General features: G+C 69.8%; 51 protein-coding genes, 1 tRNA gene and 1 pseudogene (1 of these 53 only partly in view). 33 read left to right on the forward strand and 20 right to left on the reverse strand.

Translation table 11 applies throughout. The features are described 5' to 3' along the window. From C8N34_RS26195 to C8N34_RS03160, 3 genes are all read right to left on the reverse strand, one after another. On the reverse strand, positions 1 to 3,914 hold a 3,914-nt coding region (locus C8N34_RS26195), incomplete at its 3' end, for an Lcl C-terminal domain-containing protein (protein ID WP_170120531.1). 12 nt (positions 3,915 to 3,926) lie between these two features. Beyond that, entirely contained in the window at positions 3,927 to 4,817 is an 891-nt protein-coding gene (locus C8N34_RS26635) for a putative Ig domain-containing protein (protein ID WP_199750651.1), read from the reverse strand. 59 nt (positions 4,818 to 4,876) lie between these two features. Next, positions 4,877 to 5,341: a hypothetical protein gene (locus C8N34_RS03160; RefSeq protein ID WP_108127651.1), complete on the reverse strand. Its 465-nt coding sequence runs from the start codon at positions 5,339 to 5,341 to the stop codon at positions 4,877 to 4,879. 214 nt (positions 5,342 to 5,555) lie between these two features. Between C8N34_RS03160 and C8N34_RS03165 the strand changes: the two genes are divergently transcribed. Then, a complete protein-coding gene (locus C8N34_RS03165) occupies positions 5,556 to 6,158 on the forward strand; it encodes a hypothetical protein (protein WP_145693539.1) in 603 nt (200 codons plus the stop codon). 150 nt (positions 6,159 to 6,308) lie between these two features. On the opposite strand, the gene C8N34_RS26200 is transcribed toward C8N34_RS03165, so the two are convergent. From C8N34_RS26200 to C8N34_RS03190, 5 genes are all read right to left on the reverse strand, one after another. After that, positions 6,309 to 6,890, reverse strand: a complete 582-nt coding sequence (locus C8N34_RS26200) for a hypothetical protein (protein ID WP_158640465.1) — start codon at positions 6,888 to 6,890, stop codon at positions 6,309 to 6,311. Continuing rightward, positions 6,890 to 8,551, reverse strand: coding sequence for a hypothetical protein (locus C8N34_RS03175; protein WP_108127655.1), 1,662 nt, complete (start codon positions 8,549 to 8,551; stop codon positions 6,890 to 6,892). The genes C8N34_RS26200 and C8N34_RS03175 overlap by 1 nt, the downstream gene beginning before the upstream one ends. A gap of 256 nt (positions 8,552 to 8,807) precedes the next feature. Continuing rightward, a tRNA-Gly gene (locus C8N34_RS03180) sits at positions 8,808 to 8,881 on the reverse strand. Positions 8,882 to 9,011: 130 nt separating this feature from the next. Further along, the gene (locus C8N34_RS03185; RefSeq protein ID WP_108127657.1) at positions 9,012 to 11,012 is read right to left on the reverse strand and encodes a hypothetical protein; all 2,001 of its coding nucleotides are present in this window, start codon (positions 11,010 to 11,012) and stop codon (positions 9,012 to 9,014) included. Positions 11,013 to 11,074: 62 nt separating this feature from the next. Further along, positions 11,075 to 11,893, reverse strand: a complete 819-nt coding sequence (locus C8N34_RS03190) for a nucleotidyltransferase domain-containing protein (protein WP_158640467.1) — start codon at positions 11,891 to 11,893, stop codon at positions 11,075 to 11,077. Positions 11,894 to 11,986: 93 nt separating this feature from the next. Here C8N34_RS03190 and C8N34_RS03195 point away from each other — a divergent pair, with 93 nt between their 5' ends. The 5 genes from C8N34_RS03195 (at position 11,987) to C8N34_RS26205 (ending at position 15,697) form a co-directional block, all read left to right on the forward strand. Further along, the gene (locus C8N34_RS03195) at positions 11,987 to 13,675 is read left to right on the forward strand and encodes an exonuclease domain-containing protein (protein ID WP_108127661.1); all 1,689 of its coding nucleotides are present in this window, start codon (positions 11,987 to 11,989) and stop codon (positions 13,673 to 13,675) included. A gap of 65 nt (positions 13,676 to 13,740) precedes the next feature. Continuing rightward, positions 13,741 to 14,454 carry a hypothetical protein gene (locus C8N34_RS03200; RefSeq protein ID WP_108127662.1) on the forward strand — a complete coding sequence of 238 codons (714 nt, stop codon included), beginning with the start codon at positions 13,741 to 13,743 and terminating at the stop codon, positions 14,452 to 14,454. A 56-nt stretch (positions 14,455 to 14,510) separates the two neighbouring features. Beyond that, a complete protein-coding gene (locus C8N34_RS03205; RefSeq protein WP_108127664.1) occupies positions 14,511 to 14,828 on the forward strand; it encodes a hypothetical protein in 318 nt (105 codons plus the stop codon). Beyond that, positions 14,819 to 15,397, forward strand: a complete 579-nt coding sequence (locus tag C8N34_RS03210; protein WP_108127666.1) for a hypothetical protein — start codon at positions 14,819 to 14,821, stop codon at positions 15,395 to 15,397. Before C8N34_RS03205 ends, C8N34_RS03210 begins: the two co-directional genes overlap by 10 nt. A 126-nt stretch (positions 15,398 to 15,523) precedes the next feature. Beyond that, positions 15,524 to 15,697 carry a hypothetical protein gene (locus C8N34_RS26205; RefSeq protein ID WP_158640469.1) on the forward strand — a complete coding sequence of 58 codons (174 nt, stop codon included), beginning with the start codon at positions 15,524 to 15,526 and terminating at the stop codon, positions 15,695 to 15,697. On the opposite strand, the gene C8N34_RS03215 is transcribed toward C8N34_RS26205, so the two are convergent. Further along, on the reverse strand, positions 15,698 to 16,237 hold the full coding sequence (locus C8N34_RS03215; RefSeq protein WP_108127668.1) for a hypothetical protein: 540 nt from the start codon (positions 16,235 to 16,237) through the stop codon (positions 15,698 to 15,700). Between the two features lie 97 nt (positions 16,238 to 16,334). On the opposite strand from C8N34_RS03215, the gene C8N34_RS03220 reads away from it, so the two are divergent. The 7 genes from C8N34_RS03220 to C8N34_RS03250 all read left to right on the forward strand — a co-directional run bounded on the left by C8N34_RS03220 (position 16,335) and on the right by C8N34_RS03250 (position 32,266). Beyond that, positions 16,335 to 16,577: a hypothetical protein gene (locus tag C8N34_RS03220; RefSeq protein ID WP_145693540.1), complete on the forward strand. Its 243-nt coding sequence runs from the start codon at positions 16,335 to 16,337 to the stop codon at positions 16,575 to 16,577. A 394-nt stretch (positions 16,578 to 16,971) separates the two neighbouring features. After that, positions 16,972 to 17,400: a hypothetical protein gene (locus C8N34_RS03225; RefSeq protein ID WP_108127672.1), complete on the forward strand. Its 429-nt coding sequence runs from the start codon at positions 16,972 to 16,974 to the stop codon at positions 17,398 to 17,400. After that, the gene (locus C8N34_RS03230; protein ID WP_108127674.1) at positions 17,397 to 20,900 is read left to right on the forward strand and encodes a helicase-related protein; all 3,504 of its coding nucleotides are present in this window, start codon (positions 17,397 to 17,399) and stop codon (positions 20,898 to 20,900) included. The genes C8N34_RS03225 and C8N34_RS03230 overlap by 4 nt, the downstream gene beginning before the upstream one ends. 8 nt (positions 20,901 to 20,908) lie before the next feature. Beyond that, a complete protein-coding gene (locus C8N34_RS03235) occupies positions 20,909 to 21,301 on the forward strand; it encodes a hypothetical protein (RefSeq protein WP_108127676.1) in 393 nt (130 codons plus the stop codon). Then, a complete protein-coding gene (locus C8N34_RS03240; protein WP_108127678.1) occupies positions 21,298 to 24,204 on the forward strand; it encodes a DUF1156 domain-containing protein in 2,907 nt (968 codons plus the stop codon). The genes C8N34_RS03235 and C8N34_RS03240 overlap by 4 nt, the downstream gene beginning before the upstream one ends. Positions 24,205 to 24,217: 13 nt before the next feature. After that, positions 24,218 to 27,556, forward strand: a complete 3,339-nt coding sequence (locus C8N34_RS03245; RefSeq protein ID WP_108127680.1) for a DUF499 domain-containing protein — start codon at positions 24,218 to 24,220, stop codon at positions 27,554 to 27,556. Between the two features lie 27 nt (positions 27,557 to 27,583). After that, a complete protein-coding gene (locus C8N34_RS03250) occupies positions 27,584 to 32,266 on the forward strand; it encodes a DUF3320 domain-containing protein (RefSeq protein ID WP_108127682.1) in 4,683 nt (1,560 codons plus the stop codon). A gap of 19 nt (positions 32,267 to 32,285) precedes the next feature. Here C8N34_RS03250 and C8N34_RS03255 read toward each other — a convergent pair whose 3' ends face one another. Continuing rightward, the gene (locus C8N34_RS03255) at positions 32,286 to 32,543 is read right to left on the reverse strand and encodes a hypothetical protein (protein ID WP_108127684.1); all 258 of its coding nucleotides are present in this window, start codon (positions 32,541 to 32,543) and stop codon (positions 32,286 to 32,288) included. A 342-nt stretch (positions 32,544 to 32,885) separates the two neighbouring features. On the opposite strand from C8N34_RS03255, the gene C8N34_RS03260 reads away from it, so the two are divergent. The 3 genes from C8N34_RS03260 (at position 32,886) to C8N34_RS03270 (ending at position 35,384) form a co-directional block, all read left to right on the forward strand. Further along, complete coding sequence (locus tag C8N34_RS03260; RefSeq protein WP_108127687.1) at positions 32,886 to 33,575, forward strand: hypothetical protein; 690 nt, start codon at positions 32,886 to 32,888, stop codon at positions 33,573 to 33,575. Between the two features lie 102 nt (positions 33,576 to 33,677). Continuing rightward, complete coding sequence (locus tag C8N34_RS03265) at positions 33,678 to 34,205, forward strand: hypothetical protein (protein ID WP_108127689.1); 528 nt, start codon at positions 33,678 to 33,680, stop codon at positions 34,203 to 34,205. A 63-nt stretch (positions 34,206 to 34,268) separates the two neighbouring features. Beyond that, a complete protein-coding gene (locus C8N34_RS03270; RefSeq protein WP_108127691.1) occupies positions 34,269 to 35,384 on the forward strand; it encodes a nucleotidyltransferase family protein in 1,116 nt (371 codons plus the stop codon). Positions 35,385 to 35,647: 263 nt separating this feature from the next. On the opposite strand, the gene C8N34_RS03275 is transcribed toward C8N34_RS03270, so the two are convergent. The 3 genes from C8N34_RS03275 to C8N34_RS03285 all read right to left on the reverse strand — a co-directional run bounded on the left by C8N34_RS03275 (position 35,648) and on the right by C8N34_RS03285 (position 38,101). Continuing rightward, positions 35,648 to 36,238, reverse strand: coding sequence for a hypothetical protein (locus tag C8N34_RS03275; RefSeq protein ID WP_108127693.1), 591 nt, complete (start codon positions 36,236 to 36,238; stop codon positions 35,648 to 35,650). Then, entirely contained in the window at positions 36,239 to 37,498 is a 1,260-nt protein-coding gene (locus C8N34_RS03280; RefSeq protein ID WP_145693541.1) for a hypothetical protein, read from the reverse strand. Positions 37,499 to 37,804: 306 nt separating this feature from the next. Next, positions 37,805 to 38,101 (reverse strand): helix-turn-helix transcriptional regulator, encoded by a 297-nt coding sequence (locus C8N34_RS03285; RefSeq protein ID WP_108127697.1) that lies wholly within the window; start codon positions 38,099 to 38,101, stop codon positions 37,805 to 37,807. Positions 38,102 to 38,253: 152 nt separating this feature from the next. On the opposite strand from C8N34_RS03285, the gene C8N34_RS03290 reads away from it, so the two are divergent. From C8N34_RS03290 to C8N34_RS03330, 7 genes are all read left to right on the forward strand, one after another. Further along, the gene (locus C8N34_RS03290) at positions 38,254 to 38,631 is read left to right on the forward strand and encodes a hypothetical protein (protein ID WP_108127699.1); all 378 of its coding nucleotides are present in this window, start codon (positions 38,254 to 38,256) and stop codon (positions 38,629 to 38,631) included. Beyond that, positions 38,628 to 39,431: a class I SAM-dependent methyltransferase gene (locus C8N34_RS03295; RefSeq protein ID WP_199750652.1), complete on the forward strand. Its 804-nt coding sequence runs from the start codon at positions 38,628 to 38,630 to the stop codon at positions 39,429 to 39,431. Before C8N34_RS03290 ends, C8N34_RS03295 begins: the two co-directional genes overlap by 4 nt. Before the next feature lie 41 nt (positions 39,432 to 39,472). Further along, a complete protein-coding gene (locus C8N34_RS03305; RefSeq protein ID WP_108127703.1) occupies positions 39,473 to 39,886 on the forward strand; it encodes a thermonuclease family protein in 414 nt (137 codons plus the stop codon). Positions 39,887 to 40,079: 193 nt separating this feature from the next. Next, a complete protein-coding gene (locus C8N34_RS27095) occupies positions 40,080 to 41,366 on the forward strand; it encodes a WGR domain-containing protein (protein WP_108127705.1) in 1,287 nt (428 codons plus the stop codon). Between the two features lie 14 nt (positions 41,367 to 41,380). Beyond that, positions 41,381 to 41,920 (forward strand): hypothetical protein, encoded by a 540-nt coding sequence (locus C8N34_RS03315; protein ID WP_108127707.1) that lies wholly within the window; start codon positions 41,381 to 41,383, stop codon positions 41,918 to 41,920. Continuing rightward, positions 41,917 to 43,998 carry an NAD-dependent DNA ligase LigA gene (ligA, locus tag C8N34_RS03320; RefSeq protein ID WP_242013770.1) on the forward strand — a complete coding sequence of 694 codons (2,082 nt, stop codon included), beginning with the start codon at positions 41,917 to 41,919 and terminating at the stop codon, positions 43,996 to 43,998. The genes C8N34_RS03315 and ligA overlap by 4 nt, the downstream gene beginning before the upstream one ends. Positions 43,999 to 44,483: 485 nt before the next feature. Then, positions 44,484 to 46,055, forward strand: coding sequence for a hypothetical protein (locus tag C8N34_RS03330; protein WP_145693542.1), 1,572 nt, complete (start codon positions 44,484 to 44,486; stop codon positions 46,053 to 46,055). A gap of 66 nt (positions 46,056 to 46,121) precedes the next feature. Here C8N34_RS03330 and C8N34_RS03335 read toward each other — a convergent pair whose 3' ends face one another. Next, positions 46,122 to 46,943, reverse strand: coding sequence for a hypothetical protein (locus tag C8N34_RS03335; RefSeq protein ID WP_108127713.1), 822 nt, complete (start codon positions 46,941 to 46,943; stop codon positions 46,122 to 46,124). A gap of 60 nt (positions 46,944 to 47,003) precedes the next feature. Between C8N34_RS03335 and C8N34_RS03340 the strand changes: the two genes are divergently transcribed. The 9 genes and pseudogenes from C8N34_RS03340 (at position 47,004) to C8N34_RS03375 (ending at position 52,384) form a co-directional block, all read left to right on the forward strand. Continuing rightward, complete coding sequence (locus tag C8N34_RS03340) at positions 47,004 to 47,852, forward strand: hypothetical protein (RefSeq protein ID WP_145693543.1); 849 nt, start codon at positions 47,004 to 47,006, stop codon at positions 47,850 to 47,852. After that, the gene (locus tag C8N34_RS03345) at positions 47,849 to 48,160 is read left to right on the forward strand and encodes a glycosyltransferase family 2 protein (RefSeq protein ID WP_108127717.1); all 312 of its coding nucleotides are present in this window, start codon (positions 47,849 to 47,851) and stop codon (positions 48,158 to 48,160) included. The genes C8N34_RS03340 and C8N34_RS03345 overlap by 4 nt, the downstream gene beginning before the upstream one ends. Beyond that, a pseudogene (locus tag C8N34_RS27270) lies at positions 48,147 to 48,200 on the forward strand (hypothetical protein); the annotation flags it as partial. The gene C8N34_RS03345 and the pseudogene C8N34_RS27270, both read left to right, overlap by 14 nt. Before the next feature lie 132 nt (positions 48,201 to 48,332). Further along, positions 48,333 to 48,740: a hypothetical protein gene (locus tag C8N34_RS26770; RefSeq protein ID WP_244910744.1), complete on the forward strand. Its 408-nt coding sequence runs from the start codon at positions 48,333 to 48,335 to the stop codon at positions 48,738 to 48,740. Continuing rightward, on the forward strand, positions 48,682 to 49,239 hold the full coding sequence (locus C8N34_RS03355) for a hypothetical protein (protein ID WP_145693545.1): 558 nt from the start codon (positions 48,682 to 48,684) through the stop codon (positions 49,237 to 49,239). The genes C8N34_RS26770 and C8N34_RS03355 overlap by 59 nt, the downstream gene beginning before the upstream one ends. A 106-nt stretch (positions 49,240 to 49,345) precedes the next feature. Then, a complete protein-coding gene (locus tag C8N34_RS03360) occupies positions 49,346 to 49,996 on the forward strand; it encodes an LbetaH domain-containing protein (RefSeq protein ID WP_158640471.1) in 651 nt (216 codons plus the stop codon). Positions 49,997 to 50,073: 77 nt separating this feature from the next. Continuing rightward, positions 50,074 to 50,451, forward strand: a complete 378-nt coding sequence (locus C8N34_RS03365) for a hypothetical protein (protein WP_108127722.1) — start codon at positions 50,074 to 50,076, stop codon at positions 50,449 to 50,451. A gap of 83 nt (positions 50,452 to 50,534) precedes the next feature. Beyond that, positions 50,535 to 51,305 (forward strand): hypothetical protein, encoded by a 771-nt coding sequence (locus C8N34_RS03370; protein WP_108127724.1) that lies wholly within the window; start codon positions 50,535 to 50,537, stop codon positions 51,303 to 51,305. Positions 51,306 to 51,583: 278 nt separating this feature from the next. After that, a complete protein-coding gene (locus C8N34_RS03375; protein WP_145693546.1) occupies positions 51,584 to 52,384 on the forward strand; it encodes a hypothetical protein in 801 nt (266 codons plus the stop codon). On the opposite strand, the gene C8N34_RS03380 is transcribed toward C8N34_RS03375, so the two are convergent. From C8N34_RS03380 to C8N34_RS03400, 5 genes are all read right to left on the reverse strand, one after another. Beyond that, positions 52,381 to 52,911 carry a hypothetical protein gene (locus tag C8N34_RS03380; protein ID WP_108127728.1) on the reverse strand — a complete coding sequence of 177 codons (531 nt, stop codon included), beginning with the start codon at positions 52,909 to 52,911 and terminating at the stop codon, positions 52,381 to 52,383. The two genes, C8N34_RS03375 and C8N34_RS03380, sit on opposite strands and share 4 nt — an antisense overlap. Further along, positions 52,908 to 53,567, reverse strand: a complete 660-nt coding sequence (locus C8N34_RS03385; RefSeq protein WP_145693547.1) for a hypothetical protein — start codon at positions 53,565 to 53,567, stop codon at positions 52,908 to 52,910. Before C8N34_RS03385 ends, C8N34_RS03380 begins: the two co-directional genes overlap by 4 nt. Before the next feature lie 71 nt (positions 53,568 to 53,638). Beyond that, entirely contained in the window at positions 53,639 to 54,763 is a 1,125-nt protein-coding gene (locus C8N34_RS03390; RefSeq protein WP_158640473.1) for a type II toxin-antitoxin system HipA family toxin, read from the reverse strand. Positions 54,764 to 54,928: 165 nt separating this feature from the next. Then, positions 54,929 to 55,258 (reverse strand): helix-turn-helix transcriptional regulator, encoded by a 330-nt coding sequence (locus C8N34_RS03395; RefSeq protein ID WP_108127733.1) that lies wholly within the window; start codon positions 55,256 to 55,258, stop codon positions 54,929 to 54,931. 34 nt (positions 55,259 to 55,292) lie between these two features. Beyond that, complete coding sequence (locus C8N34_RS03400; protein ID WP_108127735.1) at positions 55,293 to 55,655, reverse strand: hypothetical protein; 363 nt, start codon at positions 55,653 to 55,655, stop codon at positions 55,293 to 55,295. Positions 55,656 to 55,789: 134 nt separating this feature from the next. Here C8N34_RS03400 and C8N34_RS03405 point away from each other — a divergent pair, with 134 nt between their 5' ends. Next, on the forward strand, positions 55,790 to 56,053 hold the full coding sequence (locus C8N34_RS03405; protein ID WP_145693548.1) for a hypothetical protein: 264 nt from the start codon (positions 55,790 to 55,792) through the stop codon (positions 56,051 to 56,053). A gap of 7 nt (positions 56,054 to 56,060) precedes the next feature. Here the strand turns inward: C8N34_RS03405 and C8N34_RS03410 are convergent, their stop codons facing one another. Further along, positions 56,061 to 56,497: the end of an ATPase, T2SS/T4P/T4SS family gene (locus C8N34_RS03410; protein WP_108127739.1), read on the reverse strand. The gene runs 529 nt beyond the window's last position; only the last 437 of its 966 coding nucleotides appear in the window; the start codon falls outside the window, past its right edge; its stop codon occupies positions 56,061 to 56,063.

Consider the following 56,497-nt stretch of genomic DNA (forward strand, 5'->3'; position numbering starts at 1 on the left):
GCCATGTAGGTGGTGGAGGACATTCCACTGTTCCAGGTCACCCCCGGGAGCGGGAACGTGGTGGTGAAGAGCCCCTCGCCCGAGAGGGCGGGGCCCGCGTAGACCACGGTCCCGCTCCCGCAGGTGTCCCCGACCGCGCTCACCCCGTCGCAGCTCTGCTGCGCGGTGAAGGTGATCGCCTCGCGGCGGACGCACTGGACCGCCCGGCCCGATGACTTCGTGGTCGGGGTCAGGGACCCGGCCCCGATGTCGAACACCTGCGCCGCCGTCTGACCCGTCTCCGTCGAGGTCCAGATCGCGCCGGAGGCGATCGCCGTCGGCAGCAGCGCCCGGTTCCGGTGCAGCTCGTAGGCCTCGTGAGAGGCCGGAAGGTACCAGTCGTCGTACCCCCCGTAGGACATGCTCGCGCAGGATTCGGCGGCGATATGCGCCTGCGTCCCGGAGTTGGCGGAATCGGAGTCCCGCAACAGGAGGGCGGCGGTGTTCGCGGCCCCGTCCGTCCCGGACATGACGTTGGTCATGGTCATGTAGGTGGTGCTCGACATCCCGGCGTTCCAGGTGACCGCCGGCATCTGCACCGTCGTGGTGTAGATGCGGCCGCCGGACAGGGCCTCGCCCGCGAAGACGATCCGCCCGTTCCCGCAGAGCCCGCCCACCGCCGTCACGCCCGCACAGTCCGTCGCCGCCACCAGCGCGGCGGCCCCCTTGCGGACGCACTGGACCCCCCGGTGCTGGTTCTTCGTCGTGGAGGTGATGGCGCCGGTCGCCAGGTCGATCGCGCTCGCGATCGTCTGGCCCGTCTCGGTCGAGGTCCAGAACACGCCGGACCCGACCGGGAGGGAGGACCGGTTCCGATGCAGCTCCGCCGCCTCAAGCGATGCGGGGAGATGCCAGTCGGAGTACCCCCCATAAACCAGGCTCGCGCAGACCTCCGCGGCCGCATGCGTCTGTGTCAGCGCGTTGGCGCTGTTCGCGTCCGCCACCGCCAGCGCGGCCGTGTTCGCGGCCCCGGTCATGCCGGAGGTCCGGCCCGTCACGGTCATGTAGGTGGTCGAGGACAGACCGTCGTTCCAGGGGTGGGCCGGGAGGGAGAAGGCGGTGGTGAAAAGCGGGCCCCCGTCCACGCTCTCCCCCGCCATCACGATGTCGCCGGAGCCGCAGGTCTGGCCCAGCCCGGTCAGCCCGTCACAGGGCGCATCCTCCTGGGCCGGGACCGGGCCGCGCCGGACGCACATGAGGGCCCGCGCGTTCGACTTCGTCACGGCGCTGGTCGCCCCGGTCCCGAGGTCATAGGCCATGGCGGCCGTCTGCCCGTACTCGCTTGAGGTCCAGAACGCGCCGGTCTTCACCGGAAGCGCCCCCTTGTTCAGGAACAGGGTGTGGATCTCGGCGGACCCGGGCAGGTACCAGTCGCTGTACCCGCCGTAGACCATGTTGTGACAGGCCTCCGCGGCGGCGTGAATCTGCGCCCCCGTATTCGCGGTGTCCGCATCGCGGACCGCGAGCGCGGCGGAGTTCGCCTCCCCGTTCACGCCGGACTGCACATTCGTCAGCGACATGTAGGTGGTGGAGGACATTCCACTGTTCCAGGTCACCCCCGGGAGCGGGAACGTGGTGGTGAAGAGCCCCTCGCCCGAGAGGGCGGGGCCCGCGTAGACCACGGTCCCGCTCCCGCAGGTGTCCCCGACCGCGCTCACCCCGTCGCAGCTCTGCTGCGCGGTGAAGGTGATCGCCTCGCGGCGGACGCACTGGACCGCCCGGCTCGATGACTTCGTGGTCGGGGTCAGGGACCCTGCCCCGATGTCGAACACCTGCGCCGCCGTCTGACCCGTCTCCGTCGAGGTCCAGATCGCGCCGGAGGAGATCGCCGTCGGAAGCAGCGCCCGGTTCCGATGCAGCTCATAGGCCTCATGCGCCGCTGGCAGATGCCAGTCCGAATACCCCCCATAGGACATGTTCGCGCAGGATTCTGCGGCCACATGCGCCTGCGCCCCGGAGTTCGCGGAATCGGAATCCCGTGACAGGAGGGCGGCGGTGTTCGCGGCCCCGTCCGTCCCGGACATGACGTTGGTCATGGTCATGTAGGTGGTGTTCGACATCCCGGCGTTCCAGGTGACCGCCGGCATCTGCACCGTCGTGGTGTAGAGGCGGCCGCCGGAGAGGCTCTCCCCGGCCAGGATGATGTTGCCGTTGCCGCAGACCCCGCCGACCGCGGTGATATCATCGCAATCCGTCGCCGCCACCAGCGGCGCCGCGCTCTTGCGCACGCATTGCACCGCACGCGTGGTGGACTTAGTCGTGCTGGCCAATGCCCCGGTCGCGATATCGATCGCGTTCGCCGTGGTCTGGCCAGTCTCCGTGGAGGTCCAGATAACCCCGGAGCTGACCGGGAGGGATCCCCGGTTGCGGTGCAGCTCCGCCGCCTCGATGGAGGCGGGGAGGTACCAGTCTGAATAGCCCCCGTAGACCAGGCTCGCGCAGACCTCCGCCGCCGCATGCGGCTGCGTCAGGGAGTAGGCCGTGTTCGCGTCTGCGGCCGCGAGCGCGGCCGTGTTGGCCGAACCGGTCATCCCGGAGGTCAGGTTGGTCAGGGTCATATAGGGGGTGGAGGTCATCCCGTCGTTCCAGGCGTGAGCCGGGAGCTGGAAGGCGGTGGTGAAGAGGTATCCCCCGTCCACACTCTCCCCCGCAAGGACCACGTCCCCGGCGCCACAGGTCTGGCCCGGGGAGGTAAGCCCGTCACAGGGCGATTCCGGCTGTGCCGGGACCGGGCCACGCCGGACGCAGATCAGGCTGCGGGCGGTGGATTTGGACACCTCAGAGCTGGCCCCGGTGCCGATGTCAAAGCCGCGCGCCGTGGTCTGACCATATTCGCTGGAGGTCCAGATCGCACCGGTCTTCACCGGAAGAGCCGCCTTGTTCAGGAACAGGGTGTGGGCCTCCGCGGAGGCCGGAAGATACCAGTCCGAGTACCCCCCGTAGGTCATGTTTTCGCAATACTCTGCCGCGGCATGTACCTGGGTCCCACTATTCGCGGTGTCCGCGTCGCGGACCGCCAGGGCAGTGGTGTTCGCCGCCCCGTTCACCCCGGACTGCACGTTCGTTATCGCCATGTCGCTGGTGGTGCTCATCCCGTTGTTCCAGGTCACTGCCGGGAGCGGGAAGGCGGTGGCGAAGAGCCCCTCGCCCGAGAGGGCGGGGCCCGCATAAATGACGCCTCCGGTCCCGCAGGTCTCGCCGACCGTTGTGACCGTTTCGCAGGGTTTGGACGGGGTAACCGCCACCGTCCCGGAGCGAACGCACTGGATCGCCCGCGTCGTCGACTTTGTTGTGGGGGTAAGGGCGCCAGTCCCCGTCTCGAAAGCGTAGGCTGCGGTTTGGGAATACTCGGATGAGGTCCAGACGGTCCCCGGAGAAACCGGTATCGAGGCGGCGTTCCGGAAGAAAAGATAAGCCTCAAGCGCTGAAGGGAGATACCAGTCATCAAATCCGCCATGCGTCAGGTTCGCGCAGACCGCGGCGGCGCGGTGCGACTGGACGCCTGAGGTGGCTGTGTTTGCATCCGCAGAAACAAGAGAGGTCGTGTTTTGAGCGCCTCTCGCACCTGACATGATGTTGGTCAGCGACATGTAAGTGGTCGACGTCATGCCGTCGTTCCAGCTGGTCGCCACAAGCGTCACATCCGTGGTGAACAGCTTGCGCCCGCTCAGCCCATCACCCAGGTAGACCACGTTCAGTTCCGGGCCGCAAAGATCACCGACGTTGCGCGCCGCATCGCACTCGCTCGAGTTCTCCTCGATCGTGATCACGTAATCCTTGACCGTCTCGACGAGCTGCGCCTGGGCGGGGGCGTCGGCGAGGAGGGCCGCGAGGCCAAAGAGGGCGGGGCGGAACATCTGGCTCAGACGGGTCATGCTCCGGTCTCCTCAGTACTGACGGGCGCGGATCTGGAAGGCGTACTCGCCCGGGGTGGTCGGGGTCCCGGAGATGACCCCGGTCAACGGGTCCAGGACGAGACCGGGCGGGAGCTCCCCGGAGGAGACCTCAAAGGTGATAAGGCTCAGGCTGGTTCCGGAGGGGGCGTTCGGCCAGATCTCGAGGCCTGACCGCAGGTTGAAAAAGAACGGGACCGTCTGCTCGGCCGTCTCCGGAAAGGAGGCAGGTAGACTGATACCGCACTCCCCGTAGCGCGGGTGCTTCTGCTGGGATTTGCGCAGCGGCGGGTGCCGACCGTTTTCACGCCCCATCAGACCGGGAGGCTCCTCGTTGAACCGACGCATGCACCAGCGGCTCATGTCCGTCTGCTGGGACAGGGCCCCGTCAAACAGGTCCGTCATGGCGAGCACGTTCTTGATCTGCATCCCCCAGCTTGCCAGATTCTGAGAGAAGTTCGGCGCGTCCTGGAAGGTCCGATTCAGGTTCTCAACGCTCGTCGGGAGGGTCGTCGGCAGAGCGACAAGTCTATCATTCCCCTTGAAGGCGGCGTCGAGGGATCTGATCCCCACGTTCCCCCAGCTGATAACACGGGAAACCGTATTGCCGGTAGGCGAGGAGACGCCGGGTCCGAACTGCGGAACCGTCCCGGAGATCCGCACCTGGTCCCCCGGCCCCGCCTCCGGACAGCTGACGCTTCTTCCGGCCCCCTGGACGATCCGAAGACAGGCGTTGTTGGCCGCGATCGACCCCCAGTCGATCACCGCGTCCACCGGCTCACCGGCGTAGCCGTAGAGATGAAGGGTCACCTGCGCATGTGCGGAGGGGGCCGCGACAGCGGCCCCCATCAGGAAGGAAAGGAGTGCGGCCTTGAAGCGATACATCGCTCGTCTCCATTTTTCGCATTTATAGGCGAAAAATGGGCGACGTGCAACGGGGGCGTTCAGGAGTCCGTCCGGGTCACTGTTTCCGTGACCGCCTTCTTCTTCAACGCGAAGTAGCGCGAGTAGCCCCCCTCATCGCGGATCACCCGCTTCGACCCGATCACGAAATGCCGGCCCGCGTTCATCACGACCACCTGATTCAGATGGAGCTTCTTGGCGATGAACAGGTCCGCCGCCAGGCGCATCCCGTCGTTGTAGACCCGGTCCCCCTTCTTCGAGACGAGGACCAGAACGCCCGTCTTCGGGCTGTAATGGGCCTCCTCGGCCGCCGGGATCTGGTCCAGGAGGGTCTCAACCGCCCCCTTGGCGTCCTCCACGTAGCGGACGGCGGCCGCCTCCGTGGCGGGGCCGACGTAGGTCGTCTTGCACAGGCCGAACAGGGTCGGCTTGCAGACGTAGTCCGAGGCGGCCGCGGGGGACGCGCCGGCGAGCATCAGGACGAGGGGGAGAACAAGCGAATTCATCGGAGGGCTCCTTTCCGGGATTTGTGCGAAAAAATCTACCCAATATGAACTGTTGATGCAATATGTTTGCGAAAAAGATTTTCTATAGTTGGCGTCGTGAGACACGATGGAGTGCGGCTCCCAGACGGCTGCGCAAAAAAATTTCTGGCTGTCGTTTCGTTTTTTCGCATATCGCGCCTATGCTGAATCAGGCACAGAAACAGAGGAGTTCGCCATGACCGACCAGAAACCCGAGAAGAAGAGCGACCGCGACTGGAGCACCCGTGTGGGGACGGTCAAGGAGGGCTCGATCGAGACCTTCACGACCAAGGGCGGCGAGGAGGCGCTGCGCGCCATCGTCGTGAACGCGGAGGGCAAGGAGTCCATCGTCGAGGCGTTCGGCGCCCCGGCGCAGGAGAAGCTGCGCGCCGCCGCCGACGCGGACAAGCCGATGGTGTTCCGCGGCCCCGCCTACTTCACGGAAGGCAACGTCCCCCACGTGATGATCGCCACCGTCTCCGCGCAGGCGGAGCCGAAGGCGGACGCCCCGGCGAAGACCGCCGAGGAGATCGAGGCGGAGAAGGCCGCCCGTGCCGAGGCGAACAAGGCGCGCGCCGCCGAGCGTAACGCCTCGCGCGTCGCGGTCGAGGCCGGCTCGGTCGGGATCGGCGACACGGTCGAGAAGGACGGGGTGAAGCACGAGGTCAACCACGTCGGGGAGACCTTCGAGCGTGACGGGAAGCAGGTCGCCTACGCCTATTTCGGAGAGCTGGGCGCCGAGCTGGCCGCGAAGGCGGCCGAGAAGGCCAAGGAGGAGGACGCCAGCCCGTCCATGTGATCGGCTGCGTCTCCCCGGCGAGACCGGAACACCGGAACGGGCGCTTCGGCGCCCGTTTCTTTTTCGAGAGGGGGACGGGCACGTCTTCGCATAGGCCGGTCCATGGGTTAGACTGGTTTTCGAGACCGGGCAGAAAAGACGCCTCGCCCCCTACCTGAAGGAAGGGGGGTGCGGCGAGTTTTGCTCAATCCTCGCCGATCCTTCCGGATTTCCGACAGGAAGCGCGCCGTCGGCGATCCGGACCTGGAGCGCATGCGCCGAGCGCCGCGCCGCGGCGCCGGGGACGGAATAGGCGGCCGGACAGAGGAACCGACCCCGTTCGAGGTCGGAGATCAGGACCAGGAGCGCGCCGAGCCCGCGCCCGCGCCAGACGGGGGTGACGAGGGGCAGCCCGCTCCGGATACAGGCGACCGGCTCCTCCTGGACCAGCAGAACGAGATCGCGAAACGGGCGGTCCGTCGCGAGAACGCGAGCCCCGCGCAGCCCGGGCACCTCGAGCGGTCTGAACCGGTCCGGATCCGACCAGGCGGTCCGGTCCGCAAGGAACCGCTCCGCCTCCCGGATCTGCGCCCTTTGGAGCGGGCCGGTCTCCCCCTCCCCCAGCACCGGCAGGTCCCCTAGATACTCCCGCAAGGACCGCAGGTTGTGCCCAGCGACCCGGACCGCGGCTGCGAGCGCCGGGCAGGTAGGGTCGAGACCCGGACAGGAAGACAGGAGGGGGTGTTCGCCCATCAGGCGTCCAGGATCGCGTCCCAGAACCCGCCCGTCCCGCGCATCGCGTAGGGGGCGCTGCGCAGAAGGTCCTCCAGCTCAGAGGCCCAGGCCCGGGCCCAAGCGTCCCGGAAGGGCTCTCCGGAGAGATCGGCGGAGGGGGCCGGCAGGGGGCGCAGGTCCACGGTGATCACCCCGCCCTCCCCGGGCAGGACCCGCGGGAAGACGGTCGGGACGTTCAGCCGTTCGGAGATCCGGGCACAGAGGTCGGAGACCGGGACTTCGCGATCGAAGAGCGGCACCCGGCGCGGACGGGGACCCGGGACCGCGTCCGCGGAGACGGCGACCGCCTCCCCACCCCGCAGCCGGGCCGTCAGATCACGCATGGCCGCGGTCCGGGAACGCCCCTCAACCGCGATCAGGTAGTCGGAGAGACCGGGCAGGTCGAGCAGGGTCGCGGGGGCGGTCAGACCGAAACGGACCCCGGCGGCCAGGAGGGCGAGCGGGGCCGCGTCCATCAGGCCCGCGTGGGCGGAGGCGATCAGGACCCCCCTGCCCCGCAGATGCATGTCCATCACCATCCCCTGCGCCGCCTCGGAGAGCCGGACCCGGTAGGTCAGCTCGCGGATCCGGTCAGGACGGGTCTGAACCCAGGCCAGAAGGGTCCGGTCGAAGGCGATCAGCTCGCGCGCCTGCCAGGGGTCCGGGTCCTGGCCGGTCACCCCGGCCACCCATCCCAGGCGGGAGGCGGGGGCCGGGTCCGCGGACACGAAGCGGGAGGGCTCCTCGAAGAGCTCATCCGCGGTGTCCGGAAGACGTGCCTCCAGGAACGGCAGCCCCTCCCGATAGACGACCCGTGCCGCTTCCCGCTGTCCGCTGCGCGAGAGCAGATCGACGAGATGACCCCGGGCCGTGTCATCGGTCGGGTCCCGTTCGAGAAGAAGTCGCAGGGGACGCGCGGCCCCCTTCAGGTCATCCGTCAGCTCCCGTGCCCGGGTCTCCAGAAGCAGGAGCTCGCGGGTCCTGTCCGCCTTCGGGACCCGGCGGAGGGCGATCAGCGCCGCCTCCGGGCGTCCGGTGGACAGCGCGGCCCCCACGAGAAGGGTGACGACCGGGACCGCCGGGGCATTCCCGGGGATCAGGGTCAGGGCCGCGGCGGCCGCCTCAAACACCCCCTCCGGGTCCCCGAGCGCCTCGTGGCAACGGGCAGCGAGAAGGCGGTCATCCCCCGTCGGGAGGTCCCCGATCAGGGAGAGGGCGACCCGGACCGACCCCGCCTCGAGCAGAATCCGCGCCGCACGGCGGCGCATCGCGTCGCTCACCCCGGTGAGGCCGCCAACCCGGGTCGCGATCAGGCGCGCCTCCGTCCCCCAGCCGGCCCTCTCCAGAACCTCGAGCAGGACCCCGATCAGCTCACAGGCCCCCTCATCGGTCCGCTCGCGCAGAACGACCCGCTTGGCGAGCTGATAGGCCCGGTCCGCCGTCTCCAGATCAAGATCCCGGTCCAGAGACTGGCGGAAGGACTCCGCCAGGGACCGGTCGTCCCAGCCGGCCCCGACGAGCCCGCTCAGCATGTCCATCGGGTCGCGCGCCGTGGACGCGGCGAGCGTGCCCCCCTGCTCCGGGGTCAGGCCTTCGGTAACGGCGGGGTCCGGCTGAACGTTCTGTTCCAGTAGGGTCACCCTGATGCTCCTTGCATGGATGAGCCCCCCGCAGCGACCCGGGTCGCCGGCAGGAGGGGTGTTGAGAGGACGGGACGGACGGACCGGCCCGGGCATGGTGATGAAAGGAGAACGGTGGGTTCAGGGGGGCGAATCTGACGGCCACGGACAGATAAGCGTTTATTTTTTCGCATATCCTCTGGCACGGATCGTCCCCTCCTCATCCGGTCTCTGCCCCTGTCGGGCCCGGATGATCGCGCCTGTCGATCGGGGATATTGGAGCGGGTGAGGGGAATCGAACCCCCGTATTCAGCTTGGGAAGCTGCTGCTCTGCCATTGAGCTACACCCGCATGTCCGAATCCCTATCCGGATTTCTTTTTTCGCGCAAGCGCATTTTTCGCAAACCCGATCAGATCTCGGGGCTGATCTCCGGGTCTGGTGCCCCCTCCCCTGCGAGCCCCCTCGGGGAGGCGCGCCTGATCAGGGCTCAGGTGACGGGTCCGGCGCGACCCGCGCCCGCTCCCGCCAGTCGCAGGGGGCGAGGAGGTCCGGGTCCACGGTGAGCGGGCTCGCCGAGAGGACGTAGACGTCCTCGCGCCAGTCCGCCGGGGGGATCTCCGCCGCCCGGAAGATCTCGTTGAAGTCCTCCGCATGCACCCCGTGCCCGGTCGGCACGTAAAGATGCAGCCGGTCGACCCCGAGCTCGGTCGCGCTCACCCCGTACTCCTCCGCATAGGCCTCAAACGCGCGCAGCGCGTCGACCCGGTCGGGGTATTTTTCGGAGGCCATCAGGATGTCCAGGATCACCTCCCGGTCCGCGAAGGTGTTGGCCCAGAGGTCCGTGCAGGTGCGCCAGACCGGCTCCGGGGCGGTGACGCCCGGTCGCGGCTCCCCCTCCTCCGTCCAGAACGCGTCATGATCCTCGTCCACGTGTCCCATGCGCCAGACCCCGGGCGTGTCCGCGTAGGCGGCCGGGGAGGTGTTGCCGACCTGGACGATGACGAGCCCGGCCTTCTCGAAATAGGCCCGCGCCCGCGCATCAAGCCCGTCCGCGTAGTTGATCTCGAAATCGTCCGCCCCGCCGAGGAGCGCGCGCAGCCCCTCGTTGAACCCGTCGATCCGGAACCAGTCTGCCATGACGAGGGTCCCGGACGGGAGGCTCAGCTCGAGGTGACGGATCGAGCGTGGCGCCTCGATCGGCGGGAGCGGGACCGGGGCGGAGCCGTAATCGGCCGGGACCGCGCAGAGGACCGGGGTGAGGAAGGACTCCCCCAGCATGAACCTCTCGCTGGTCTGTCGCCCCTGAAGGTCCATAAACCCGATATTGTCGGTCGTCTCCTCCTCCGCGTAGGCGGTGATGATCCGGGCGCAGGCGTCTCGGAAGCTGGTCTCCACGTCGGCCCGCTCAACCGGGACGTCCCTGCTCCCGGAGTCGTATCTCTCGCCCGGATGGTGCCGTTCCCAGACCCGCCGCTCCATCTCGACGACGGCGCGGATCAGGCAGTTCGAGACGGTCTTGAAGCCGGGGGAGTCCGCGAGCCGGTACTCCCCGTACCGGTCCTCCCGGTCCCGCGCCTCCGGTGGCGCGTCATAGGCGCCGGCGATCCAGCGGTTCCAGGCCTCGAGCGGGCCGACCCCACGCGGCCCGTTGTTGGGACAGGGGGCGAGGAGCCCATCCGCGCGCAGCTCCTCGAGGAACCCGCGGGTGACTTTGAGGAGGGCCTCGTCGAACGCCTTGCGGGCGTCAAACGCATGATAGGCCGGGATCAGCCCGTCCGTGATCGGGAGGTCCCGTCCGAGCAGGAGCCCGTCAAGGGCCCCATCGCCGAAATGCCGCTCCGCGACCCGCCGGATCCGCTCCTCGCGCGCGACCAGGGCCTCGACGCGGGCAGAGACCCGCGCGAGCAGGTCCGGACCGACCGGGCCGAGACCGCCCTCAATCCCGATCACCTCCCCCTGGGACCCGAGCCGGAACCGGCCCAAGGCGGGTAGGCGATCCGGCAGGTCCGCCCCTTCGAGCACCGTGTCCCGCATGAGGGGGGCGGTGGCGTCCGGGACCGGGCGAAGCCGCTCTGATCCGGTCAGGGGCCCGGCCCCCGCCCGCTCACCGCAGAACCAGGTCCGGCCGAGCCGGTCGAGGAGGAGGACCCCCTCCTGCGGCGCGGGCCGGGTTGCGGCCCGGCAGCGGCTCACCCCGAACCGCTCCCCCCTGTCCGTCTCGAAGAGGACGTGCAGCGCCCCGTCCCGGGTCTCCTCGGCCGGGACCCCGTCGAAGGGGGCGTCGCTCACCCGGACCGCGCTCAGCCGGAACCGGGCCGGGCGGCCCCACTTCTCCACCCCCTCGACCTCGAACACGTTGTAGGGGTCATGCCGCCCCGCCCGCGCGAGCCGGAGGCTGAGCCCCACCACCGCCCCCTCGGCGAGATCGGGCGCGCGGCGAAGGGGCGGGTAGTCCGGGAACCGGGACTTCGGGTGGCGCATCGGGTCGGCTCCTCTGAGTTGATGGCCGAGCATAGGGGTGGCGCGCGAAAACCGGAACCGGATCAGGGCTCCGGCGCGGGGACCGGCGTGAGCGCGGTCGGGAAGATAAGCGCGTCGAGCGCGCGCTCCGCGACCTCCCGGTCCACCTCCGGGTCCGGGAGTCGGGGCACCTCCTGCTCGAGCCGGATGAGCTCGGACCCGATCCAGCGGTCGAGGACCGGGAAGCGGCGATGCGCCTCCCCCTCCCCGAGGGCGGTCTTCCAGTCGAGGAGGTCCTGGATCGCGGCGTCGACCGGGGCGGCGACACGGGTCTGCGCCCGGAGCCGGTCGAACCGGACCGGCGGGGCGGCGCCCGGGGTCGGATGATCGAGCATCCAGTTGGCGGCGAGGAGGGAGCGGACCGCGTAGAGGTACTTCTTCCCGCGCGGCTCCCCGGGGCCGGAGAGGTAGTCGCAGACGGTCTTTTTCGCAAGGCCCCGGTAGTGATGTGCGAGCACCCGGGGGGAGGACTGCGCGGTCAGAACGCGGAGCCGCTCCAGGAACCCCGGATCCGCCCGATAGGTGATCGTGCCCGCGGCCCATTCGCAGAGCTGCGGGTTCGAGGCGGCGGCGAGCCGGAGCGTCTTCGGGAGGGACCAGCCGACCAGGTCGATCGGGACCCCGGTCCCGTCCTCCCGATAGGGAGTCATCTGCTCGATCACGTCCCGGCCCGGGAAGAGCCGGAGCATCCGGTCGAGCGGTTCCTGGTAGACGAAACGCACGTCGAAGTCGGAATCCGGGGAGGCGAACCCCCAGGCCCGGCTGCCGGACTCCACCGCCATCAGGATCCGGACCCCGTGGCGCCCCTCCAGCTCGTCGAGGAGGGCGTTGACCCGCCCCATGTCCCGCTCTGACACCATCGCAATCCCCACACATTCTCTAGGCTTTTCCTTTCTCGCATATTAGGCTCAGCCAGACCAGAGGGAGATGTCCGCATGCGGCTGATCGCGATCGACACGGAGACGACCGGGGCCTCCCCCGCCAGGGGGGACCGCTGCGTCGAGATCGGCGCGGTGGAACTGATCGACGGCCGCCTGACCGGGCGGACCTTTCAGACCTATCTGAACCCGGACCACCCGGTCGCCTGGCAGGCGCAGCGGGTGCACGGGCTCACCAACCGGTTCCTGGCGGACAAGCCCCGCTTCGCGGAGATTGCCCCGGACCTCCTCGATTTTATCGGGGACGCCACCTGCCTGGCGCATAACGCCCGGTTCGACCGGGACATGCTCCTCTACGACTTTCGCCACGCGGGGCTCCCGGTCCCGACGCTGCGCTTCTTCGACACGATCCCGTTCGCGCAAGCGCGGGTCCGCACCCCCTCCTACCGGCTGGACCAGCTCGCCCTCACCCTCGGGGTCCTGAAGAAGGGACGGGGCCTGCACGGGGCGCTCGAGGACGCGGAGATCCTGGGCCGGGTGGTGGAGGCGATCGAGACGCGACAGCCCGGCGCGCTCGCCGCCTGGATGCGCGGTTCCGCCCCCCTGAGCCCGCTCCCGAAAGGGTGGCAGGCGCCCCCTGCCCCGCCGACCCGACTGGCCGCGGCGAGGCCTGAACCGTCAGAGCGGGCCGCACCGCCCGGCCCGACCGCCCCGCAAGCGGCGTCGGAGGAGGCGCGGGAGGCGGACCGGATCGCCGCCCTCGTTCGGGCAGCACTCGACGGGGCGCCGGATCTGGCCCTCTTCGCGGAGCGGCTCACGTCGGCCGGGGTCCTTATGCGACCGGTCATCAACGGGGAGCTCGCGCTGCACGGGGTCCGCTTCTCCACCCCGCGCGCCTCCTTCACCGGGGGTGCGATCGGGCTCACCGGGCCCGCGCTGGAACGGGCCGGGCCCGCCTACCGGCACCCGGAGCACGCGGGGCTCGTCGCCCGGCTCGTCGCCGCGCATGACGCGGTCATGGGGCCGGTCACCGCCCTGAAGGGCCGGTTCACCGCGACCCCCGCAAGCCCCATACCCCCACAGACGGACGAGGCCCGACGGCGGGTTCACGCCCTGATCACCGAGGCGATCCCGGGGGCGACCACCGTCTTCGATCTGGCCGCCCGGCTCGAGAAGGTCGGGATCCGCGCCGAGACCCGGATCGACACGAAACGGATGCGGGTGAGCTCCGTCCTCTTCATCTCGGAGGGGGCGCGGGTCCCCGGGTCCGCGGTCGGCCTCGGGCCGAAAGACCGGACCCCGGACTTCTGGTCCCTCGCCACGCCGGAACCGGTCCGGATGGCCCCGGACGGGTCCTTGATCGCACCGATCGAGCTCTGCCCCAAGCCGGTCACGCCGACCCGGATCGGCGAGGGGCTGAACCCCGGCGTGGCGGAGCTGATCGCGGACCTGAACCGGGGCGCCTGTGAGATCGGACCTGAGACGGTCCTGAGGATCCGTTCCGGCCGGGACGCCTGGAGCGGGTTCCCGGAGGCGGCGCTCCGGGAACTCCTCGCGGGAGCGCATCCGCTGGAGGAGCTGGACGCCCTCTTCACCCCCCTGACCGGACAGGACCGGGGCTCCGCCCTGCGCTGGGTCTGCCGCGGGCTCGACCCGCAGCTCACCCTCGCGTTCCACCAGACCCGCCAACTGGTCTATGAGGCGCGCAACGCGGAGCGGGCCCAGGACGCCACACCGGAGCCCTGATCCTCTTCCCATCATTTGCGAAAACCTTTATCTTAAAGATTATCCCGTTCCGGAGAGGAGGACCCATGCCTGATTTTCGAGCCCGACCCGCCCTCCTGCTGCAAGAGAAGGGCACCTTCGCCACGTTCCGCCTCACCCCCGCGATGACCGTCCCAGGGGAGGAGCATCTCCTCGCGGAGCGGGACCTGCTCGAACGGATCCGGGCCGCCCTCCCTGAGGGGGTGATCGCGCATCCGACCGGGCCCGCCTACGGAGACCTGATCGACCCGCCGGGACCGGAGCCCTTCGCCGAGAAGCCGCCGACCACCATCGAGGGCCTGGTCAGCGCCGAGACCCACTGGGCCCGACTGACCGCGGCCCGGGACCGGCTCGACCGGGCCGGGGCGACCGGGACGGCGGAGATGATGGGGGTCCCCGCCGGCTGGGTCCGGCTGATGGAGGGACTCGCGGAGGGGCTCGCGCCGCTTCTTGAGGCGGAGCCGGGGGCGCGTCTGCATTTCCGCCAGATCAAGGAGAAGTTCGGGACGCTCCGGGTCTACACCACCCTCGACGGGTCTGAAAATTTCACCGCCCAGGCCAGAGAGGTCATCGACTGGGCGACGGCGGCCAGCGAGGAGCGCTGCGCCCTGACCGGCCGCCGCGGCTACGGGGACCGGGCCGGCTGGTTCCTGATCCTCTGCCCCGAGGCGATCGGATGGCGGCGGACACAGCGGGACGCGTTTCACGCGGCCCTCTACCCCGCCCCGCCGAAGGCGGAGCCGGACGCGCCCGCCCCCTAGAACATCCCCGGCCCTCCGGGGCCGGGAGGGATTTTCGACCAATTTCGGAGTATCTCATGAGCCTTTCCACCGACGCCCTGATCTTCGGGCTGGGCTATCTGAACGGGCCCCGCGCCCGCCTCTCCTTCGGCGGGGAGGGGGCGGAGATGCGGATCACCCCGCGCGCCCGGGCCGCGCTCGACGAGCTGATCGCCGCCGGCTACGCGGAAACCGCGGATCCCGACTGTCAGACCCCGGGCAGGGAGTTCTATCGGGGGGCGGCCAGGGAGCCGCATCTGGGGCAGCTCGCGAAGGAGGCCGGTCTTGACCCGTTCACGCTGGAACGCTGGACCAGCTTCGAGCGGATCGGGGCGGAGCCCTCCCCTTGCCCGTGATCACGGTCGGGCCGGTCCCGGAGCTGCTCGAGCAGCCCCTCATCCCCCCGCCCCTGCACGGGCTGAACCCGCGCACCATCATGGGAAAGACCGCCTGGGACGAGGCGCGCCGCCGGGTCTACCGGAAATATGGGTTCACCTGCGCCGCCTGCGGCGTGAACGGGCGCGACGCCTTCCCGATGACCCGGCTGGAAGCGCATGAGCGGTTCCGGGTCGACTACCCGGCCCGGACCATGGAGCTGATCGGCATGGAGCCGGTCTGCCCCGCCTGCCACGCCTTCGTCCACGGGGGGCTTCTGGAGATTCGGCTCCACTCCGGCCAGGTGAGCCGGGCGCTCGGGCGCCGGATCCTCGAACACGGGATCGGGGTCCTCGGGCGGATCGGGGGGACCGTCCCGCAGGCGGCCGACCACCTCTGCACCCGGCTCGGGGTCCGTCACGCGCTCCGGGTGGCTTCGCCCCCGCCCCCGACCCCCTGGTCCGGCTGGCGGCTCCTCTGGGAGGGCCGAGCCTACCCGTCCCCCTACCCCGCTGAGGCGGACTGGCGGCGCGCTATGCGGGACGCCTGAACGCGCCGGGACCGCCCGATCTTCGGGCAGGTCGACGCCTTGCGGGGCGGGCATTGCTGCGTTGCAGCGTAAATTCTTGTGCGAGCGCAGCATATGTGCGAATTTCGGACCCGAAAGGGATCTCCGATGGCCACCCAGACCGCCAGCACAACCGACCTTCCCCTCTGGGTCCCGTTCAGGGTCCGGTTTGTGCGCGCCCTCGCCTATCGCCGGGCGCTGCGCCTGCTCGCCAGATCCGGGGTGCGGGGCGCTGAGGCGCGGCTCCTCGCGAGAGAAATCGCAGCACGGGTCCGCGGCTGATCAGGGCTCAGGGGTCTCCGGCCCGCCCCGCGCGTTCAGGACCTCCGCGAGCCAGGTTTTGGCCACGCTGATCCGGATCGGCTCCCCGACCATCCGGTCCTCGTCGATGATTCCGCGCAGGAAGACCGCCGCCTCGATCCGGGTGTTGGCGTCCTCCGGCTCGCCCGCGTCCACCTCATAGACGAGCGCCTCCGCCGGCGCGTCCGGCCGGGCCCGGCGCAGCGCCTCCCCGAAGGCCTCATGCAGGAGACGGTCCGCGAATTCCGGGGCCGGGACCCGCGAGAAGGGCCCGAGTTCCTCCCGGACCGGCTCGCTCCCGACCCTCTTCCGGACCGTGATCTCGAAATCGTCGATCTGGGCGATCGGGATGATCTGGTGGAAGACGTCCAGCGCCGCCTCCTCCGGGTCCGGGCGGACGGCGAGCCGGCCCGTCAGGGTCAGCCCGTAATCCCCTGCGAGATCCCGGTCCTGCGGGTCGAGCCGGTCCTCCGGCTGTCCGCTCCGGACGTTGACGATCAGGCTGCACGTGCTCTTTCGCATATGGGCTCTCCTTGCTCGTTCAGACGATAGGCGCTCCGCCTGAAAAGGCCGACAGCGGTTGCGGGCTGATGAGATGTTCCTTAAAGGTTCTCCTATCATGTTTGATCCGAAATTCGAAGAGGGGTTTGCCCTCTACATCATCTGGGCGCGCCCGATTTCGGGCGGGATGCGCACGCTCGCCGCGGGCGGGTTCAACGCGATGATGGCCGCCTGGGAGGCGGTCCAGGCAGAGTGCCCCACGGAGGAGCTCACGCTCCAGCACCGGGCGCGCGTCCTGCGCTCCCGGCCGCCCCTGATCCAAACCGGTCCGGACAAGGGCGTCACAGGCCGAGGTCCGTGACGGCGCTGTGACACCCCGTTGTGACACCACTAAACCTCTGAAAAGCCTTATATTTATTTATATTTATGAGACGTGTCACAGAAATAAAGATATATGTTCACGCGCATGCACATGCACGCGCCCATACACGCCCGCACATACACACACGCGCCAAACACACTCATCCCGATTTTCGTTGTGACACTGTGACAGTTTGAAAATAAAGGATTTTTCCGTCACAACGGTCCGTCACAGCGAAATCTTGTGACGCTTTCCGTCCAGAAGACCCCCGTTCGAGCAGGTCTCGGGGCGCGGTTCTGGTGGAGAAAACGGGCTGTCTGATCGGTTTTTCATTGCGTCGCTATCAAGCGATCATTATCCCTTTACGGGACGGATAGCGAAGTCAGGACACCGGATGACGCAGACGACGGACCCGCTTGACCAGCCGGTCAACGTGAACTTCAAGATGACGGAGCGGGACCGCCGCGCCTTCAAGATCTGGTGCACGCAGAACGGGCTCACCCTGACCGAGGGGTTCCACTCCGGGATCGCGCTCCTGCGGGAGCTGCGGGCCCGGCTCGGCCCGGAGCCGGCTGACGTCCTGCTGGGGCTGATCGAGGCGGCGGACGGGTTCCTGATCGACAAGGAGCGGGAGATCCGGGTGGAGCGGCGCGGGCCGGACGCCTGGGCGGTCCGTGAGGGGGCATCGGTCGTGAACCGGGACGGGGGTCGGGAGCATGAGCCGATGCCGTCCTCGCGGGACGAGGCGTTCATCGCGCGGACCCGGTTCCCGCTTACGGAGGCGCTGAAGATCGCGCGGGCGCGGGCGGGGGTGGGTGAATGAGCCTCAAGCTTGAAGACCTCAAACCGGGCGCCCGCGTCTCCGGCCTCACCCCGGACGGCCCGGTCGAGCTGATCGCGGCCACCTGGGTCGGGTCCGACACGCTCACCGCCATCTTCCGGACCACCGCGGGCGGGATCGCGGAGCGGACCCTGTTCCGGGACGACGAGGCCCGGCTGTCCCTGTCCGAGGCGGGCCGGAACTGGTCCTTCGAGGCGGACGGGGAGCTCCTGCGGCTCGTCACGGAGGCGACCCGGATCCAGCTCGCCCACCATTTCGACCCGTATCTCGCGATCCACACGAGCCGGGTCATCCCGCTCCCGCACCAGATCTCCGCCGTCTACGGGGAGATGCTGCCCCGCCAGCCGCTCCGGTTCCTCCTCGCGGACGACCCGGGCGCGGGGAAGACGATCATGGCCGGGCTCCTGATCCGGGAGCTGGCGGCGCGCAGCGATCTGGACCGGTGCCTGATCGTGGCGCCCGGGAGCCTCGTCGAGCAGTGGCAGGACGAGCTCGGGAACAAGTTCGGCCTCGAGTTCGAGCTCCTGACCCGCGACATGATCGAGGGGTCCCGGTCCGGGAACGTGTTCAAGGAGAAGCACCGGCTGATCGCCCGGCTCGACGTCCTGTCCCGCAACGAGGACCTCCAGCAGAAGCTCCTGGACGCGGAGGAGTGGGACCTGATCATCGGGGACGAGGCGCACCGGATGAGCGCCACCTATTTCGGGAACGAGGCGAAATACACGAAACGGTACCAGCTCGGGCAGCTGCTCGGGAAGGTGTGCCGGCACTACCTGCTCATGTCCGCCACCCCGCATAACGGGAAGGAGGCGGACTTCCAGCTGTTCATGGCGCTCCTCGACGGGGACCGGTTCGAGGGCCGCCCCCGCGAGGGGGTCCACGTCACCGACGCGTCCGACATGATGCGCCGCCTGACGAAGGAGGAGCTCCTGAAGTTTGACGGGCGGCCCCTGTTCCCGGAGCGCCGCGCCTACACGGTCAAGTATGACCTGTCCCCGCGCGAGGTGCTCCTCTACGACGCGGTCACCGAATACGTCCGGGACGAGATGAACCGGGTTCAGCGGTTCGCGGAGGAGGACGGGCGGAAGAAGAACAACGTCGGCTTCGCCCTCCAGATCCTCCAGCGCCGCCTCGCCTCCTCCCCGGCCGCCATCTACCAGTCCCTCAAGCGGCGCCGGGAGCGGCTCGAGGCGCAGCTGGCGGAGGTGACCCTCCAGGGGCGCGCCCGCGTGCTGCGCGGGGATGAGGACGGGTACCTGCCCGAAGAGCTCGACGAGCTGGAGGAGTATGACCAGGCGGAGCTGGACCGGGTCGAGGACGCGCTCGCCTCCTCCGCCACCTCGGCCGAGAGTGCCGAGCAGCTCCGGCTCGAGATCGCCACCCTTCAGCGCCTCGAGGCGCAGGCGCTGGACGTGCTCCGGTCCGGCGAGGACACGAAATGGACCCAGCTGGACCGGATCCTTGATGACGAGCTGATGCGGGACCCGAAGGGGAACCGGCGCAAGCTGATCATCTTCACCGAGCCGAAGGACACCCTGTTCTACCTGCGCGACAAGGTGACGAACCGGATCGGCCGGCAGGACGCGGTCGAGGTGATCCACGGCGGGGTGACCCGGGACGAGCGGCGCAAGATCGTCGAGCGGTTCATGACGGACAAGGACCTGCTGGTCCTGATCGCGAACGACGCCGCCGGGGAGGGGGTGAACCTCCAGCGCGGCCACCTGATGGTGAACTACGACCTCCCCTGGAACCCGAACAAGATCGAGCAGCGGTTCGGCCGGATCCACCGGATCGGCCAGACGGAGGTGTGTCACCTCTGGAACCTGGTCGCCCACGAAACCCGCGAGGGGGAGGTCTACGCGCGGCTCCTCGACAAGCTGGAGGAGGCCCGCAAGGCGCTCGGAGGCCGGGTCTACGACGTCCTGGGGGAGCTGTTCGAGGGGGTCGCCCTGCGCGACCTGCTGGTCGACGCGATCCGGTACGGGGAGCAGGACGAGGTGAAAGCGCGGCTCTTCCAGCAGGTGGACACGGCGGCGGACAACGCCCGCCTGATCGAGCTGCTCCAGAAGCGGGCGCTGACGAACGACAGCATGCCGGCGGCCCGGGTCCAGGAGATCCGGCTCGCGATGGAGCGGGCGGACGCGGAGCGGCTCCAGCCGCACCACGTCCAGTCCTTCTTCCTCGAGGCGCTGAGACGGCTCGGCGGGGACGTCCGGGACCGGGAGCCGGGCCGGTGGGAGATCCTGCACGTCCCCACCATTATCCGGGAGCGGGACCGGCAGATCGGCTTCGGCGCCCCGGTCCAGAAGCGCTATGAGCGGGTCTGTTTCGAGGGGGACAAGGTGGACCAGCAGCCGGTCGCCACCTTCCTCTACCCGGGGCACCCGCTCATGGACGCGGTGATCAGCCTGGTCCGGGAGCAGTACGGGCACCTGATGCGCCAGGGGGCGGTCCTGGTCGATGACACGGACGAGGGGGCGGAACTGCGTGCCCTGTTCCTCCTGCGTCACCAGGTGGAGGACGGGCGGGTGAACGCCCGCGGGGAGGCGAACGTGATCTCCGAGCGGCTCCAGTTCGCCAGCGTCGGCCCGGACGGGACGGTCCGGAACGCCGGGATCGCGCCGCACCTGAACCTGCGCGCCGCGACCGCGGCGGAGATCGGCCTGTGCCGGCCGGAGCTGGACGCGGACTGGTTCCGGCGGGACCTGGAGCCGACCGTGCTCGCCTACGCGACCGCGCATCTGGCCCGGGGCCATCTCGACGAGGTCCGGGACCGGCGCCTGCCCGAGATCGACAAGGTCCAGCGCGAGGTGGAGGCCCGGCTCAAGGCGGAGATCAAGTACTGGGATAACCGGGCTATGGAGCTGCGGGAGACGGAACGGGCCGGCGGGAAGGCGCGCCAGGGGTGGCAGAACGCGCAGCGCCGGGCCGACGCGATCAGCGACCGGCTCCAAGCCCGCCTCGCCCGGATCGAGCGGGAGCGGTTCATCTCCGCCGCCGCCCCGAAGGTGCAGGGAGGGATGATCGTCCTGCCGGCCGGGCTCCTGCGGGCCCGGGAGGCCGGGACGAGCGCGTCCATGTTCTCGCAGGACGCGGAGGCGCGCCGCGCGGTCGAGCTGGCCGCGATGCGGGTCGTGATGGAGACGGAGCGGGCGCTCGGGAACGAGCCGCGCGACGTGTCCGCGGAGAAGATCGGCTACGACGTCTGCTCGCTCGACCCGGACACCGGGCATCTGCGGTTCATCGAAGTGAAGGGGCGGGTCAACGGGGCGGACACGGTGATGATCACGCGCCAGGAGCTGATCACCTCGCTGAACAAGCCGGACCAGTTCATCCTGGCCCTGGTCGAGGTGGTGGACGGGGCGGGTCAGCCCCCCCGATACGTGCGCGGCGCGCTCGACACCCGTGAGCCCCCGTTCGGGCATAACGCGATCCAGTTCAGCCTCCGGGCGCTGGACGCGCGCGCCGAACCCCCACGATGAGGAGCCCCATGCAGATCACCATGTCATCCGCCGAGGCGCTCCAGATCATCGACCGCAGCTACGCGGGCGGGAGCAAGCCGATCTCCATCAACACGCGCCCCGCGGACGCCCAGTCCCCGGACTGGTGGCGGACGCGCGGGAGGACGGAAACGGTCGGACAGGACCGGAAGCGGGTCGCGCTCGACCTCTACCTTCACATCGCGTCCCGGGCCGCCGAGGCGTTGCCGCCGGACATGTTCCCGGCCGCCTTCCTGTTCAGCGACAAGGCCCGGTACCGGCCCGACAAGGGGCTGATCAAGGCGCTGCTCCAGGTCGGGGCGGTCGAGACGCAAGAGATCCGGGGCGAGCTCTGTTTCGCCCTCACCGCCCGCGGGCGAGACATTCTGGGGAGCCGCACATGAGCCTGACCTACAAGAAGAAGCTGATCGAGGTGGCCCTGCCGCTCGAGGCGATCAACGCGGCCTCCTCGCGTGAGAAGTCGATCCGGCACGGGCACCCGTCCACCCTGCACCTGTGGTGGGCGCGTCGGCCTCTGGCCGCCTGCCGGGCGGTCCTTTTCGCCCAGCTGGTCGATGACCCGTCCGAGCACGTCGATGCCCTCCTCGCGGACCCCAAGACCCGCGCGGCGGCGGAGACGGAGCTCGCGAAGCGGGTCCACGCCTGGGAGGAGCGTCAGGGGGACCGGTCCGAGGACGCGGTCGCCGCCCCGAAGCCGACCCTCCCGGAGGTGGTCGCCGACCTCGAGCGCAAGCGGCTCTTCGCGATCATCGAGGAGCTGGTGAAATGGGAGAACTCCACGAACGAGGAGGTCCTGGAGCGGGCCCGGGCCGAGATTCGGCGCTCCTGCGGCGGGGAGCTCCCGCCCGTCTATGACCCGTTCTCCGGGGGCGGGTCGATCCCGCTCGAGGCGCAACGGCTCGGCCTGCCCGCCTACGGTTCCGACCTGAACCCGGTCGCGGTGATGATCGGGAAGGCGATGATCGAGATCCCGCCGAAGTTCCGCGGGATGGACCCGATCCATCCGGGGATGCCGGAGCGGAACCACTACCGGAACGCCGAAGGGCTCGCCGAGGACGTGAAGTACTACGGGGAGTGGATGCGGGAGCGGGCGTTCGAGCGGATCGGGCACCTCTACCCGGAGGTGGACCTGCCGAAGGAGTACGGGGGCGGGCAGGCGACCGTGATCGCCTGGATCTGGGCCCGGACCGTGCCGAGTCCGGACCCGGCGTTTTCGGACGTTCAGGTGCCGATCGCGTCTAGCTTCCTCTTAAGCACCAAGCCTGGAAAGGAGGCTTGGGTGGAGCCGATCGTCGATAAAGCGTCGAAGACGATCACCTATCGGATCCGTCACGGCGGGACGAAAGCGGAGATCGCGGCTGCGAAAGAGGGGACCAAGGCGGGGAGAGGCGCGAACTTCCGGTGCATCGTTTCAGACACAGCAATCACCATAAAGCATGTTACGTCGTCTGGCACATCTGGAAGGATGGGTCAGACTCTCATGGCGATTGTAGCGGAAGGAAAAGGCGGGCGGACCTATCTGGCGCCTGATGCTGGACATGTGAGAGCGGCAATGTCCGCTATTCCCGAATGGCGACCTGAGGCACTGATGCCGGAGAATCCCCGATGGTTTTCCCCACCGGCCTATGGGATGACCACCTTCGGAGATTTGTTCACGGACCGCCAGCTGGTCGCGCTGAACACTTTCTCCGACCTGGTTCACGAGGCGCGGACGCAGATCGAGCAAGACGCCTTGACGGCCGGTATGGATTCGGATCAGACCCCGCTCCGGGATGGTGGACATGGGGCGAAGGCCTACGCCGAGGCGGTGAGTGTCTATCTGGCATTTGGTATTACGAAATCGACGGACTACCATTCCTCCATAACCACATGGCACAGCGGTCGAGAAATCATTCGGAACACTTTCGGCCGACAGGCCCTTCCTATGACTTGGGATTTTACCGAGGCAAACTTCTTCTCATCGTCTACGGGTAACTGGTCCAATAGTATCGAATGGGGCGTAAAGACTCTGAATGCATTCATGCCGAAAAATGATGGTGTAGAAATACAACATGACGCGCAAAGCGTTGATTACCCGAAAAATACGGTCATCTCAACCGACCCTCCCTACTACGATAACATCGGCTACGCCGACCTGTCTGACTTCTTCTTCACCTGGATGAAGCCGGCCATTCGTCCGGTCTATCCGGACCTCTTCGGTGTCATGGCGACCCCTAAGGCGGAAGAGCTGGTCGCGACCCCGTACCGGCATGGCGGACGTGATGCGGCCGAGTCCTTCTTCATGACCGGCATGAGCCGCGCCATCTCGAACATGGCGCGCCAGTCCTCAGCGGATTACCCCGCGACGATCTACTACGCCTTCAAGCAGTCCGAGATCGATCAGGAGGGGATCAGCTCAACCGGCTGGGCCACCTTCCTTCAGGCGGTTGTCGAGGCCGGGTATGCGGTTGTCGGAACCTGGCCTATGCGGACCGAGATGGCGAACCGGATGATCGCCTCCGGCACAAACGCCCTCGCCAACTCCGTCGTCCTCGTCTGCCGGAAGAAGGAGGCGAGCGCCGAGGTGGTCACCCGGGCTGAGTTCGTCCGGGCCCTCAAGCGGGAGCTCCCCCCGGCCATCGCGAAGCTCCAAGCGGCCAACATCGCCCCGGCCGACATGCCGCAGTCCGCGATCGGGCCCGGGATGGGGGTGTTCTCGCGCTACGCGGCGGTCCTCGAGTCTGACGACAGCCCGATGAGCGTCAAGACGGCCCTCCAGCTGATCAACGCGGAGCTGGACACGTTCCTGTCGAACCTGACCGGGGACTTTGACGCGGAGACCCGGTTCGCGGTCACCTGGTTCGAGCAGTTCGGGTATGACAAGGGGGAGTTTGGGACCGCCCAGTCCCTCTGCCAGGCCCGCGGCCTCGCGGTGGACGCCGTCAAACACGCCGGTATCATCGAGAGCGCGGCCGGGAAGGTCCGGCTCCTGAAACGGTCCGAGCTGGACGACGGGTGGGACCCGAACACGGACCCGCATCTCACCGTCTGGGAGTGCCTCCAGTACCTGGTGCGCGCGCTCGACGGGGGGGAGGAGAACGCGGCCCGGGTCCTCAGGAAGATCGGCACGGACCGGGCCGGGGCCGTGAAGGACCTCGCCTACTACCTCTACGACCTCGCCGGAAACAAGCGGCGCGACGCCCAGGAGGCGACCGCCTACAACGCCCTGATCGCCCTCTGGTCCGACCTGACCGGCCTCGCCGCCACCGTCAGCGACGACGCCGAGCGTCAGGCCTCCCTCTTCTGAAAGTGACCGCCCCATGAGCAAATCGAACCGCCAGTACATCTTTGACGCCCTCGAGCTCCTCCCGGAGTCGCTGAAACCTTTCGTGGAGACCCGGCTCTCCGCGGCGATCAGCGGGCACTGGCAGGGGGCGGTCCGGGACCGGGTGGACTCGCTCCGGGTCACGAACGGGGAGCTGGACTGGGACCTGCCCGGTCTCCTGAAGGCGATGATGTCCTTCTGGGGGGACGCGTTCAAGGCGGTCCTGGGGCCGACCGAGCGGGCCTACGTGAGCGAGATCCTCGAGATCCGGAACCGGTTCGCCCACGACAACCCGTTCTCCTACGACGACACGGAGCGGGCTCTCGACACGGTCAAGCGGCTCCTCGAGGCGATCTCGGCCGGGGAGGCGGCGGAGCGGGTGAGCGGTATGCGCACCGCGGTCCTGCGGCGCCGGATCGACGAGCAGCGCCGGAACGAGGAGCGGAAGGCTGTCCCGAGCGCCGGGATCCGGACCGGGACGAACGGGGGGCTACGCCCCTGGCGGGACGTGATCCGGCCGCATGACGACGTCGCCTCCGGCAAGTTCCAGACGGCGGAGTTCGCTGCGGACCTGTCGACGGTCCATTCCGGGAAGGCGGGGCCGGAGTACCGGGACCCGCGCGAGTTCTTCAGCCGGACCTATCTGACCGCGGGCCTGAGCGAACTCCTGGTCCGGGGCGCGGAGCGGCTCTCCGGGAAGGGGGGCGACCCGGTGGTCGAGCTCCAGACGAACTTCGGGGGCGGGAAGACCCACTCCATGCTGGCCCTCTATCACATGTGCGGGGAGATCCCGGCGAGCGGCCTGTTCGGGCTCGACCAGCTCCTGAGCGATGCGGGGGTCGCGGTTCCGGAGAAGGTGAAGCGGGCCGTGATCGTCGGCACCGCCCGGTCCCCGGTGAACCCGATCGAGACCCCGGACGGGCTGACGATCCGGACCACCTGGGGGGACCTCGCCTACCAGCTCGGCGGAAGGGACGGGTACGCGCTCGTCGCGGAGAACGACCGGACCGGGATCTCCCCCGGCTCCGAGCTCCTGTCGCGCCTCTTCGCGGCGAACGCCCCCTGCCTGATCCTGATCGACGAGTGGGTCGCCTACCTGCGCCACCTCTACAAGGCGGACGGGCTGCCGGCCGGGTCCTTCGACACGAACCTCTCCTTCGTCCAGGCGCTCACGGAGGCGGTCAAGGTGAGCCCGCAGACCTTCCTGGTCGCCTCGCTCCCGCAGTCCCAGATCGAGGTCGGCGGGGAGGGCGGCGAGGAGGCGCTGAAGCGGCTCCGGCAGACCTTCACCCGGGTCAACGCGACCTGGAGCCCGGCCACCACGGAGGAGTCCTACGAGATCGTCCGGCGACGCCTGTTCCGGAACGTGGAGCCGGACGCGTTCCCGCACCGGGACAACGTGGTGCGCCAGTTCGCCAAGCTCTACCGGGAGGACCCGGACGCGTTCCCGACCGGCTGCGCGGAGGAGGATTACCGGCGCAAGCTGGAGAAGGCGTACCCGATCCACCCGGAGCTGTTCGAGCAGCTCTATCACAGCTGGGGGTCGATGGAGCGGTTCCAGCGGACCCGGGGGGTGCTGCGCCTCATGGCGCAGCTGATCCACGAGCTCTGGATGAGCACGGACCCGTCCCTGATGATCATGCCGGGCAGCGTCGCGGTCGGCGCGGCGCGGGTCCAGCCGGAGCTTTTGAATTATTTGCCCAAGGAGTGGGCGCCGATCATCAGCGGGGACGTGGACGGGGACGCGTCCACCCCGTTCCGGATCGATCAGGCGACCCCGAGCCTCGGCCAGGTCTCCGCCACCCGCCGGGTCGCGCGCGCCGTCTTCATGGCGTCCGCGCCCCTGGAGGGGTCGCAGAACCAGGGGGTGGACACGAAACGGGTCATCCTCGGGGTCTGCCAGCCGCATGAGCGGCCGATCCTGTTCGAGGACGCGCTGCGGCGCCTCGCGAACCAGGCGAAGTTCCTGCACTCGAACATGGGCGGGGCCTGGTACTCCCGGAGCCCGTCGATCAACCGGCTCGCCTCGGACCGGGCCTCGGTCCAGGAGGAGGCGCTGGTCGTCCTGGAGATCGACAAGCTGCTCGGCGGGTATGTCCGGTCCCTGAAGGACAAGGGCCCGTTCGGGTCGATCCAGATTACCCCGGGCGGGTCCGCGGACGTGCCGGACGAGGCGGAGGGGGTGCGGCTGGTCGTGCTCGGCTACGCCCACCCGCATAACGGGAAGCCCGGGTCGAGCGCGTTCACGGAGGCGAAGGACGTGTTCCTGACCCGCGGCAAGGCGCCCCGGGTCTACCGGAACACGCTCGTCTTCCTCGCGGCGGACCAGACGGCGGCGGCCGGCGTGAACGAGGCGATGCGCAAGAAGCTCGCCTGGGAGAGCATCCTCGCGGACAAGGACGGGCTGAACCTCCTTCAGAGCGACATCGCCCTCGCGACCCGGAACCTGGCGGAGGCGGAGCGGACGCTGGAGGCGCGGCTCCGGGAGGCGTGGTGCTACCTGATCACCCCGATCCAGGACACCCCGCAGGACGAGGTGAGCTGGGACGCGACGAAGGTGGTCTCGCAGGACGGGATCCTCGCGCAGCTCGGCAAGAAGCTGGTCTCCACCGAGGGGGTGTTCGTGGAGATCGGGGCGCGGCGGCTGCACGCGGCGCTGGCCCGGTTCATCTGGGGGGACAAGCCGCACCTCTCCCTGTCGGACGTGTGGGAGTACTGCAACCGGTTCACCTACCTGCCGCGGCTTCGCGACAAGGAGGTGCTGCGCGGCGCGGTCGTGAAGGCGGTCTCGGAGATGATCCCGGGCCCGTTCGCCTTCGCCGAGGACGTGGGGGAGGACGGCCGGTATGACGGGCTCCTGATCGATAAGGGCCGGTCAGAGCTGGTCCTGATCGACAGCCGGTCCGTGATCGTGAAGGCGGAGCTGGCCGCGAAGCAGCGGGAGGACGATGACATCTTCCGCAACCGTCCCGCTCCGCCGCAGCCGGAGGGGGTTCCGCCGGGCCCCGGGATCACCGGGCCGGCGGTCCCGCCTGTCGACGGAGGGCCACGTCCCGCTCCGGGTCCGACCGATCCGACCCCGCCCGCGCCCCGTCCGGACCCGCTGCCGCGCGCCTTCTACGGGCTGGTGGAGCTGTCCGCGGACCGGCCGGCCAGGGACATGACGCGGATCCTCGAGGGGATCATCGAGCAGATTACCAGTATTCCTGGCGGGACCGTCACCCTTCGGTTGGAGATCGACGGGGAGGCGCCGGACGGGTTCGACCGGAACAAGCAGCGGACCCTGCTGGAGAACGCGCAGGTGCTTCAGTTCAAGGAGAAGCGGCTCTCTTGAGCCTTTGAAACAGACGTGGAACTCGGCATGAACGACCAGCCCCGCCCCGCCCCCCTCACCGCCCTCCTCGAGGACGCGCGGCGCCGGCTCGTCGAGACCGGGACCCGCAACCGGCTCATCCACGTGAACCGGTCCGCCAAGCGCGCCAACGCGCTCGACATCGTGGGTGAGCGGAGCGCGGACGTGTTCGACCTCCTGCGCCTCCAGGGGAAGCGGATGCGCTTCCTCGCGCGCGACGAGGCGGAGGGGGGCGAGACGGATGAGGCGGGCACGGAGGAGCCGATGCTCGCCCTCGGCATGGACGAGGCGCCGGACGGGGCGGACCAGGCGGCCCGCTACCGGGACCTCTACCTGGAGACCCGGCTCGGGCCGGAGGCGCTCCAGCGCCGCCTCCTGACGCTGCACACGGACGCGCGCACCGCGGAGGAGGAGCAGGGGGTCAACATCCTCTACCTCGCGCTGGGGTTCCTGCGCTGGTACGAGAGCGACAGCTCGCAGGTGCTGCGCGAGTCCCCCCTGATCCTCATGCCGGTCGAGCTGGTCCGCGACGACCGCCGCGCCACGTTCGATCTCCGGGCGCGCGACACGGAGATCGTGACCAACCTCCCCCTCCAGGAGCGGCTGAAGGCGGATTTCGGGTTCGAGCTGCCGGACGTCGCGGAGGACGAGAGCTTCACCCCGGACGCCTATTTCGCGGAGCTGGAGGACCGGGTGGCGGGCCGGCCCCGCTGGTCGGTCGACCGGGACGGGATGCAGCTCGGCTTCTTCTCCTTCACGAAGCTCCTGATGATGCGGGACCTGGAGACGGCGCAATGGCCGGAGGGGGCGTTCGAGGCGCACCCGGTCCTCAGCGGCCTGCTCGGGGACGGGTTCGACCGGGAGCCGCCCCTCTTCGGGCCGCAGGAGAAGCTCGACCCGCGCCTCCCCCCGGAGGCGCTCCTCCATGTGGTCCCGGCGGACGCGTCCCAGACCCGGGTGATCGAGGAGGTGCGCGCGGGCCGGAACCTGGTCGTGCAGGGCCCGCCCGGGACCGGCAAGTCCCAGACGATCGCGAACATCATCGCCGGGGCCGCCCATGACGGGAAGACGGTCCTCTTCGTGGCGGAGAAGATGGCCGCCCTCTCCGTCGTGCATGACCGGCTCCGCAAGGTCGGGCTCGGGGACCTCTGCCTCGAGATCCACTCCCGCTCCGCCAACAAGAAGGCGTTCCTGGACGAGCTCGCCCGCACCCTCGCCGCCGGCGCGGCCGCCCCGGACCTGCCCGGCGCCCCGGAGGCGCTGCGCGAGACCCGGGACCGGCTGAACCGGATCACCGCGCTCCTGCATGAGCGGGTCCCGGGCCGGGACTACACCCCGTTCCGGGTGATCGCGGAGATCGCCCGGCTGATCGGCCGGGAGGTCCCCCCGCCCCGGATCCCGACGACCGGGCTCGAGGCGCTCGATGACGCGGCCCGTCAGGCGCTCCTGGACCGGGTCGCCGCGCTCGTGGAGCTGACCCGCGAGGCGGGCCCGCCCGCGCATCACCCGTTCTCCGGGGTGGGGGCGACCGGGCTTCAGCCGACCGACCTGCAACGGGTCGGGCCGGAGCTGGACGCGGCGATCGAGGCGGCCGCGAACCTGCGCGGGGTGACGGAGTTCATCGCGGACCTGGCCGGCCTGCCCGCCCCGGACACGATGCCGGAGACGAACCGGCTCCATGAGCTCCTCCGCGCGGCGGCGGAGCGGCCGGAGGAGGCGCGCGAGGCGACCCCCGCCCTCCTCGCCCGATCCGGGGAGCCGCGGCTCGCGGAGGCGCTCGCGGCCGGTACGGACTGGGCCGCGGCCCGGGCGGAGGCGGCCCGGACCTTCACGGAGGCCGCCTTCGAGGCGGACCCGGCACCGTTGCGTGCCCGGCTCCTGCCCGGGGTCGGCTCCTTCTGGTCCCGCCTCTTCGGCGGGTACCGCGGCGCGAGCCGGGAGCTCGCGACCCTCCTGAACGGCCCCCTGCCCGCCGCCCCTGCGGACCGGCTCAAACTCGTAGATCAGCTGATCTCCGTCCGCCGCCGCCGCGCCGCCCTCTCCGAGGAGGAGGGGTACCTCAAGGAGGCGCTCGGGGCGATCTGGCGCGGGGAGCGGACCCCCTTCGCGCCTCTCCGGGCGCAGGCGTCCTGGCTGCGCCGGCTCACCGATCTCCGCCCCATCCCGGGCCTGGACCCGCTTGAACGGATATGCACGGCGGCGATGCGGACCGAGCTGCTCGGGCAGGCCCTCTTCGCGGCCGTCTCCGCGTTCGAGCCGGTCCTGACCCGGCTCGACATCCGGTGGCCGGACGGGGCGGAGACCCCCCTTGAGGATGTCAGCCACCGGCTCGGCCGGATGCGGGCCGAGCTCGACCGGTACGGGGAGTGGGCCCGCCTCGCGCATCTGACCGGATCGCTCCGCAGGGACGGGATGGGCCCGCTCCTCGACGCGATGGAGGCGGGGCGCCTTCCGCCGGACCGGGCGGTCGACGAGCTCCGCTACGCGATCGCGGAGGCCCGCTGGGCGGCGGCGCGGGCGGCCCTCCCCGACCTGGACCTGCTCGCCCATCAGGACCGGCACGCGCTCGTGGCCGCGTTCCGGGACCTGGAGCGGGCCCGGCTCGAGGAGACGCGCCGGCTCGTGCGCGCGAAACACCTCGCCCAGCTCCCGACCGGGGCGTCCGGCCAGATGGGGCTCCTGCGCGGGGAGATGGGGAAGAAGCGCCGGCATAAGCCGATCCGGCAGGTGATGCGGGCGGCCGGGCCGATGGTGCAGCGGATCAAGCCGGTGCTCCTGATGAGCCCGATCTCCATCGCGCAGTACCTGCCGCCCGGCTCGGCCACCTTCGACCTCCTCGTGATCGACGAGGCGAGCCAGGTCCGCCCCGAAGAGGCGCTCGGCGCGATCGCCCGCTGCCGGCAGATCGTCGTGGTGGGGGACCAGAAGCAGCTCCCGCCCACCAGCTTCTTCGACCGGCTCGCCGGGGCGGAGGAGACGGACGAGGAGGAGGAGGACGCCGAGCAGGTCCGCTCCGCGAAGGCGACCGAGATGGAGAGCGTGCTGACCCTTTGCGAGGCGCGCGGGCTGAACCCGGCCATGCTGGAGTGGCACTACCGGTCCCGCGACCCGTCCCTGATCATGGTGAACAACGCGGAGTTCTACGACCACCGGCTCGTGCTGCCCCCCTCCCCGGTCCAGAACGACCCGGAGTTCGGGCTCGCCTTCCGCCGGGTCCCCGGGGTCTACACGTCCCGCTCGCGCGGGACCGGCCGGCCCGGTACGAACCGGATCGAGGCGGAGGCGGTCGTTCAGGCGGTCGCCGAGCACGCCCGGACCCGGCCGGACCTGTCCTTGGGGGTGGTCGCCTTCTCCAAGGCCCAGTCGGACATGCTGACGGAGGTGATGGAGCTCGCGCGGCGCCAGGACCCGACCCTCGACGCGTTCCTGCGGGAGGGGCGCGCGGAGGACGTGTTCGTCAAGAACATCGAGAACGTGCAGGGGGATGAGCGGGACGTGATCCTGATCTCGGTCGGCTACGGGCCGGCGGAGCCGGGCGGCCGGCTCGCCTCCATGTCCTTCGGCCCGGTCAACGGGGAGGGGGGCGAGCGGCGGCTCAACGTGCTCTTCTCGCGCGCCCGGACCCGCTGCCTCGTCTTCTGCTCCTTCGACCCGGGCGACATCGACCTGAGCCGGGTGACCCGGGACGGGCCGCGGGTCCTCAAGCGGTTCCTCGAGTTCGCCCGTTCCGGCCAGATGGCCCAGCCGGAGGTGACCGGGGAGCTGGCGGACAGCCCGCTCGAGTCCGACGTGGCGAAGGTGATCCGCCGCTTGGGCTACCCGTGTGACCACCAGGTCGGCTCGGCCGGGTTCAAGATCGACCTCGGGGTGCGTCACCCGGACCGGCCCGGCCGCTACATCCTCGCGGTCGAGTGCGACGGGTCCGCCTACCACTCCGCCCTCTGGGCGCGCGAGCGGGACCGGCTGCGTCAGGACGTGCTCGAGGGGCTCGGCTGGCGGTTCCATCGGGTCTGGTCCACGGACTGGTTCCACCGGCGCGCAGCCGAGATCGACCGGCTCCGGGCCGCGCTCGAGGCGGCGCGGGACGCCGAAGGGCCCGCCTTCCCGGGCGCGAACCGGGACGGGCTCCTCGCGCCCGCCGAGCCGGTCGCGGCGGAGCCGGAGGCCGGGACGGTCCTGCCCCCGCCCCCGGAGCTGAGCGCGCCCGCTTACGCCGTCTCGACCTTCACCGTGAACGTGAGCTTCGAGCCGCATGAGGCGCCGCTCCCGCTTCTCGCGGACCTGGTGATCCGGATCGTCGAGGCGGAGGGGCCGATCCACCGGGACCTGATCGCCCGGCGGGTGAGCGCCGCCTTCGGGAAGGCGCGGACCGGGGGCCGGATCCGGACCGCCTCGGACGCGGCGGTGGACCGGGCGGTGCGGATGGGCCGGGCCCTCCTCGACGGGGAGTTCGCGATGACCGCCGAGCAGCGGGACAACCCGCCGGTGCGGGACCGGTCCGGCCCGGAGGCGCCCGGGGCGGCCGGGCACCTCCCCCCCGTCGAGATCCGCGCGGCCGCCTCCATGGTGGTTGCGGAGAGCGGGGAGATGGCCCGCGAGGAGCTGCTCGTGGCGACAGCGCGGCTGCTCGGGTTCCTCCGGGTCGGGCCGGACCTGCGCGGGGTGATCGACGCGGCGCTCCCGGCCTCATGAGCCGGGGGCCTTCCCCGGTCTATCCCTGCCGGAGCGCCTTCGCGGCGGCCATCAGCTCCGGACCGCGCGTGTCCCTGATGCGTCTCAGCACGGAGACGACCCGATCAAGCTCGGACCGGGACCGGATCGGGTTATGATAGGCGTTCATGCAGACCCCCTCGAAGGACCCGATCCGGACGTTCAGCTCCCCGATCCGCTCCTCCATGGTCGCCCCCTTTGGGGCGAAGCGCTTGAGCGCCTCGTATCGGTCAAACGCCCGGAGATAGGCGTCGATCATGGCGGAGATGTTCTCCTTGGGTATCCGGAAGAGCTCCCCCCTGTAGCGCTGGTCCGGACCCGCCAGGTAGAACTGAACGGTATAGCCTGACGCGTCCGCGATCAGCTTGCCGCCCCCCCCAGCCGATCTCCTCCTCGATCTTTACGGACATGAAGCTCTCACCGTGCCGGACACGGCCTCAGCCTACCGGGCGGGCGCGAGGCGGAACAAGACCTCTTTCGAATTTCTGGGCATCACTCGGCTCCGCTCTCGCGGGGAAACCCGCCCCCTCATTGAAAATGTATTTCTGCTCTTTTTTTCGCACATCGGATCCCGTATAGGATGCTCATGCGAGAAAAGGGGATGACCATGGTCAGCGAGGCGGCTTTCATCGAGATCCTGCGGGACATGCTGGACGGGGACCGGGCCCGGCTCACCGCGCAGTTCGAGGCGGGTGCCCGCCTGCGCGAGCGGGACGGCTGGGCCTGGGACGTGTTCGTCCAGTCCTACGCGACGAACGGCGGGGTCCGGGTCTGGAACGGGTTCCTGGCGGAGGGGGGCGCAGCGCTGGTCCGCTGGGACGCCCTGCTCGGGGAGGACCCGGCGAACGTGGAGGCGGCCGCCGTCCGGCTCGAGGCGCTCTCGCACCGGTTCCTCACGCCCCGCTGGGCGGACCGGACCCGGCCCGCCCTCCTCACCACCTTCCGCCGCTTCCACGCGGTCGGCGGGCCGGACCGGATGGCCCGGACCTGGAACGGGTACGACCAGCCGGACACCCTGCTGCGCTGGCTCAAGACCTTCCCGATGATCGGGGACAAGTACGCGCGCAACATGTGCATGGACGTGTCGCACCCGCTGATCCTCGATCACATCGCGCTCGATCATCGGATCCACGCGCTGTGCGACCTGGTCGAGGGGGCCCCGCCCCGGATCCCGTACCGGCGCCGGGAGGGGTGGCTGCGCGGGGTCGCGGGCGCGCTCGGGATCAACGGGTGGTATCTCGACCGGCTCCTCTTCGGCCGCTTCGAGGAGATCAGGGCGGCGATCAGCTAAGGCGGATCGGGGCTCTCTCGTAATCGTTTTTCGCAAATCACCTTGCCGCAATCCGGCCGGTGTGCGAAAAACGAAATATCCCCTTGAGTCGAGGTTCTCGCGATGTCTGACGCCCGCTTCCCCCGTCTCCTGCCCGGCCGGCCCGGCACCTCCACGGAGGGGCGCGCCTTCATCGCCACCCTGAAGGAGGACGCGCGCAGCGCGATCCGGATCCGGGAGGCGTCCGGGGAGGCGCTCCGCGAGAAGGACGGGGCGCTCATCTGGGGGTTCCCGCCCGCCGTCACGCCCGCTGAGGTGGGGGCGCTCTGCGAGGCCTTGCGCGCAGAGCCCGCCCCAATCGGCGAGCCGGTCCTCGGCCCGGCCGCGGAGGGGTGGACCTTCGACATGAGCGAAGCCCCGAGAGGGGACGAAAAGGTGATCTCCGGACGGGTTGCGGGCGCTCACGACTATGAGCGGCGGGTCCACGTCCGGCAGCGGATCATCGCGGCCGGGAACGGGGGCGTGGTCACCGTCTCCTACTGGGTCCCGGAGCAGGAGCGGTGGAACATGTTTACCAAGGCGGTCCCGCCGATGGCCTGGCGGCCCTACGTCGAGGGGGCGCCCCTGCCCCGGCACCCGCTGGCGGGATGACAAGGGACATCGCGGTTATAGACAAAAAATAATTTTGTTCTATAACGGGGCGTGGAGGTCCACATGAACAGACTGCCCGTATCCATCCAGACGCTTTACGCCGACCTCGTCGACAAGAGCTGGTCAGGGTCCTACCAGTCCCTGATCGAGTCGGGCGGGACCCCCTATAAGCAGACCATAAAGGGAACCGATTTTTGGTATCTCAAGGGGGGTATGGTGAACGGGTACCGTCGTAAGGACCGGTACCTCGGACCAGATGGTCCGGAGATCCGAAAGTGGATCACGGAACATGAGAACCTTCGAGATGTCCGGAAAACGCGAATCGATATGGTGCGTTCCTTGCGAAACGCACGAATCCCCGCCCCTGATCCGGTATCGGGGAAGGTTTTGTCAACGCTGTCCGAGGCGGGCGCGTTCCGCATGCGGGGCGTCGTGGTGGGCTCTGTGGCGTTCCAGACTTACGCGCCCATGTTGGGTGTTCGGTTTGAGGACGCCACCGGACAAACCGGAGATCTTGATCTGGCACAGTTCCACTCGATCTCCTTGGCGGTGGATGACAGCTTGCAGGAGGATTTCCTTACCACACTCAAATCTGTCGATCCGCGCTTTGAGGCGAACCCTTCGCCGATAGACGGTCGACGAACACTGAAATACGCGATCCGGGTTGGTCGCGAGATCGAGTTCAGCGTTGACCTGCTCTGCCCGCTACGCGGACCGGAAAGGGAACGGGTGACTCCTTTGAAGGCTATGCGGGGTGACGCTCAGCTCCTTCGCTACCTGGACTTCCTGATCTACCAGGAAACCAACGCAGTGTCCCTGTATGGCTTGGGGGTGCCTGTGAAGGTCCCCGCGCCGGAACGGTACGCCGTCCACAAGCTCATCGTGTCCCAAATGAGGATCGATACGGCGGACAGTCAGGCGAAGGCGCGGAAGGATCTGCGGCAGGCGTCCGCACTGCTGGAAGTCCTACTTGAAGACCGCATGTATGAGGTTCAGGAGGTGTGGAACGAGGCGTTAAGCCGTGGTCCGTCCTGGCAGAAGAAGCTTCTGCGGGGGGCCGGCGGCCTTCCCTCCCCTGTCAAAGAGGGGTTATTGCGGCTGACTGAAGTCCGCGTGATCGACCCCTTCAGGGACCCGGAAAAACCTGATCTCTCTGGAGACCCGGACAAGACGCGGTAGCGTTTCCAACGAAAGGATGCCTATTGGATATAGACGGCCTCTCAGCGGATCAAGTCAACCTTCTGAAGCGTTTCGCTCGGCGCTACATCTGGTGGCAAACACCGGGGAGAGCCTGAGGTCCCCTGATCGGATCCTGCTTCAGATCATGGAGCTCGGGGAGTGGGAGGACTGTCTCGCCATGGTGAACCTCCCCGGGCTAAACCCCGGGGCTTCCCTGCCGTGAGCGGCGGCACCGAGCCCCCGCCCACGGCTGAAGTTTTTTGTCACAGGGTCGGCGCGGCGGCCGGGGCCGCCGGTTTAGGTCGTAGGAAGAGCCAGCGCGCGAGCAGCTCCGCGGCGTGCAGGTCCGCGTCCCATTCGGCCCCGTCCGGGGCCCGGAACCGGGACCCGGAGCGCTGCCCCCTGTCCACCGTCCCGGTCCGCCAGTCCGTGCTGCTCGAGTAGAAGCTTGGAAGCTTCAGCGTCGCGATCCCCCTCCATTCCAAGGTGTCGTCGGCGCGCCGGGTATATTGCCCCTTCGCCCCGTTGTTGATCAGCTTGTTGAAGGTCCGGCCCCTGTAGGCCACATCCTTCTTTTCGACGGCGAGGACCGACAGGTCCTCCCGCACCACTACCGCCCCGTGTTTTTCCGCCAGGGCGGCGCGAACGTTCGCGACGTGGCCGAACCAGCTCCGCTTCACCCCGTCGATCCGCCGGTAGAGGGCGCGGCGCCGCGCCTTGAGCCGCCCCAGCCCGCCGAGGAGCCGGAAGAACCGGCCGTGCATGTTCCGGTACCGGGCCGCCTCCGGACCGGTCACCTCCTGCGGCGCCTCCGGGACCGGGGCGGTCGGGTCAGCGCCGGTGAGCCGGTTCATCTACCCCTTCAGCCGGGAGAGCCGGGCATGGCCCAGATCGATCTCGGACCGGAGCGTGTCGATCCGGTCCACGTGCTCCGCGACCCGGGCCAGGAAGGCGCGGCCGCTGAGCTGCGCCCGCTCCAGCACCTCCACCTCCGCCCCGGAGACGTGCGTCTCCAGGAAGGCCTTCATCTCCCGTTTCCCCGGCTTCGATCCGGCGAAGGCGACCCGCTCCGCCGTGACCCCGTCCGCGCAGCGGACGACCACCATGCTGGAGGTGTTCGCGTATCCGAAATCCTCTGCGAGGACGGTTTTCGCGCCCACGATCTCGGGCGCGCGTGGCTGACGCAGCAGCACCGCCTTCGGCCGGAGCAGGTCCGGGCCGAGCTCCAGGACGAGGGACCGGACCGTCTGGCCCGGGTCCCCCTGATGCCGGTCCGCGACCGGTCGCGGCAGCCGCAGCGGGATCCGGATCGCGGGGCCGCGGGGCCGGTGCGAGGAGATCTCGACAACCGCGGTCCCGTCCCCGGACCGGTCCAGACCGGAGGCGAGACCGGCGAGCGCGGTCGCGAGGGCGTCCGCGCCCCCGCGCACACAGCGGTAGTCGAGGTGCAGCTGGATCGCGGCCTCGTCGCCCCAGACCGGGCAGCCGAACCGGGCGCTCACCGCCGCCTCCATGTCGCGCAGCGCCTCCGCCTGAAGCGGGGTGAGCACGGCGTCCCCGGACCGGAGGTCCCGGAACAGGCTCATCGCGGCGGGGAAGTCGAGCGGGTCCGCCCGCGCCTGGATCGCGGCCACGTCCGCCTCCGAGAGTCGGGACGTCCAAACCTCGGGGAGGTTGAGGAGGCGCCGGGTCCCGTCCTTCGCCGGCGTCTCGGCGCGGGCGGAGACGTGCTTGAGACGGCCGAAAAGGCGGGCCTGAGCCCGCTTCCACTGCTCGGTGACGGCGGATTTGGCGAGGAGCCGCATCTTCTCGGCCCAGACGTTGTTGAGGCCCCGCTTCGAGGCGTCGGACTGGACCCGGAGCAGGATCTGGTCCAGCTCCTTCCCGGTCAGACGCGGGTCCGTGATCGTCTCCGGCCATACGGCTTGAGACATCTCCTGGACCGTGAGGAGACAGAGGCGGCGGAGTTCCGCGATCTCAGGCGTCATCGGCGTCTGGCCGAGATCGGCCATCCGCTTGAGATCCGTCTTCGCGCTGCCCTTCCCGTACGCCATCTCAAACCATGTGCGAAAAAACTTCTCCAGCAGCTTACGCTGACGAGAGGGGCCGATCAAGGCGCAAAGCGCCGTCAGATCGGCTTTTCGCTATCCCTCCCCGACCTGAAGGACGGGGTCTCCCGCGAAATTTGATGAACGGTTTCCCGAGGGAACGTCTTGTCGAGGCGCTCCGGGCGGGGACCGCAGGAACGCTCTCCCCGAAATCCTGGAATTTCTGGCATATCCGGCTCTACGTGGGAGAGCCCGGAAAACCACCTCCGCTCCCCCCGGCGATACCGGATGATTTTCCGGGTGGTTCCTGACCGGGAACACGCCGAGCAGACCTGCCATCCAGACCCCAACGTATTCCTGATCGGGAACCGGTCATTCCGGACCGCTGAGCGTGCGGATCCTCGGCACGAGGCCGATCTCGAGCCCGAACGGCCTACAGATCCGCTGAAGCGTCTCCAGCTTCGGGTTCCCCCTCCCCTTCTCGAGGTCCAGGAGCCGCATCCGGGTGAGCCCGACCCGTTCGGCGAAGGCCGCCTGGGTCAGCCCCTCCGCCTCCCGGATCGCCCGGATCGCGTCCGGCAGCCTCAGCTCCCCCCGCCCCGCCCGAAGGGCGATCTCCCGGTGCCGGGCGAGGCTCTCCTCTCGGGTCAGGGGGCGCTGTTTGGGCATGGGTCCGTTCCGGTTCCGGTTGCGTTCCAGGGCGCGGCCCTGTATCCCTGAAAAAGTATCCGCGCGAGGGGGCTTTTGGGGACCATAGGCCCGAACCGGCCCCGCCGCAACGGGACAGTTCAGCGCCCGTCACGGGGGAGCAGCGAGGGCGGATGCAGATCCTGATCTACAAGACGGACCTTTCGGTGGATCGGGCCCCCGGCTGGCTCGCCCCGACCGCGCCGGTCCGGCTCCGTCTCGAGGCGGACGGGTCCGTCGGAGCCTACGCGGACCGGCCCGCGGGCCTGTTCGGCCTGCGCCCGGGCGGACCGGTCCGGATCGGCGCCCTGACCGGTCAGGCCCGGGACCTGCTCGCCCCCGCGCTTGAGACGGGCGCGGCCCTGCGGGTCCGGGTCGTCGAGCTGGTCCCGACGCAGCTCGCCCCGGACGGGCGCGCCCGGATCGCCGTCTCCGTCTGGGGGGACCCGGACCGGCTGCGGCGCCTCTCGCCCCTCCTGGAGACCCTCCCCCCGTCCGAGGCGGAGAAATGACCGGCTATGAGGGGGAGGCGGGCCTCGCGCTCGCCCGCCGTTATGAGGCGGTCTCCGCGCCGGACCTGCACGGGCCGGTGGCGGACCTGCTCCCCTCCGCCCCGTCCCGGGTCCTCGACGTCGGCGCCGGGTCCGGCCGGGACGCGGCCTGGCTTGCGAAAACGGGTCATGCGGTCCTCGCCGTGGAGCCCTCAGCCACCCTGCGCGCCGAGGGGGCGCGGCGGCATCCGGACCCGCGGATCACCTGGGTCGACGACCGGCTCCCGGACCTCACCCGGGTCGGCGGGCGGTTCGGGGTGATCCTCCTCTCCGCGGTCTGGCAGCACGTCGCGCCGCCGGACCGCCCGGTCGCGTTCCGGGCCCTGACCGGGCTTCTCGCCCCCGGCGGGCTCCTCCTGATCAGCCTGCGGCTCGGCCCCCCCGATCTCGCGCGGGGGATGCACCCGGTCTCCGTGGGGGGGGCTTCGTGCGCTTGCGGCCGCGTCCGGCCTCGCGATCCTCCGGGAGGCGCCGCTGCCGGACAAGCTGGGCCGGTCCGAGATCAGCTGGGTCACCGTCGCGCTCCGGGGAGCGACATGAGCCTCGCGGACGTGTACCTTCAGCACCGGGTGCATCTCCTGGAGCGGCAGGTCTCAATCCTGTTCGAGACGACCCGGGTCCTGAACCCGGAGGCGGGCGCGGAGCTGACCCGGCTCGAAAGGGCGTGGCGCGCGGAGCTCGATCAGCTCCACGCCGCCTTCCTGCGCGGGGACCTGGCGCATTTCGAGCGGCGCGAGGCCCGGGTGCGGGGCGGCGGATAGGCGCCCTTGCGCAGGCGACCGTCCCGACGCATGATAGACGCATGCTGAAAATCCTCCCCGCCCTCCTTGTCGCCCTGCTCGCCGCCCCCGCCCTCGCGGACCGGGTCCTGGAGGGGCGCGTCACGGTGGTCCGCGACGTCGACACGATCGTCGTGGCCGGGACCCCGGTCCGGCTCAACGGGCTGGACGGTCCGGAGACCTCGACACGGGTAGGACGGGAGGCCCGCGCCTTCATGACCCGGCTCGTCCGGGGCGAGACGGTGACCTGCCAGCTGAACGGGGAGCGGACTCACGACCGCTGGGTGGGCGTCTGCTATCTCGACGGGCAGGACATCGGCGCGATCGCGGTGGCGAACGGCCACGCGCTCGACTGCCGGCGCTACTCCGGCGGCCGGTATCGGGACCTGGAGACCACGGCCGCCCGGTCCCGGATCGGTCGCGCCCCCTACTGCTGAGACGAAAGTGCCGCCCTTTTGCACCGCCCCGGAAGGGGGCGCGTGTGGCGGCCCGTGACGTCCCCAATCGTAGCGGATCATGCGGTTTTCCGCAAGCGCCCCGTTCTCCCCAAACCTTTCTGGCCGACACGCCCATTCTGCTTGATTTGCGAAAATTCTTATACGAAAACTCTCCGAACAGCCGGAGACCCGTATGACCGCCCAGACCCTCATGTACGTCCTGACGGACGCCAACGCGAACAACAACAAGTTCTGGGAGATCAGCCGGGACGAGACGGGCCGGGTCAGCACCCGCAACGGCCGGGTCGGGACCGCGGGACAGCACCGCGTGCTCGGCGCCGGGGACGCCCTCTTCCACGCGAAGATCCGCGAGAAGGAGCGGAAGGGCTACAAGCGGGTCGAGGTGCTCGGTCAGCCTTCCGGGCCGGGCGGGGTCGACAAGGCGGAGCTGATCGGGGCCGCGGAGGCGCAGATCGGCCGCGGGGACCCGGTGATCAGCGCGCTGGTCCGCCAGCTCGCCGAGATCAACCGCCACCAGATCATCGCCGCCTCCGGCGGCCAGATGAGCGTGGACCTGGCCACCGGGATCGTCTCCACCCCGGTGGGCGTGGTGACCCTGAGCAACATCCGGCGCGCCCGCGATCTCCTGATCCGGATCGAGCCGCTCGTCCGGTCCGGCGACTTCGACAGCCCGGACTTCCTGACCCCGCTCGAGGAGTACCTGATGCTGGTCCCCCAGAAGGTGGGGACGAGACGGGGCTGGCACCGGGACTTCCTCGCCGCAACGGACGCGCTCGCCCGCCAGGGGACCTTCCTCGATCAGCTCGAGGGGTCGATCGAGATCGCCGAGGACCGGTTGCGAAAAACGCGCGAATCGGAGACCGGCTCCGCCGAGGCGCCGAGGCTCTTCGACGTGTCCATGCGGGTCTCCGAGGACCCGGGCCTTCGCGCCCGGATCCTCGCCTTCTTCCAGGCGGGCCGTCACGCGAAACACGCCTCCTCGAACCTGCGCGTCGCCCGGATCTTCGAGGTGACCCTCGGGGACATGGATCGCCAGTATCGCGAGGACGGGCTCAAGGTCGGCGGGGTGAAGGAGCTCTGGCACGGGACCCGGGCCCATAACCTCCTGTCCATCCTGAGGAGCGGGCTGATCGTTCCCCCCGAGAACGGGTCGATCCATGTCACGGGCCGGATGTTCGGGAACGGGGTCTATTTCTCCGACCAGTCCACCAAATCCCTGAACTACGCGGCCGGGTACTGGGACGGAAAGGTCTCCGAGGAACGCTGCTTCATGTTCCTCGCGGACGTCGCCATGGGCCGGCCCTGGCACCCGGACCGGACCGGCGCCTCCGTGAAGCCGCCCGCCGGTTACGACTCCGTCTTCGCCCGCGGCGGGCAGGACCGGGTCCTGAACAACGAGATGATCGTCTACCGCACCTCACAGGTGAACCTGAAATACCTCGTGGAATTCGAAAAATGAAAAAGGAGACCGGAATGGATACCAAGCACAGCTTCATCGCGGAGGTCAGCCCGGAGATCCTGATGATCGACCCGTCCGGACGCCTGACCGCCCTCGCCGGGCCGCACCTCGCCCTGGAGGGGATCCGGGCCGCGGACCGGGTTCAGGAGCTGCGCGGGGCGGCGAAGACCGTCCCGGCGCTGGCGCAGGGCGCCCTGGGCGATCACGCGGAGGACCGCCGCGAGGAGGCGGTGCTCCTCTACTACCGGACCCCGAACGGCCGCCCGTCCCGGACCGACCTCTCCCGTGCGGCGCAGGTGATCGCGAGGAGCGCGCTGCGCGATCCGGTCTCGAACGGGGAGGCGGAGATCCGGGTCAGCGGGACCCGCGCGGTCGTCTACCCGCGCCGGGTCGCCGCGGAGGCGGGCTATGCGGTCCTCCTGGTCTCAACCCGGGTCTGGTACAACGAGAACCGGTCCGTCCTGCACTTCCCGGCCACCCCGGAGCAGCGTAAGGCGATGCTCGACGACATCAACGCCCGCCTGCTGACCGGGGAAGTGAGCCTGCCCAGATGAGTGACGTGACCCCGACTGACGCCGACCGTCACCGCGCGCTGACCGCGCAGCTCCGCGCGGCGGAGGAGGCCTATCACCTGCGCGATGACCCGGTCATCTCCGACGCGGAGTATGACGGCCTGCGCGCGGAGCTGCGCGCGATCGAGGCGCGCGACCCGGCCCTCCCTGCGGACCGGCCCGTGGGCTTCGCCCCCGCGGACGGGTTCGGCAAGATCCGGCACGCGAAACGGATGATGTCGCTCGCCAACGCATTTCAGATGGGGGACGTGGACGCGTTCCAGGAGGCGATCGCCGCTCATCTGGGCCGGGCCCCGGGCGGCTGGGAGCCGGTGACGGCGGAGCTGAAGATCGACGGGCTCTCCCTCTCGCTGCGCTATGAGCGGGGTCTGCTCGTGCACGCCGCGACCCGCGGCGACGGGGAGGTGGGGGAGGAGGTGACCGCGAACGCGCGCACGATCCGGGACATCCCGCAAACCATCCCGGACGCGCCGGAGGTCCTGGAGGTCCGGGGCGAGGTCTACATGTCCCACGCCGATTTTGCGGAGCTGAACGCGGCCCTCACCGCGCGGGGCGAGAGGCCGCTCGCCAACCCGCGCAACGCGGCCGCGGGGAGCCTGCGCCAGATCGATCCTGAGAAGACCAGGGCCCGTAAGCTCTCCTTCTTCGCCTACGGGGTGGGGGAGATCTCCGCCCCCGTCGCGAGGACCCGCAGCGAACAGCTGACGGCCCTGCGGGGGATGGGGTTCAGTACCCCCTCCCCGTTCCGGCTCTGCAAGACTCGGCAGGATCTCGAGGCCTTCTATAATGACGTCCTGAAACGCCGGGCCCTCCTGGGGTTCGACATCGACGGGGTCGTCTACAAGGTGGACGATCTGGCGCTCGAGGACCGGCTCGGGGCCCGCTCCACCACCCCTCGCTGGGCGGTGGCGCATAAGTTCCCGGCGGAGACCGCCTGGACGCGGCTCCTGGCGATTGAGGTGCAGGTGGGCCGGACCGGGGCGATCTCACCGGTGGCCCGGCTCGCCCCGGTGACCGTGGGCGGGGTGGTCGTCTCCAACGCGACCCTGCACAACGCGGACTATATCGCGGGGGTGGATTCCGCCGGCGCCGTCATCCGGGACGGGAAGGACATCCGGGAGGGGGACCTGGTCTCGATCTTCCGGGCCGGGGACGTGATCCCGAAGGTGGGGGACGTGGATCTCGCGGAGCGTCCGATCTGGGCGAGGCCGTTCCGCTTCCCGGACACCTGCCCCGGCTGCGGATCCGCGGTGGTGCGCGCCGCGGGGGACGCCGCGCATCGCTGCACGGGCGGGCTCGGCTGCGACGCGCAGATCGTTGAGCGACTCAAGCACCTGGTCAGCCGGGACGCGCTGGACGTGGACGGGCTCGGGGCGACCCTGGTGGAGGAGCTCTACGCGGACGGCTGGGTCCGGGCCCCGGCGGACCTGTTCCGCCTCCCCCTCACCCACGGGGACGGGTCCGACGCGCCCCTCTCCGGCCGGGACGGGCTCGGGGAGCGCTCCGCCGGCAAGCTCTTCTCGGCGATCGAGGCGGCGCGTACCCGCCCGCTCGACCGGGCGATCTTCGCGATGGGGATCCCGCTGGTGGGGGCGAGCGTGGCCAAGCTCCTGGCCCGGGAGGCGGGCAGCCTGGGGGGGCTCGTGGGGATGATCGACGCGGCCGCGACGGACCCGGCGGCCCGTGACCGGATCCTCGCGCTCGACGGGGTCGGGGACCGGATCCTCGCCTCCCTCCTCGAGGCGTTCGCCCCGGGCCCGAACCGGGACCTCCTCATCGGCCTGATCGGGGAGCTGACCCCGACCGCGCCGGACCGGCCGGCCGCGGACGGCCCCCTCACCGGCCTGACCGTCGTCTTCACCGGGACGCTGACCCGGATGGGGCGCAAGGAGGCGCAGCTGATCGCGGAGCGGGCGGGCGCCAAGGTGTCCGGCTCCGTCTCCGCGAAAACGAGCCTTCTCGTCTGCGGGGAGGCGGCCGGGTCCAAGGCCGAGAAGGCCCGCAGCCTCGGGGTCCGGGTGATCAGCGAGGCGGCGTTTCTTGAACTGGTAGGAGGCTGAGCGGGCTCTTTTTTGCTGGAGGAATCTCGCCCCGCTTCCTAAACACTTATGGGAGAGCCAGCGAAAACAGGGGAGAGCACATGAATAGCCGGAAAATCCTTATCTTGACCATCCTCCTACCGCTGACCGCCTGCGTTCAGCCTGCCCCGGAGGTGATCACCGGAGTTCCCGTTACGGCCCCTCCCCCCGCCGCGGTACCCGCCCAGACCCCCACAAGGGTCGCGACGCCGCCTGCCCAGCCCCGCACCTCGCCCGCGCGCGGCCCTGTCACGATACCGGAGGCGCCGACCTACAGCGGGTCTGACGCTCCCTCAAACCCCGTCGTGATCGATCTCTATGATTGAGATCCGCGCCGGTCATGACGGGGGCCGGAGAGGATGAGACAACCAAATCTTAGTTCTTTTGGATGGAGAAAAAACCAAAAGATAGGTTTATCCTCGGAAAGTCGACAGGTGATCCCGCCGAGCCGGAGAGAGTCCCTCATCATGATGGTGGTGACCGGGATCTATCTCCTGTTCGAGCTGGCCTTCGGCGCGCGGCTGCTGGACGTGGTCGGGTCCACCACGGACCTTGAGGAGATCGAGCAGATCGAGAACGCCGGACGAGTGATCTCCGGGATCGCCCTGACCCTCGTCGTCTGGACCTCGCTCATCCTCCCCCGGATCCGGCGGATGAGCTGGTGGACCCCGTGGCGACGGACCCGATCTGCCCTCATGCTCGGGGGGAGCACGATCCTGTGCTGTCTCGCAAGCTATGCGATCCAGGAGGCGATCCTGGACGGGCTGAGCTACGGCTCCAGCCCGGCGCAGCGCCAGGCCGCCTCGACCCTCACCCTGGTCTCCTCCTCCGTCCAGAACGCCTCCGCCCTGCTGCGGGGTCTGGATTTCGAACAGGTGGACCGATCAAGCCCGGAATCCAAGACCTTCATGGCGCTCCTGCCCTCCCTGGCCCTGAGCGTTGACCGGCTCGAGGAGCGGACGAGGGGGTCGATCGAGGAGCTTCTCGAGGCGCAGGCGGAGGACGCGCTCGGCGGGCCGGGGTCCTTTTACGCGAACGTGTACTTCCCGGCGATGACCGAGATCATGCGGAGCTACAACGACGTGTATCTCCCCGCCTCGGATCGTCACGCGCGCGCGATCGCCCGGATCCCGGATGAGCAGACCCGGCTCTATCGGCAGTACCGGAACGGTCTGGGCCGCTACACCCCGACTTCGCTCCCGCGGTCCCAGCACCCCCGCGTGAGGTCCCAGCTGCGGCAGGCCGGGATCATGGTCCCGCTCGACTGGGCCCTGACGGACCGGGCCGGGTTCATGTCCGCGGTGGCGGAGCGGATCCGGGGGGAGGTGACCCCGGGCTATGAGCGGGTCATGATCGACGCCTACGGGGCGGTCCTGCCCGACGATCTGACCCCCGCGCAGTTCTTCGGTCATCCGGTCATCCAGGACCGGTGGCGATCCCGGATGGGGATGGAACACGAGATCCCGCTGGCCGTGAACCTGGATCAGGACGCGGCCGAAAGGACCATCTATCGGCCCTGGGTCGAGGCCATCGTCGACGCGCGGCGACCGCTCTATTTCTCCCCGATCAGCGCCTTTGAGGAGGGGGCGGAGCATTACCAGGACGGGATCACGGCGATCCGCATCGCCTATATCCCCCTGATCGCCTTCACCTTCTCGATCCTCGGCGCCCTCGTGCACAGCTTCAAGACCCTGAACTTCGCGCTGAAGGCCGCCGTCGGGGCCGGCTCGCCCCGCGCCCTCAAAACCGCAAAGGTGTTGAGGCTCGTCCTCTTCGGCACGGTCATCTCCGCCGGGGCCCTGGCCGCCCGGAACGAGAACCCGATTACGCGGTCCGAGCTGTTCCTGGAGCTGGAGGCGCAGACCTCCGAACGGGTCGGAGCGCCCCTCGCGGCGATGATGCGGGCCGTCATTCAGCTCCAGACCTACAATTACCCGATCGCGGAGACGATCAGAAACCGGGTCCTCCTCGGCATCACCTACGACTTCGATCCGGACACCGACATCCCGACCTTCGAACACATCGATCTGACGTCTTGATGGCGCTGCTCGGGGCTTGGGCGGGGACCGTCCTCCGGACGCGTTGTCTCGCCCCTCATTTTGGCCCTATCCGGCCGGCTCCGTCTCCTCCTCGGCGAGGCTGAGCTCCACCCCGAGCCGGGCCGAGGCCCACTCCACCAGGTCGATCAGCTCGATCTCCAGATCGTCCCAGACGGTCCATTCCGGATAATCCGGCCCGTCCGGAAGGACGCTGGCGACCAGGAGGAGCCGGTCCGTCATCCCGCTCAGGAGGCGCCGGAGCGGGTCTCGGACCCCGCCCGTCTCCCGCTTCTGCGGGAGCGCCACGAAGGGGCCGAACCCGACCCGCTCCCCCACCGAGAGGAACGCGCGGGCCCGCTCCCGGACCCGCCCCCTCTGGTCCGCAGGCAGCAGGCCCTCAGGCGGCTCCTCATGCGCGAGCAGGATCCGGTTCGGGCTGAGCGCGGTCAGGTGCTGGATCATCATCCCGAGGAGCGCGCCCCGATCCACATGAGGGTCCGCCTCGAGCGTCCGGCTCAGGATCACGGTCTGGATCGGATCCTCGCTCTCGATGAAGAGCCCCTCCGCGGACCCCTGCCTGACCCATCGGGCCAGGGCGGCGGCGACGGACCTGACCTCCTCATAGGCGTCCCAGGTGTTCCCGTCCCCGTCGTTCACCTCCAGGAGTTCCAGGAGCCCCTCCGCGTTATGGAGCGGCCAGACGTGCAGCATCAGCGCCTCGAGCCGGCCGATGAGGACCCCGTCCTCCCCGACCCAGGCCTCCGAGATCGCCTCCTCCGCCTCCGGGGAGCCGGTCACCTCCTCGGACGGGTCCAGGTAGGCGTCGACCCGGACGTCCCAGGCGTCCGCGTCCTCGTTGCGGCGCGTGCTCACGGAGAAGCTGATCATGTGCCCCACCCCCTGTTCCGATCGGCCCCGTCCGGGCCCTCCCCCCAAGTCGTACCCGTCGTGCGAAAAAATGGGAAGGGCAACCTTTCGCTTTTTCGCACGCTCGTGCATGAATGGGGCGAACAGGAAAGGTGGGGGGGTCGCATGTCAGAGGAGGATCTGGTCCGGGCGCGGAACACGCGCACCGGGGAGGCGCGCAAGATCGACGAGTGGTCCGTCCCCCTGCCCGGCGGGGACAAGGCCCGCTTCGACGTCACCATGCGCTATGAGCACGGGCTCTGCATCTTCGCGGTCCGCTCCGAGCACCCGGACTTCCGGGGGGTGCGCCCGCATGACAGCGACCTGAACCGGCTGCGCGCCCTCCTCGCGGAGGAGGCGCGCGCGGTGATCGAGGGGCGCCTCTCCGAGGACTGGGACCCGGCGACGATGCTGGAGATCTCCCACAAGACGGCGGAGCGGCGGGAGGGGACGGTCGGCACGGACTTCTCCCTCTCCCTGCGTCTGAGGCCGGTTGAGCGACGGGATACGCCGCAGGAGGGGAACATGCCGGTCGCGACGATCCGGGACGCCCACCGGCAGGAGAAGGTGGTCCTGCGGGGGCACGCGGAGGACTTCTCCCCGCTCAAGCCCCGCTCCGGCGCCCTGACGGACCCGGAGGTGAAGGCCTGGATGGCCCATCCGGTCTCTCGGGACCCGGAACGGGGCCTCGGCCGGATCGTCATACAGGGGGACGGGGCGGCGGAGCGGGAGCTCCTGCGCGCGCTCGACGCCTTCGCGACCGGGCTCTCGGGCCGGCTCTCCCCGGACCGGGTCGCGCGTGAGGGGGTCCCGGACCCGTATGAGCTGGTGGAGCTGATGCGGGAGGCTGCACCTGCGCCGGAGCCACCAACCGAGGAGCCGTCCCCGTGAGCCTTGCGAAAAACCCCCACCTCTCCGTGGTCATCCCGCTCTATCAGAAGGCGCGTCACGTCCGGACCGCGCTCGCGGACGCGTTCCGGTCCTGCCGGGACGCCGATACCCCGTTCGAGCTCGTGGTGGTCGATGACGGGTCCACGGACGGGTCCGGGGACGTGGTGCGGGGCTGGGCGGATGAGGCCGCCGGTCAGGCCGCAGCCCTGCGCCTCCTGACGCAGGAGAACCGGGGCGCCCCGCGCGGCCCGCAACGCGGGCTGGCGGGCCGCGCGGGGCGATCTGATCCTGTTCCTGGACGCCGATGACCGCTGGGCCCCGCATCACGTCTCCGAGCTCCTCGGTCTCGTCCGGGACTTCCCCGGAGCCGCCCTCTATGCGGACGCCTGGGCGGAGATCGGCCCGGACGGGACGCGCCGCGCGCATCGGTTCGGGATCGGGTCGGACCGGCGCGGCCCCCTCCCCTGCTTCTTCGAGGCGATGAGCTCCGGCCCGATGATCGTCTCCTCCAGCACCGCGGCCGCCCCGAGGTCCGCCCTTCAGCGCAGCGGCGGGTTCCCGGACGGGATCACCCACGGGGAGGACAAGGTCGGCTGGGGCCGGCTCGCCCTCCAGGGCGATGTGGTCTGGTCCCCGCGGATCGGCGCGGTCTGGGACCGGAGCGCGGAGAACCGGTCCGACGGGGCGGCGGGTCCGGCCCCCGCCCCCGCCTTCCGGGACTTCCTGCGATCCGCCCTCCTGAACACGGAGCTGCCGGACCGCATGCGGCGCAACCTGCGGACCGCGATCGCGGTCGAGGAGGCCCGCCTCGCGGGGGATATCCGCCTCTATGACCACGAGACCCCGTTCCGCTACGCGGCCCGGAGCCCGGTCCCCGAACCGATCTGAGGAGGCCCTGATGGCGCACAAGGTTCACATCTACGACCTCGAAAAGGGGTTCGACGAGGGGGGCTGGATGCGGCCCGCCCGCACCCTGGAGACCACCGACCCGGAGGAGGCGGTCCGGCTCGCCCGGGCGGAGCTGGACCGGACCGGGTCGATCAGCGCGGCCACGGTCCGGCCGGACTGGCGGCTCTGCCCGGACCTGCGGACCTATTTCCGGCTGACCAACGTGGTTGCGGACTGGCTCGACGAGAACCCGATCGAGGGGGCCTGGATCGGCCGCCTGGTCGAGGACCCGGCCCACTGGGACGGGTACGGGGTGAGGAGCCCGGAGGAGCTGGAGAAGCACCTCCTCCTCTCGGACTACTCCGACCTCTACAAGGAGCTGACCGGGGTGCGCCCCCGTCACTCCGGCCTCAGCATGGCGAGCTCGATCGAGGAGATCGAGGCGGCCTATGACCGGCTGCGCGATCTCCCCGCGGATGACGGGCCTGAGCCGCCCTGAAGCCGACCGACGGGCAAACCGTGGGACGCATAACGGACGAATGGTGAGGGGCGCTGAGGATGAGCGAGACGCGAAAATCAAAGATGCGGGCCGACGAGGTGTCGCCATGAGAGCCGGCCGCGTGCTCTCCCGCCTCTTCGGCGGCCCGCGTCACCCCCGCTCCGTCACCGTCGGGACCTGGACCCGGATCGGCGAGGGGGTGATCCTCGGAGAGCGGGTTCAGCTCGGGGACTGGTCGCAGGTGGGGGACCGGAGCCGGATCGGGCCGGACAGCGTCTTCGGCCCCTGGGCCCGGGTCGGGGCGGACGTGACCATCGGGGCGCGGGTCCGGCTCGGCTCGCACACCCGGGTCCAGGACGGGGTAACCGTCCCGGACGACGCGGTCCTCGGGGACGGGGACCTGGTGACCCCGGACGGGATCATCCCGGACCGGTGCGGCGGGTTCACGACCACGATCCTGCGCGGCGGCGCCTTCATCTCCGGCCCCTTCGGCAAGTTCCTCGTCCCGCTCGAGGAGTCCGACCCGGACGAGCTCACCGACCAGATGGTGGATGACCACCAGTGGGGCAGGTCGGACGCGCTCGAGCCCTGCCGCTGTTTCCGGCCGCCCCGCCCGGAGGAGGAGGAACCCGCCTTCCGAGCGGTCCGGTCCCGACAGAAACTGCACCGGCTCGGCCTCTGGCCGAGACCCGCCCCCGTTCTCATCGAGCCCGGGGGCATCTCCCCGGAGGAGTCGGACCCTTCCCCGGCCCCCTAACCGACCGAGAACCGGCTTGATCTCCGCCGCCCGGGAGGCGACGATGCGGTTGTTTGGGATTTTCGAGGAGCGGGCCGATGTCGATTTTTCAGGGTGCGGTCTACGCGCTCGGCTGGGGCCTCGCCCTGAACCTCGCCTGGGTGCTCCATCTGGCCGCATCGCGGCCCGCAAGGCTGCGCGACCTGTTCAACATCTCCGCCGGTTCGCGGATAAGGGAAGAGCTCCACACCATGTCCCGCTGGCGGGCCGGAGCGCATCTCTGGGGCGCCTTTCTCGGGGTCCTCGCGGCGAGCCTCCTGATCTTCCGGGCTCTCTTCGGCTTCCTCCCCGGGGACTGGGGCGGACAGGACGAGTTCGGCGCGTTCGTCCCCGCCCGTGACGGCCTGGCCGGCCTCGCCGCCCTCACCGTCAGCGTGATCGCGTTCCGGGCCCTGGAGCGGTCGGCGACCCGCTGATCAGGCGACCCCTCCGAATGCACGGCTTTTGCGGTTTTCACTAGGTGAGGATAGGGTCCTTCTGATCCCCTCAGGAGCCCGTCATGAGAGTCATCCCGTTCCCCCCGACCCTGGCCCGGATCTCCGCGGAGACGGGGCGCCGGCTGCAATCCTCCGATCAGGACGACGCGGGCCGTCATCGCCCCCGCTCCGCCCTCCCCCGCCCCTACACGGCGGACGGGGTCGCCGCCTACCGCTGGCCGGACGGCCGGGTCGCCCCCGCCTATGACATGTACGCGCCCCAGCACCCGGAGGGGGCGGAGCCGGGCCTCGCCCGGATCCTCTACGAGGTCCGCCACCACCCGAACGACACGTCGAGCTACGAGCCGCGAATCCTCACCTTCCGGTCCGTCCCGGACCTGGAGGCGGAGGGGATCGCGGTCGACCGGACCGCGGCCGGGCTCCTGCGCCATGAGGGGCGCGCCGCCCTGGTGATCGCCCCGGACGAGACGGCGCTGGCGGAGCTGGCGACCCGGTTCCCGGCCGGGTCAGAGCTGGTCCGGGGCGTGATCCGCCGGGTCGGTCCGGAGACGGAGCCGATGCAGCACTTCCTGGCCACGAACAGCCAGGGGGGCGGCTTCGAGGTGATGGGGGCCGCGCTCGAGGCGGACCTGTTCCGGGCCGCTGAGGGGCGGTTCAGCTTCATCAAGGACGCCCCCGATTATCAGGAGTTCTGCGCGACCCTGCGCAAGCACGGCACCAAGAACGGCTGGGTGGTCGCCGCGACGACCCTTGAGGAGGTTCCGAAAACGTTGAGGGATTACATGGGGATGCAGGCTGATCCTGATGCGGGACCTGAAGGGCCCGGCCTCTGATGGACCCGTTCCCGACCGAGCCGGCGGCGATCGCCGAGGCGATCGGGCTCCCCCTGACGGACTGGCCCGGGAACTGCCACGCGGTGGCGGAGCGGGTCCTGCGACGCCTCCCCACGCAAGGGATGCGGCTCGTGCGCGGCCATTTCCACGGCTGGACCAGCCCCGCCTCCGTCTACGGGTGCGGGCCGCAGCAGCACTCCTGGCTCCGCCTTCAGGACGGCCGGGTCCTCGACCCGACCCGCTGGGCGTTCGATCAGCCCGGGAAGCCCTACCTCTACGTGGGGGAGAACGACGCCTATGACGAGGCGGGGCTCTGGCTCACGGCCCGGTCCCGCCCCGCGATCCGGATGGCCGCCTTCCTCAGCCCGGACCGGGACGCGCCCGAGCGGGCCGTCGCGGACCGGCTGAACGCCTGCACCGCGGGCCTGCGGGGCCGGATCGCCGCCGCGTCGCGGATCCCGGAGCTCGGCGAGGGGGAGGTGGGGACGCGGGAGGCGGAACGGCTTCTGGACCTGCTGCGCGCGCCCGTCGAGCACCTCGACGCGCCGGAGGCGCTCTATGCGGCCGCGGCGGACGCGGGCCTCAAGGCGCAGATCAGGCTCGACCTCTGGGTCCGGGTCATGGAGCCGGAACGGGTGAGGCCCGAACGCGGGGTGAACCGGTTTTTCGCGGACCCGCCGGGCGAGCGGCTCAGCGGCCCGCAGGCCCTGTTCCGGGTGATGGCCCGGTTCCTCTCGATCGAGGAGCGGGACGGGCTGGAGGGGGAGCTGGAGGAGCGCGGCTACCGGCTCGAGGAGCTGCACGCGGCGCTGAACGGGATGGAGGCGGTCCTCCGTTCCGACCCTGACCTCACCTGGATGCCGCGCGGGGACCGGGACCTGCTCGCCGTGGTCGCGGCGGACCTGCTCGGGGCCGGGCACGGGGAGGCGCTGCGGGTGGAGCGTTATGCGGAGAGTCTGGGGCTCGACCGGCGCGCGCTTGACCGGGAGCTGCGCCGGTTCGGGGCGGCGGCCGGGTATTCCCTGCTCTGGCTCCCGGACCGGACCGTCCCGGAACAGGCCACCCCCGCTCCGGCCTAGACGCCCGGGTGCTCCAGATGGAGGATCAGCCGGTCAAGCCCGTCTACCCAGCCGCCCAGCTCCGCGTAGAGTCTCCGCACCGCCCCCCTCACCTCGTCCCGGACCGGGTCCAGATCGAGCCGCCACTCGTCCAGCACGTCCGTCACCCCGCCCAGGACCGGGCTCCAGAACAGCCCGATCGTGGTGGGCTCCCGCGGGCCGACCCGGTCGATCAGGGCCGCGCAGTCGCGGGCGAAGGCGCCGAAGGCGGCCGCCCCGTCCGGGACCGGCGCCCCCTCCCGGAGGGGGCGGGCGAAGGCGAGCTCGGCCCCGGAGACCCGGAGCGGGCGGACCGCCGCCTCAAGCGCGGGGGCCCAGGCGGTGAGGAGCGCGGCGAGGTCCGGCGCGTCCAGCCTCGTGATCGAGTAGTTGAACGCCCAGGACCGGTCCGCTTGCCGGACGGAGCGGACCCGGTCCGTCCCGATCCGGGTCAGCGGGCCGGTCGCGAGCGGGGCCGGGGCGGGCAGGACGGTCAGGGTCCCGCTCAAAGCGCCGGCTCCGGGCTCGCCTCTTCGGGCATCCGCTCGCTGAGCGCCTCCAGCGCGTAATCCGTCCCGATATGGCCCCAGACCGCCTCCGTCCCGAGGCGCACCGGGCGCCCGTCGGCGATCTCCCAGGTCTCGACGATCGCCCCGTAGACCTCCCCGTTCACGCTTTTCGAGAACTCGGACAGGGTCCCGTTCGTGTCCTCGATCAGCCAGGCGCGGGCCGCCTCCTCCCCCTCCGCCTTGACGCGGTCCCGGTACATGTCCCGGACCTCCTCGCAGGGGATGAACACCCCGTAAAGGCCCACGTCCCACTGCCGGTCCGGGTAGGCGCGGGTGTTCGCGACCGAGTAGTGGTCGAGGCCGTGGCTGTAACGCTCGACGAGGAGCCAGGGGGTCCCCTCCGCGGTGAGGCGTTCGAGCAGATCGTTCGGATCCTCGGCGCGGGTGAAGCGTCTCAGCTCCCCGAGCCCGTCGGACTCCGCCCAGAAGTCGCGCGGCTCCGGGTCGACGCTCAGGTAGCCGATCAGCACCCGATCCGCGTCCCGTCTGATCAGGACCTCCGCCTCCGACGCGACCGGGAACTCCGTCCGCAAAGGGCCGCTCAGCGCGCCCCCGATCGCCGCCTCGACCCGCTCCCTCAAATTCTCACCGCCCATCCCGCTCTCCACTTCCGATCTTTCCCGATGTTACCGCCCTCCCGGGCGAAAAGATACCTGCACCGCGCCTCTCAGGGCTCCGGTGTCGCATCCGCCCCGACCCGACGCCCCGCCTCCGAGAAGCTGTTGGCGACCATCTCCAGGTCCTGCTCGGATGCTCCGCGGGACCGCAGGGTCTCGCGCCAGCGCGCTCCCACCATCTCCGACAGATCATTGACGATCCGCTCCGCCCTCTCCGGGCGAAGCCCGAGGCTCGGCCCCGCCGCGACCGCGTTCTCAAGCGTCGCCTCCCGCCCCGCCCCGGCGCGGCCCAGGTGCAGAAAGAGGTTTCGGGCCCCGAGCGACTGGAGGGTCGGGGTGACGTCGTAGAGCGGGCTCAGCTCGTAGCGGCCCCGCTCCGTGAGGAGCAGCGCCGTGTTCCGGTAGTGGTCGTCCGTGTTCCCGCAGAGCACGTTCATCACCATCCGCCTAAAGACCGCCTCCCCGTGATCCCCGGACACCGCGTGTCGGCGCAGACCGTCATAAAGGTCCGCATAGCCAGAGAGCCCCCGATCTGACTCGTGGGCGCCGAGCAGGGTGAGGGCGGAGATCATGTGACGACGTCGTACGCCCCCCTCCCCCTCCTCCCGGTCGAACCGGCGCAGCACGAGCGCGTCCCGGTCCCCGACCCGGATCACCTGGCGTGCGCAGGTCGGGATCCCGGCCATCTCGCACAGGTCCAGACAGCCCGCCTCAACCGCGGCCATGTTGTAGCGGTCCCGCGACAGGCCGAACTTCACCAGGTGGGGGAACCCGTCGATCGTGACGGTCCCCTTGGGGCGCGCGCCCCCGAGATCCGTCCCCGGAGCGAGGAAGTCGATGAACCGGGGCGGGAGCGGACGGTCCGGCTCAAGCCGGTCCACCAGATCCTGGAACGCCTCGAGGTCCCCGAGATGGGTCAGCCGGTCGTCGATCTGGAGCGGCAGGACCGGCCCCACCGCGACCGGGGTCGGCCCGAACCGGAGCGCACCGATCCGGTTCCCGCTTTGCGAGACGAGCAGGAACTCGGCCTCCGTCGCCGGCCGCCCCTGGCTGCGCAGAGATTCCCGGTCGATCAGCTTGCGGCCCCATGCGTCCGGGGCCGCGTCGCGCACCCCGTTGAAGAGGGGGAACCCCTCGGGCGCCTCCATCAGCGCCGGTCCCAGAGGGAGCTGCACCGGGTCGATCGCGACCGCGTCCTTCCGCTGGAGGTAACGTCGCCCGTAAGCGAACTCGCAGCGCGAGTAGCGTCCGTCCTCCGTGATGGATATCTGTCCCGCCGGGACCGCCGTGCCCCCGATGTCGATAAAGACGATCGCGTTCACCTGCATCTCAGCCCCTCCTCAGAAGTCCAGATCGGCCGCCGGCTGGCGGACCCGTTTCGGCAGGGCGAGCCGCGCCTCCCGGCCCTCCTCCGTCCCCGGATGAAAACCGGACAGGAACCGCTCCTCGAGCCCGAGAACCCAGGCCGCGGTCGCGTAGGCGCCGAGGCTCACCGTCGGGTCCCCCCGCTCCATCCGGATCAGGGTCCGGCGCGCCACGTTGAGTCGGCCCGCCATGTCATCCTGGGTGATCGCCTGCGCCCGGCGCGCGGCGGACAGGTCGGATCCCATGCGGGACAGGAGGCCGAGAAGGGGGTCCGGAATCGTCATCTTGCTCCGTTTCGGCTTCATTTTGTTCCTCACGAGTCACATTAAGAGCCTTATGTTACACCTGAGGAACATTTACCACGTTTTTCTGCACCCTCTCAGAGGGAGGGTCCTTCCCGCCAGGCCTCCAGGGGGACATCCCGCCCTCACCACTCGGCGCCCAAAGGCGGCCGTTGTAGGAGATATGGGCGATGAGCTGGCCCGCCTCGTCGAAGACGTGGCCGAAACCGACCTGTGAGGCCCCGTACCCGGTCTCCTCGCGCAGGGCGACGTAACCGCGCTGCGCCTCCTCCAGGGTCCGACAGCCGCGGATCCAGTTGACGCTCGGGGTCTCGCTCAGCTCCTCGAAGATCTCCACCCGGACCTTGAAGCGGGTGCGTTGGTCGACCTGATAGCCCAGTCGGTCCTCCGCAGTGTTCATGCAACCTCTCCCACAATGTCTGCGATGAACCTAAACGGTCCCCCCGAAAACCGGAAAATGTAGAGGCGCTAACCTGTTTCTTTTTTTCGCACGGCCGACAGACGCTTCAGGACACCACATTGCAGGAGGCCAAGGTGATCGACAAGCTTGATCAGACGTCCGGGACCCGCACCGGAACCTTTACGACCGCCCTCGCGGAGTTTGACTGGTCCTGCGCTCCGGGCGGGGACCCGGAGGTGACCGCCGTGCGGATCTGGGGGCCGGATGGCTGGGAGCCCTGCTCGACGCGCATGACCAAGGAGTTGACCGGCGACGCCAACTTCATGGCGGACCTGCGCCTCCTGATCGGACCGGTCCCGGAGGCCGTGGAGGAGCCGGAGGCGGACCCCTGCCCCTGATCCCGGATCAGGCCTTGCGGACCGTGAGACCGAAGGCCTCGTTCAGGAGCTCGAACCGGCCACGCCGGATCAGGTTGCGCCGCGCGAAGTCCTCCCGGCCAGAGACGGAGGCGAGCCGGGTCATCAGCCTCCCCCCGCGCCGGTCCTGATGCAGGACCGCCTGGATCGCCTCGGCGACCATGTCCCGTGCGAGCTCCTCGCTCATCACGTCGGAGGCGAAGGAGACAAGGTTGATGATCGCCCGGACCGGGTCGGAGGCGTGGATCGTACTGACCACCATCGGACCGGAGAGGGAGATGCGCAGGAGCTCCTTGGCCGCCTCCGGGGACTGCACGTCCCCCATCAGGACGTAGCGCGGGCCCCAGCGTCGGGCCGCCCTGACCCCGGCCGGAAAATCGTGCTCCGCGATCTCGACCTGGTAGATCGCCCCCTCCGCGGAGGCCT

Origin of the sequence: Gemmobacter caeni (assembly GCF_003054195.1) — a bacterium.
In the GTDB taxonomy this organism is placed as follows: Bacteria; Pseudomonadota; Alphaproteobacteria; order Rhodobacterales; family Rhodobacteraceae; genus Gemmobacter; species Gemmobacter caeni.

Bases quoted from the DNA above. Each gene is read 5' to 3' on its own strand.
- C8N34_RS03400 (WP_108127735.1), bottom strand. From the start codon at position 55,655: ATGAACACTGCGGAGGACCGACTGGGCTATCAGGTCGACCAACGCACC.
- C8N34_RS03385 (WP_145693547.1), bottom strand. From the start codon at position 53,567: ATGGGCGGTGAGAATTTGAGGGAGCGGGTCGAGGCGGCGATCGGGGGC.
- C8N34_RS03160 (WP_108127651.1), bottom strand. From the start codon at position 5,341: ATGAATTCGCTTGTTCTCCCCCTCGTCCTGATGCTCGCCGGCGCGTCC.
- C8N34_RS03220 (WP_145693540.1), top strand. From the start codon at position 16,335: ATGTTTGATCCGAAATTCGAAGAGGGGTTTGCCCTCTACATCATCTGG.
- C8N34_RS03190 (WP_158640467.1), bottom strand. From the start codon at position 11,893: ATGGGGCGGGTCAACGCCCTCCTCGACGAGCTGGAGGGGCGCCACGGG.
- ligA (WP_242013770.1), top strand. From the start codon at position 41,917: ATGAGTGACGTGACCCCGACTGACGCCGACCGTCACCGCGCGCTGACC.
- C8N34_RS03335 (WP_108127713.1), bottom strand. From the start codon at position 46,943: ATGATCAGCTTCTCCGTGAGCACGCGCCGCAACGAGGACGCGGACGCC.
- C8N34_RS03360 (WP_158640471.1), top strand. From the start codon at position 49,346: ATGAGAGCCGGCCGCGTGCTCTCCCGCCTCTTCGGCGGCCCGCGTCAC.
- C8N34_RS03370 (WP_108127724.1), top strand. From the start codon at position 50,535: ATGAGAGTCATCCCGTTCCCCCCGACCCTGGCCCGGATCTCCGCGGAG.
- C8N34_RS03250 (WP_108127682.1), top strand. From the start codon at position 27,584: ATGAACGACCAGCCCCGCCCCGCCCCCCTCACCGCCCTCCTCGAGGAC.
- C8N34_RS03355 (WP_145693545.1), top strand. From the start codon at position 48,682: ATGACCACGAGACCCCGTTCCGCTACGCGGCCCGGAGCCCGGTCCCCG.
- C8N34_RS03200 (WP_108127662.1), top strand. From the start codon at position 13,741: ATGCCTGATTTTCGAGCCCGACCCGCCCTCCTGCTGCAAGAGAAGGGC.
- C8N34_RS03235 (WP_108127676.1), top strand. From the start codon at position 20,909: ATGCAGATCACCATGTCATCCGCCGAGGCGCTCCAGATCATCGACCGC.
- C8N34_RS03395 (WP_108127733.1), bottom strand. From the start codon at position 55,258: ATGAAGCCGAAACGGAGCAAGATGACGATTCCGGACCCCCTTCTCGGC.
- C8N34_RS03215 (WP_108127668.1), bottom strand. From the start codon at position 16,237: ATGCGAAAGAGCACGTGCAGCCTGATCGTCAACGTCCGGAGCGGACAG.
- C8N34_RS03365 (WP_108127722.1), top strand. From the start codon at position 50,074: ATGTCGATTTTTCAGGGTGCGGTCTACGCGCTCGGCTGGGGCCTCGCC.
- C8N34_RS03240 (WP_108127678.1), top strand. From the start codon at position 21,298: ATGAGCCTGACCTACAAGAAGAAGCTGATCGAGGTGGCCCTGCCGCTC.
- C8N34_RS26635 (WP_199750651.1), bottom strand. From the start codon at position 4,817: ATGTATCGCTTCAAGGCCGCACTCCTTTCCTTCCTGATGGGGGCCGCT.
- C8N34_RS03295 (WP_199750652.1), top strand. From the start codon at position 38,628: ATGACCGGCTATGAGGGGGAGGCGGGCCTCGCGCTCGCCCGCCGTTAT.
- C8N34_RS03195 (WP_108127661.1), top strand. From the start codon at position 11,987: ATGCGGCTGATCGCGATCGACACGGAGACGACCGGGGCCTCCCCCGCC.
- C8N34_RS03185 (WP_108127657.1), bottom strand. From the start codon at position 11,012: ATGCGCCACCCGAAGTCCCGGTTCCCGGACTACCCGCCCCTTCGCCGC.
- C8N34_RS27095 (WP_108127705.1), top strand. From the start codon at position 40,080: ATGACCGCCCAGACCCTCATGTACGTCCTGACGGACGCCAACGCGAAC.
- C8N34_RS03205 (WP_108127664.1), top strand. From the start codon at position 14,511: ATGAGCCTTTCCACCGACGCCCTGATCTTCGGGCTGGGCTATCTGAAC.
- C8N34_RS26770 (WP_244910744.1), top strand. From the start codon at position 48,333: ATGAGCTCCGGCCCGATGATCGTCTCCTCCAGCACCGCGGCCGCCCCG.
- C8N34_RS03230 (WP_108127674.1), top strand. From the start codon at position 17,397: ATGAGCCTCAAGCTTGAAGACCTCAAACCGGGCGCCCGCGTCTCCGGC.
- C8N34_RS03275 (WP_108127693.1), bottom strand. From the start codon at position 36,238: ATGAACCGGCTCACCGGCGCTGACCCGACCGCCCCGGTCCCGGAGGCG.
- C8N34_RS03290 (WP_108127699.1), top strand. From the start codon at position 38,254: ATGCAGATCCTGATCTACAAGACGGACCTTTCGGTGGATCGGGCCCCC.
- C8N34_RS03305 (WP_108127703.1), top strand. From the start codon at position 39,473: ATGCTGAAAATCCTCCCCGCCCTCCTTGTCGCCCTGCTCGCCGCCCCC.
- C8N34_RS26200 (WP_158640465.1), bottom strand. From the start codon at position 6,890: ATGGGCGAACACCCCCTCCTGTCTTCCTGTCCGGGTCTCGACCCTACC.
- C8N34_RS03260 (WP_108127687.1), top strand. From the start codon at position 32,886: ATGACCATGGTCAGCGAGGCGGCTTTCATCGAGATCCTGCGGGACATG.
- C8N34_RS03225 (WP_108127672.1), top strand. From the start codon at position 16,972: ATGACGCAGACGACGGACCCGCTTGACCAGCCGGTCAACGTGAACTTC.
- C8N34_RS03255 (WP_108127684.1), bottom strand. From the start codon at position 32,543: ATGATCGACGCCTATCTCCGGGCGTTTGACCGATACGAGGCGCTCAAG.
- C8N34_RS03315 (WP_108127707.1), top strand. From the start codon at position 41,381: ATGGATACCAAGCACAGCTTCATCGCGGAGGTCAGCCCGGAGATCCTG.
- C8N34_RS03165 (WP_145693539.1), top strand. From the start codon at position 5,556: ATGACCGACCAGAAACCCGAGAAGAAGAGCGACCGCGACTGGAGCACC.
- C8N34_RS03285 (WP_108127697.1), bottom strand. From the start codon at position 38,101: ATGCCCAAACAGCGCCCCCTGACCCGAGAGGAGAGCCTCGCCCGGCAC.
- C8N34_RS03330 (WP_145693542.1), top strand. From the start codon at position 44,484: ATGATGGTGGTGACCGGGATCTATCTCCTGTTCGAGCTGGCCTTCGGC.
- C8N34_RS03245 (WP_108127680.1), top strand. From the start codon at position 24,218: ATGAGCAAATCGAACCGCCAGTACATCTTTGACGCCCTCGAGCTCCTC.
- C8N34_RS03270 (WP_108127691.1), top strand. From the start codon at position 34,269: ATGAACAGACTGCCCGTATCCATCCAGACGCTTTACGCCGACCTCGTC.
- C8N34_RS26205 (WP_158640469.1), top strand. From the start codon at position 15,524: ATGGCCACCCAGACCGCCAGCACAACCGACCTTCCCCTCTGGGTCCCG.
- C8N34_RS03265 (WP_108127689.1), top strand. From the start codon at position 33,678: ATGTCTGACGCCCGCTTCCCCCGTCTCCTGCCCGGCCGGCCCGGCACC.